Raw genomic sequence first — 56,907 nt, forward strand, 5'->3', positions numbered from 1 at the left:
GCCGAGCAACTGGCCCGGCAGCGCGCGGCGCTGGCCACCGCCCGCACCAAGCGGATCCGCGACGCCGACCCGGAACGCTCCGGGCTGCGCCGCACCGTCCTGGCCGAGGCGTCGGTCGCCGTGGTCCTGCTCGCCGTCACCACCGTGCTCACCGCCACCGAACCGGCCCGCACCGAGGAGGCGGTGAAGGCGGCCGGCGGGGCCGGGCAGTCGGCCGAGGCCAACCAGCCGCAGGTGCTGAACATCCCGTTCGACACCGGCGGCGCGCGCGGCAAGGGCACCGCGCGCATCGACCTGGACCCCGGGCGCAGCGGCAGCGCCAACGCCCTGCACCTGCGCATCGCCGACCCGAACGGCAAGACGATGGACATCCCCGAGGTGCAGGTCTCCTTCACTCTCAAGGACAAGAACCTCGGGCCGCTGCCGGTCACCCTCGACCACGTCAGCGAGGGCCACTGGAGCGCGCGCGACGTCCAGTTGCCGGTGCCCGGACAGTGGCAGCTCTCCCTGGTCGTACGGACGTCCGACATCGACCAGGTCACCGAGACCAGGAACGTGAAGATCAACTGATGACGACCACCGCTTCTCCGTCCGGCGGCACCGCCGGCTCCGCCGACCACACCGGGTCCGAGCGCGCGGAAACCCTCGAACTGTCCCGGCGCCGCCTGCTGGGCACGGTCGGCGCCGCGGGCGCCGCGGGTCTCGTCGCCGGGGCCGCGGGCGGCGCCATCGGCGTCGCCGCCGCCCAGGACGGCCCGCCCACCGCGCTGAGCACCGTCGGCTCGACCGCGGTCGCCTTCCGCGACGAGCACGCCAAGCACCAGGCCGGCATCACCACGCCGCTCCAGGCGCGCGGCCATCTCCTCGCGTTCGACCTCGCGCCGGGCGCCGACCGCAAGGCCGCCGCCGCGCTGCTGCGCCGCTGGTCCCGTACGGCCGAGGAGCTGATGGCCGGGCGGACGCCGGCCGCGGACACCGGTGTCGCGCTGGACGCGGGCCCCTCCTCACTCACCGTCACCTTCGGCCTCGGCAGTACCTTCTTCGACCGTACGGGCCTGACCGCGCGGCGCCCCCGCCAGCTCGAACCGCTGCCGGACTTCTCCTCGGACGAGCTGGACGCCGGGCGCAGCAACGGCGACCTGTGGGTCCAGATCGGCTCGGACGACGCGCTGGTCGCCTTCCACGCGCTGCGCGCCCTCCAGAAGGAGGCCGGGGACACCGCGCGGCTGCGCTGGCAGATGAACGGCTTCAACCGCACGCCGGGCGCGACCGCGAGCCCGATGACCACCCGCAACCTGATGGGCCAGGTGGACGGCACCAACAACCCCAAACCGTCCGAATCCGGCTTCGACGAGCGGATCTTCGTGGGCCGGGACGCCGGCAGCGGGGAGTACGCGTGGATGCGCGGCGGCTCGTACGCCGTCGTCCGCCGTATCCGGATGCTGCTGGACGACTGGGAGAAGCAGCCGCTCGCCAAGCAGGAGAAGGTCATCGGCCGGCGCAAGGCCGACGGGGCGCCGCTGACCGGGGGCGACGAGCACACGAAGATGGACCTGGACAAGAACGGCGCCGACGGGCTGCCGGTCGTCCCCGCCGACGCGCACGCCCGGATCGCGGCGCCGGAGTCCAACCAGGGTGCCACGCTGCTGCGGCGGCCCTTCTCGTACCACGACGGCTTCCGCGACGACGGCGCGCCGGACGCCGGGCTGCTGTTCGTCTGCTGGCAGGCCGACCCCTTGCGGGCCTTCGTCCCGATCCAGCGCAAGCTGGACCGCGGTGACGCGCTCTCGCCCTTCCTGCGGCACGAGGCGAGCGGGCTGTTCGCCGTGCCGCCGGCCGCGGTGGCGGGGGGCTACGTGGGGCAGCCGTTGCTGGAGGGGTGACCGTGGCCCGTAGGCCGGGGGCCGGTCACTGCTTCCCGGCCGGGGCGGCGGCCGGGGCGGGTAACGTGGCGAGCGGGTGATCGGCGAGGCGGTCCCCACCGGAACGTGAGGGAGTCAAAGGGACATGTCGGTCAGCCGCTATACGTACCTGGGGCCCGAAGGAACGTTCACGGAGGCAGCGCTGCGCACGCTGCCGGAGTCCGCCACCCGCGAGCTGGTGCCGATGGTGTCCGTACCGGCCGCGCTGGACGCCGTACGGGCCGGGGAGGCCGCAGCCGCCCTGGTGCCGATCGAGAACTCCGTCGAGGGCGGGGTGACCACGACCCTGGACGAACTGGCCGCCGGCGAACCGCTGATGATCTACCGCGAGGTGCTGCTGCCGATCGCCTTCGCGCTGCTCGTACGGCCCGGCACGGACCTGGCGGACGTCAAGACGGTCACCGGGCACCCGGTCGCCCAGCCGCAGGTGCGCAAGTGGCTCGCGGCGCACCTGCCCGAGGCGGTGTGGGAGTCGGCCGCCTCCAACGCGGACGGCGCGCGCCTGGTGCAGGAGGGCCGCTACGACGGAGCCTTCGCGGGGGAGTTCGCGGCGGCGACATACGGCCTCGAACCGCTGGTCACCGACATCCACGACGCGCAGAACGCCGCCACCCGCTTCGTCCTGGTGGGCCGGCCCGCCCGGCCGGCGGCGCGTACCGGCGCGGACAAGACCTCGGTCGTGCTGTGGCTGCGCGAGGACCACCCCGGCGCCCTGCTGGAACTCCTCCAGGAGTACGCGGCCCGCGGCGTCAGCATGATGCGCATCGAGTCGCGGCCGACCGGCGAGGGCATCGGCCGCTACTGCTTCTCGGTGGACTGCGAGGGGCACCTCACGGACCGCCGGGTCGGCGAGGTGCTGATGGCGCTCAAGCGGGTCTGCCGGGAGGTGCGCTACCTCGGGTCGTACCCGCGCGCCGACCAGGTGCGGGCGAGCGTACGGCCGGACACGGTCGACGCGGCGTTCACGGACGCGGCGGACTGGCTGACGCGTTGCCTCGACGGGCGGGCCTGACGCCACGACGGTGGCCGAGGGCGGATGGCGAAGCGCCTGTGGAACAACCGGAGGGGCCCGCCGGGGAGCTGGTCTGGGACGTTGGAGTTGTCCACAAAGTTATCCACAGGCCCCGTTCTCGACCTGGGGATAAGTCGACACGAAGAGCGCGACGAGCCGGGCAGGGTCGACAAATTGCTCTACCGACCCCCACTCCCCTCCACAGCGCCCGCGCCGACCCGCGTCAGCGCAATTCGCCCGATCAATCCTTTAGGGCGAGGAAATCCCACACGAAAGAGCGTCCACGAGGGGTTTCGTCGGTGAATCCACGGCAACGCATTCTTGATACGGAACCACCGCTTCCGACTTCCACAGATCCCACACACAGCCTGTGGATAAGATTTCGGAACTCTCCCACCCCTGTGGACAACCCTGGGTACAACCACCGTCGCCCTCCGCTCCGAACCGGCGCTCCAACTCCGGCCACCCGCAAGGGAAGCGGGTCAGCACGAACGTGGCGAATACCCTCGTACCGGCGACGGCGCAAGGTTTTCTTGACGATTTTTTCCGCCACTTTTCGCGCACGCACCCGATGATCTTCATCCCTCCACTCTCTCCCCGCATCCGCCCCCTCCGCCCCTTATGTGCCCCTTATCCATCCGCCGCGCAACGCCTTACCGTGCCGTTTCGCGCGGAATAACCAAACCCATTAAATAGCCTCAAACCGGACAAAGCGCCACGCGGGGGAATATGGCGTCGAGCGTCGGCGCCGTGCCCCGGTAGCCTGGTGGGGTGATTGACCTTCGCCTGCTCCGTGAGGACCCCGACCGTGTGCGCGCGTCCCAGCGCGCCCGTGGAGAGGACGTCGCGCTCGTCGACGCGCTGCTCTCCGCCGACGAGCGGCGCAGGACCTCAAGTCTCCGCTTCGACGAGCTGCGCAACGAGCAGAAGTCGCTCGGCAAGCTCATCCCCAAGGCCGCCGGCGACGAGAAGGCCGCGCTGCTGAAGAAGGCCGGGGAGCTGTCCGCCGCCGTCAAGGCCGCCGACGCCGAGCAGGACCAGGCCAAGGAGGAGACCCAGGCCCTCCTGCTGAAGCTGGGCAACCTCGTCCACCCCGACGTGCCCGTCGGCGGCGAGGAGGACTTCACGGTCCTGGAGACGCACGGCACGATCCGCGACTTCGCCGCCGAGGGCTTCGAGCCCAAGGACCACCTGGAGATCGGCCAGGCGCTGGCCGCGATCGACGTCGAGCGCGGCGCCAAGGTCTCCGGCTCGCGCTTCTACTACCTGACCGGAATCGGCGCGCTTCTGGAACTCGCGCTGGTCAACGCGGCCATCGCCCAGGCCACCGAGGCCGGCTTCACGCCGATGCTCACCCCGGCCCTGGTGCGCCCGCACGCCATGGAGGGCACCGGATTCCTCGGCCAGGCCGCGGAGAACGTGTACCACCTGGAGAAGGACGACTTCTACCTCGTCGGCACCTCCGAGGTCCCGCTCGCCGCGTACCACATGGACGAGATCCTCGACGCGGACAAGCTGCCGGTGCGCTACGCGGGCTTCTCGCCGTGCTTCCGCCGCGAGGCCGGTACGTACGGCAAGGACACCCGCGGCATCTTCCGCGTCCACCAGTTCGACAAGGTCGAGATGTTCTCGTACGTCGACCCCGAGGACGCGCAGGCCGAGCACCGGCGCCTGCTGGACTGGGAGAAGCAGTGGCTGACCGGCCTTGAGCTGCCCTTCCAGGTGATCGACGTGGCCACCGGCGACCTGGGCGCCTCCGCCTCGCGCAAGTACGACTGCGAGGCGTGGATCCCCACCCAGGGCAAGTACCGCGAGCTGACCAGCGCCTCGAACTGCGACGAGTTCCAGGCCCGCCGCCTGTCGGTCCGTATGCGCACGAACAAGGACGGCAAGCAGCAGGTCAAGCCGCTCGCCACGCTCAACGGCACGCTCTGCGCGGTGCCCCGCACCATCGTGGCGATCTTCGAGAACCACCAGCAGGCGGACGGCTCCGTACGCGTCCCCGAGATGCTGCGCCCGTACCTGGGCGGCCGGGAGATCCTGGAGCCCGTCAACCGGTGACCACCGCCCCCGAGCCCGCGCACCGGGCCGCCCCGGCCCGGCCGCTGCCGTACAAACTCGTCGCGACCGACCTCGACGGAACGCTGCTGCGGCACGACGACACGATCTCCGAGCGCACCCGCGCCGCCCTGGCCACGGCCACGGCGGCGGGCGCCGCGCACATCGTCGTCACGGGCCGCGCGGTGCCGTGGACCCGGCACATCCTCGATGCGCTGGACTACGACGGCATAGCGGTGTGCGGGCAGGGCGCGCAGGTCTACCACGCCGGCGAACACCGGCTGCTGACCTCGGTCACTCTGGACCGGCAGCTCGCCGGCCTCGCCCTTTCCAAGATCGAGGCGGAGACCGGCCCGCTCTTCCTGGCCGCGAGCCGGGACGGCCTGGACGGCGAGGTGCTGGTCACCCCGGGATACCGCGTCCAGGAGGGCCCGCTGCCGAACCTGGAGATCCAGCACCCCGGCGAGCTGTGGGCAGCCCCCCTCAACAAGATCTACATCCAGCACCCCACCCTCGGCGACGACGAACTGGCCCGCGCCGCGCGCGAGGCCGCCGGCGACCTGGTCGGTGTGATGATGGCCGGCGAGGGCGTCGTCGAACTCCTCCCCCTCGGCCTCTCCAAGGCCACCGGCCTCTCCCTGGCCGCCCGCCGCCTGGGCGTGAAGGCCGCGGACACCATCGCCTTCGGCGACATGCCCAACGACATCCCGATGTTCGGCTGGGCCCGGCACGGCGTGGCCATGGCCAACGCCCACGACGAGCTCAAGGCCGTCGCGGACGAGACGACGGCCTCCAACGAGGAAGACGGCATCGCCGTCGTCCTGGAACGCCTGTACGGCGCCTGAGCCGCCCCGCCCCGGCCACGTCGATCCTCTTTTCGGAACGTACGCGCGAAGTCATGCCCGAGACGGGGTAACTGTACGTTTATCGACTCGTTGTCCCCTGTGCGTGGAGGCAACTGGAGTTCGAGGCGTCGAGAGTGCGTGAAGTGCTGGGGTTTGCCGGCGACGGTCGTGAAGCGGTGTAGCCGTACGGCTGAGAACCGGACATAGAGGTAGTGGCATCCGTGAGCAGCCTCCGCTCCTGGCCCTGGAGACGGGCGTTCAGTTGAAAGAGTCAGCCCGACTCTTTCAAACCGTTCCGGTTTGAGTGGAGGGCATACACATGCCACCCGAAGCTGTACTGCTGGAGTCGCGGGCTATGCGCGACAGTGTGATCGGACGCGTCGGCGTCCTGGACAAGGTGAAAGCGCTGGTGCTGCTGCCCGACGGGCTGCATGTCACGACGCGGATGGTCGCCGACTACTTCGAGGTAGGCGTCGAGGCTGTCAAGAGCATCGTGAAGCGCCACCGCGTCGAGCTGCAGGACAACGGGATGCACACACTGTGTGGCCCTGACCTGCAGGTCTTTGAAAGGTCCAACTTGGACCTATCAAAAGAAAGTTATCCACAGGGTCGTACACAGCTGACTGTGCACACCCGCCGAACCATCCTCAACATCGCCATGCTCCTCCGCGACAGCGAGGTCGCGCGGGCGGTCCGTACGTACCTCCTGGACGTCGAGGAGGACGCGCGGCGGCGGGTCGAGGTGCCCCGGCAGACCCGGCCGGTGCCGACGGTCGAGTCGCTCGACCACCGGCTCACGCGCGTCGAGTCGTCGCTCGCCGACATCGGCCCCGCCCTACGCGACCTCGGACCGGTGATCGGCCGGATCTCCGTGCGGCTGGACCGGCTCGACCGGCGGCTGGATGCCACCAACCGGGTCGTGTGCGCGATGAGTGAGCGGCTCAGTGATCTGTCGGAGGATGTCCGGGAGTTGCGTTCGGGTCCGCGTCCGCTGCCCCGTCCCCAGCCACGCCCGCACTGGCACCCGGGGTCAAGGCCCAAGCGGCGAGACCAAGAGTGAGCGCGATGGCGTGGCCGAAGTCGGTGAACGTGGCGCCTGACAGGAGCGGGACGCCGAAGAAGCCGAGGACGGCCGCGAGGTAGAGGTAGCGCCAGGGTGGCGGCAGCCGGTAGGTGAGCAGGCCGGCTGCCGCTGCCAGGCCGTACGAGACGCCGATGTCGACGACGTGTGTCATGGAGCGCGGCAGCCGGTGGCCCTCGATGGCGAGGAGGACCAGTTCCTGGCTGAGGAGCGTGGCGACGATGTGGGCGACGCCGACGGTCAGCAGCCAGCGCCAGGTGCCCAGCCAGCGTTCGACGTTGGCGTGCACCAGCTCGAAGAGGACGGTGTAGAGGAGGAAGGAGGCCGGTTTCTCGATCCAGAAGCCGCTGATGAGGAGTGAGGAGACGGGGTGCCGGTTGAGCTCGTGGATGTTGCTGCTGGTGCGGTGGAGGAGGAAGTGCTCCAGCCCCTCGCTGGCTCCGGCGATCACGAGGCTGGTCACGCCGATGATCAGCAGCCAGATGTGGGTGCCGGGGGCGGAACGCACCCAGACCGCCACGCGGTCGGTCGGCGCGGAGGGCAGCACCGGCCTCACCGCACGCGGCCCGCAGGCGCGGGGGCGGCCGGGCCCGGGGCGGGCCGGCCGGAGCCGCGCGGTCCTGCGCCCTTGAGGCGCCGGATCAGTGGTGAGGACTCCATGTGCCGGACGGCGGGCAGTGCCGCGATGCGGGTGGTCAGGTACGTGTAGAGGGAGCGTACGTCGGGGCAGAGGACGGACGCGAAGAGGTTGCTGGGGCCGGTGGTCGCGCAGGCGAAGGCCACTTCGGGGTGCAGGGCCAGTGCCGCCCCGGTGGCGGCCAGTTCGCTCGGGGCGACGGAGAGCCAGAGGGAGACCATGACGCCGAGGCCGAAGTGCCGGGCGTCGTAGGCGACGTCGAAGTAGAGGGTGCCGTCGGCGCGCAGTTCGGCCAGCCGGCGGCGGACGGTGGACTGGGACCAGCCGGTGGCCGCGGCCAGCTCGGCGAGGCCGGTGCGGCCGTCCTCGGCGAGGGCGTCCAGCAGGCGGCGGTCGGCGTCGGTGAGGGTGACGGGCGCGGCCGGCCCGGTCGTGCCGGCGGCCCGGCGGTGGACCGCGTCGAATGAGGGGTGGCGCAGCTGCGCGGCCTGTTCCTCGGTCAGCGCGCCGGATTTGTTGACCAGCCCCAGCGGGCCGCCGTAGAACTCGTGCAGCAGGCAGTGCGCGGTGACCCCGACCACGCTCGGGGTCCGCGGCAGCTTCTGGAGGAGGAGCGCGTCGCTGTCCCGGCTGCTCGCGGCGCGGCAGACGGCACCGATCTCGGTGCCGCCGGACATCAGGCTCACCCAGAAGGTGTCGGTGCGCCGGGCGAGCGCCTCGGCGACCGCGACGGCCGCGTCGGGCGTGCACTGGACCCGTACGAGCCATTCGGTCTCGCCGAGGGCGGACGGGTCGGGGAGCCCCAGGACTTTGATCATGTTGGCGCCGCGCAGCCGGGTGTAGCGGCGGGCGACGGTCTGGTCGGAGACGCCGAGGACCTCGGCGATCCGGCTGAAGGGTGCCCTGCCGTCGAGCTGCAGGGCCTGGACCAGGCTTCGGTCCAGCTCGTCGAAACCGTCGGTTTTCACCATGGAAGGCTAGCGCCTGTCGGATTGTGCCGCATGGGACGCCGTGGTTGGGAGTGGCGGGGGTCGAGGCCGGACCTTGTAGGGACCGGATCAAGAAGAACGATCACAGAACGACCACACCGACACAGAGGTTTTGATGCACAACGGGCGGAGCAAATGGTGGCCACTGGTCGCCATCACCCTGGGCAACTTCATGTTGCTCGTCGACGTCACGATCGTGAATACCGCGCTGCCGCGGATAGCCGACGGCCTCGGCGCCTCCTTCACCTCCTTGCAGTGGGTGATGGACATCTACGCGCTGGCGCTGGCCGCGCTCCTGATGGTGGCGGGCTCGGCGGCCGACCTGTACGGGCGGCGCCGGCTGTACCTGGTGGGGCTCGGCATCTTCGCGCTGGCCTCGCTGGCCTGCGGTCTCGCTCCCGACGAGGGCGTACTGATCGCCGCGCGGGCCGTGCAGGGCGCGGGCGCCGCGGCCATGTTCGCCACCAACACGCCGCTGCTGATGGCCGCCTACCAGGGCCGCGACCGCGGTGTGGCCTTCGGCGTCTGGGGCGGTACGAGCGGCGCGGCGGCGGCGGTCGGCCCGGTGCTGGGCGGGGTGCTGACCCAGTACGTCGACTGGCGGGCGATCTTCCTGGTCAACCTGCCGCTGACCGCGGTGGCGGTGTGGATCACCGTGCGGTCGGTACAGGAGTCGCACGGTGACCGTACGGCGCGCATCGACTGGCCGGGCGCCGGGGCGTTCACGCTGTGCTCGGGCGCATTGACGTACGGGCTGATGCGCGGCGGCGAGGAGGGCTGGACGGAGTCCGGCACGCTGCTGTCGCTGGCGGTGGCCGTGGTGGCGCTGCTCGCCTTCGTCGTCGTCGAGCGCCGTGCGCGCAAGCCGCTGCTGGACCTCGCGCTGCTGCGGCGTCCGGCCTTCGCCGTCCTGATGGCGGCCGCGCTGCTGCTCCAGGCCGCGGCGTTCCCGTACCTGACGTACGTGGGTCTGTGGGTGCAGAACGTCCTGGGTCTGAGCCCGGTGATGGCGGGCGTCACGGTGCTGCCGATGGCGGTGGCGTCGATGGTCGTGGGCATGCTGGGCGGCCGGTTCCTGCACCGCCTGGCGCCGCAGCTGCCCATCGGCATCGGCCTGCTGCTGATCGGTGCGGGGCCGCTGCTGCACGTGCTGCTGCTGAACGACGACGCCAACTGGCCGGTCCTCGTGCCGGGCCTGCTCGTCAGCGGCCTCGGCATCGGCATGTCCATGCCGGTGCTGGTCTCGGCAGCGCTCGGCGCGGCCCCGCCGCAGCGCGCCGGCATGGCCAGCGGCGCGGTGAACACCTTCCGGCAGCTCGGCTACGCGCTCGGCATCGCGGTCCTCGGCACGGTCTTCGCGCAGGGCCTGCGGTCCGCGGGCGCGCACGCCGCGCCCGGCGCCGCATACGTGCACGGCCTGGCCCGGGTGTCCCTGGTCGCGGGCGTGGTGGCGGTGGCCGCCGGCCTGCTGGTCCTGGCCGTCGTACGCAACCGGGCCGCGGACCGGGCCGCTCCGGTCGCCGCCGGCCCTGCGGGCACCGGAGCAACCACCGGTGACGGCCCCGCCGCCAGGACACCGGTCGGCGCGGACCACGGCTGACGGCAGCGCCGTACGGCGGCTCCCGGGGGCCGGCCCATGGCGGGTCGGCCCCCGGATCCGTACGGCGCCGTAGCCGGTTCCGGGTGGCCGCCCTGGGCCCGGTACCGATCCTCCTCGCACCCGAGCCCCCAAGTCAATCTTCGGGTTTCCTTCCAAACCTCTTAGCTATGGCTTGGGTTCACGACTTCGCTGCGTGTCTGCTGCATGCCTGTTCGTGCCTGTACGGCAGGCGGACGCATACGCATAGCCGAGCGCCTCGCATGCGCCGGCGCACGGCACGGCCTCGCATGCGCCCCCGTCCGGGCACCCGGACTCAGCCCTCGGTGATCGGCTCCTGCAACTCCGTCACCCACCCCTCCCGGTCCTCCGGGCACTCCAGCGTCACCTCACGCGGGTACCCGGCGGAGCGGTAGGAGCTGTCGTCGAGCCAGCGGGCCAGCGTCTGCGCGGTGGGCAGCACCCGCTCCATGGGGCCGCGGTGCACCACCGTGGCGGCCCGCTCGACCGCCGGGAGGTCCACGATCGCGAAGCCGTGGTCCGGCCGGGGCTCGGCCGCGACCACGACCGCCGCGTGCACCGTGATCCGGTCCCCGCCCTCCGGCGCGTCCTCGTAGTACGCGATCTCCGGCCCCGCCGGTTCGATGCCGGCGGCTTCCAGCCGCCGGAACAGCTCGTCGTACAGCGGCTGGACGACCGGCCCGATGTCCTCCGGCCCGAAGCTCGCCGCGACCCCCGTCAGTTCGGCGACCCGTACCGCTTCGACGCGCTTGACCACCACCTCGTCGGCGGGCATCCGTCCCTCGCTCTCGATCGTCCGGAGCCTCGCCTCGACCCGCGCCAGCCGGGCACCGGCCGCCGTGACCGCCGCCGCCAGCTCGGCCCGGCGCAGCCGCAGCATGCCGCGCAGTTCCGCCGCGCTCACCTGCTCGTCCAGGATGGCCGCCACCTGCTGGAGGCTGAAGCCGAGGTCCTTGAGGGCGATGATGCGGTTGAGGCGGGTGAGCTGGCTCGCCTCGTAGTAGCGGTAGCCGGTGACCGGGTCGGTCCGGGCCGGGCGCAGCAGTCCGATGGTGTCGTAGTGGCGCAGCATGCGCGCCGATACGCGGCCGTGGCCTGCGAAGTCTCCGATGGTGAACATGACGTCTCCCAGTGCAGGGCTTGCCACGGTGTCAAGGTCAAGGTGCAGGGCGGGCCGGCGGTCGCGCCGGTCCTCGTATCCTCGTGGAAGCCCAAGCGGACCGCCCCGGATACCGGCAGCTGCCGAGGCGCGCGTATCCGCCCGCGCCGTGGCGTGGGAGTCGGCTGTGCGCCGGAGCGTGCGCCGGAGCACCAGCATCGCGTCAAGGGGCGTCCACGAACCGTCAACGATGCGTCAGTACGCCGCGGAGCGGACGGCGGTACGGGCATAGCGTCGAGGAGGAGCCCCGGCGCTTCTCTTCTCACCGGTCCGGGGTCACTGTCCTGTGCGAGGAGCATCGCCGTGTCCCAGCAGCACCTGTACGCGGAAGACCCCGAACCTGCCGAACCCGTCCCGGCCGGGCCTCTGTTCGTCCCCGTCCGGCCGGGCCCCGCGGGCTGTACCGCCCGCCTGTTCCGCACCGCGCTCGGCGGCCGTACCGCCGTGGGCTTCACCTCCCCGCAGCGGCTCGCCGCGGCGCTCGGCGCCGACCAGCCGTGGATCCGGCTCGCCGAGCCCGCGCTGCGTGCCCTCGCCGAACCGCTCGGCGCCGCCGTCCTGACCGTGGACCCGCGGCTCGCTCCCGGCACTCCCCGTATGCCGCTCCTGCGGGCCGTCTGAGAAGGGGCGTACGACGACATGACCGTGACGACCACGTCCCAGCAGCGCGCGGCGACGGCGGACACACCCGCGCGGCACGCCACCGCCTCCCGCGACACCCCCGCCCACGACACCGGCTCCCGCGACGACCCCGGCCTCTCCGTATGGCCCGCCTCGACGACCCGGCTGCCGCACGACGACCTCGCCGTCGGCGGCGTCCCGCTCACCGAACTCGCCGAACGTTTCGGCACCCCCGCGTACGTCCTGGACGAGGCCGAGGTCCGCGAACGCTGCCGCGGCTACCTGCGCGCCTTCCCCGACGCGGACGTGATCTACGCGGCCAAGGCGTTCCTGTGCCGCGCGATGGCCCACTGGGTGCGGGAGGAGGGCCTCGGCCTCGACGTCTGCTCGGCGGGCGAGCTGCAACTCGCCGTCACCACCGGCTTCCCGCCGGAGCGCATCGTGCTGCACGGCAACGCCAAGAGCCCCGAGGACCTGCGCGCCGCGCTGCGCCTCGGCGTCGGCCGCATCGTCATCGACAGCACCTCCGAAATCGCCCGGCTCGCCGCCGCGGTCCCCGCGGGCGCCCGGCAGAAGGTACTCGTACGGGTGGTGCCGGGCATCGCCGCCGGCGGCCACGCCAAGATCCGTACGGGCACCGACGACCAGAAGTTCGGGCTGTCGCTGGCCGACGGTTCGGCGCAGCACGCGATCACCCGGGTCCTCGGGCAGCCGCGCCTGGAACTGGTCGGGCTGCACTGCCACCTGGGGTCGCAGATCACCACCGTCAAGCCGTTCCTGTCGGCCGTGCGGCGGCTGGTCGGGCTGCTGGCCCGCGTCCACGAGCAGCACGGCGTCACGCTGCCGCAGCTGGACATCGGCGGCGGGCACGGCGTCGCCTACCGGCCGGGCGAGGACACCCTGGACGTCGCGGCGCTCGGCGCCAAGGTGCGGGCCGAGCTGGCCGGCAGCTGCGCGGCGGCCGGGCTGCCGGTGCCCCGCCTGACCGTCGAGCCGGGCCGCGCCATCGCGGGCCCGGCGGGCGTCGCCCTCTACCGGGTGCTGTCCGTCAAGCGGACCGGGGAGCACACGTTCGTCGCCGTCGACGGCGGGATGAGCGACAACCCGCGGCCGGCGCTGTACGGGGTGCGGTACGCGCCCCGGCTGGTCGGGCGCCGGTCGGCCGCCGCGCCCGCGCCGGTGACCGTGGTGGGCCGGCACTGCGAGGCCGGCGACGTGCTCGCCGCCGACGCACGGCTGCCCGGTGACGTGCGGCCCGGCGACCTGCTCGGCGTGCCGGTGGCGGGCGCGTACCACCTGTCCATGGCCTCCGGGTACAACCTCGTGGGCCGTCCGCCGGTGGTCGCCGTCTCGGGCGGGCACGCGCGGATCCTCGTACGGCGGGAGTCACTGGCCGACATACAGGAGCGCGACATCGGGCTGTGACGTCCCGCCCGGAAGGTGCGGTGCGGTGTCCCGACGGGTGTGATGTGCACGGAGTCACAGACTCCGTGCACATTGCACGCATCAGTTGTAGGATGACTGGGCAACCGGGCCTCCGCCCGGACGGCCGCCGACCGGAACCGAGGAGACGCGCATGGCGCTGCAGGCAGCGGGACGGCAGTCCCTCGTGGACACCGTCGTCGACGCCCTGCGCGCCCAGCTGGCCGCCGGCACCTGGCCGGTGGGCGGGCGCATCCCCACCGAACACGCCCTGGCCGAACAGCTCCAGGTCGGACGCAACACCGTGCGCGAAGCCGTACGGGTCCTCGTGCACGCGGGCATGCTGCGCTCCCGGCAGGGCGAGGGCACCTTCGTCCTCTCCCAGGCCGACCCAGGCGACATCATGCGCGGCGTCCGTCGGGCCACGATCCGGGACGTCCTGGAGCTGCGCATCGCCCTGGAGGCGGAGGCCGCCCGGCTGGCGGCGCAGCGGCACCGGCCCGCCGACCTGGAACGGATGCGGGCCGCCCTGGAAGCGCAGGCCGCGCTGGAAGCCGACGGCGAGCCGCCACGGGGCGGCGACCTGGAGCTGTACGCCGACCACGACGTCGCCTTTCACCGGGCGGTCGTGGAGGCCGCGCACAACACCGCGCTGACCGCCACGTACGCCTGGTTCAGCAGCTCCGTGCGCGAGGCGCTGGTCTCCGCGCTCGGCGACGACCAGATGCCGCGCATCGTGCACGGCGACCACCTGGCGGTCCTGGAGGCGATCGCGTCCGGTGACCCGGAAGCCGCGGAGAAAGCCACCCGGGCGCTGCTGGAACCGCCGAAACGGGCCGTGGAGAAGCTGCTCGCGGAGCGCTGAACGGGTCGCCCCCGTGCCTTCGGGGCCATGGACACGCCTCGTCGTGCAGAGCGGCAGCCATGCTCGCACAGCCATCGCCGAAACGTTCCTTCCCGTCCCGGCCTTCGGCCACGTCCGTACGACCGCACACCACCCCACGCAAGGAGAGGTACGCACCCATGTCAGGGACCCGGTCCGAAGCACCACTGATCGACGCCGAGGAGGACCTGACACCGGCGCCGCCCGTCGCCGCGGCCCGCCGCCGGCTGCGCGCGCACCCCGCCCTGCTCCTGCTCGGCATCGTGCTCGCCTCGCTGAACATGCGCGCCGCGCTGGCCGGCGTATCGCCGCTGGTGAGCGAGATCGGCGACCACTACCACCTGGCCGCCACCGCCAGCAGCCTCGTGACGACCATCCCGCTCGTCTTCATGGGGCTCGGGTCGATCGCCGCGCCGAAGCTGGCCCGCCGCTGGGGCACCGAGACGGTGCTGTGCGGCGCGCTGGTGCTGCTGTGCGGCGGCATCCTGCTGCGCGTCGCGCCGCCGGTGGTCGCGCTGTTCGTGGGCTGCGCGGTGGTCGGTACGTCCATCGCCCTGCTGAACGTGCTGATGCCCGGCCTGATCAAGCGCGACTTCCCCGAGAAGGCCGCGGGCATGACCGCCCTGTACTCGACGGCGATGATCCTGGGCGCCACGGTGTCGGCCGCCTCCGCCGTACCGTTGGAGAACGCGCTCGGCACCTGGCAGGGTTCGCTGGCCTCCTGGGCGCTGCTGGCTGCGGTCGCCGCCGCCGTCTGGATTCCGCAGGCCGTGATCGCGCGGCGCGGTACGCACCACGGCCAGGCCGCCGCGACACCGGCGCACACCACCGAGGACGGCCCGAACCTGAGCCGTTCCCCGCTCGCCTGGCAGGTCACGCTCTTCATGGGGTCGCAGTCGCTGATCGCGTACGTGATGATCGCCTGGATGCCGACCGTCTTCACCGACCACGGCATGAGCAAGGCCACGGCCGGGCTCGTCTTCGCGTTCAGCACGCTGGTGCAGATGGCCGGTTCGTTCGTGGTGCCGATGCTCGCCGGGCGGATGCGGCGCCAGCGGCTGCTGGCCGTCGCCGTCATCGCCCTGATGGCCTGCGGGATCGTCGGACTCCTGGTGGCGCCGGTGGCGGGCGCCTGGGCCTGGGCCGTCCTCCTGGGCATCGGGCAGGGCGGCGCGCTCGGCCTGGCCCTGACGATGATGGTGCTCCGCTCCGGCGACGCACACACCGCGGCCCGCCTCTCGGGCATGGCCCAGACCTGGGGCTACCTCCTCGCCGCCGCCGGCCCGCTGGTGCTCGGCGCGGTACACCAGGCCACGCACGGCTGGACGGTGCCGATCGTGCTGCTGCTGTTCGTCTGCGCGGGCCTGGTCCTGCTGGGCCTGGGCGCGGGCCGCGACCGGCGGATCGGCGCGCAAGCGTAGCCACGGCGGTGCCCCCGCCCACCCACGAGCGCTGCCGGCGACCTGCGAGGGTCCCGGCAGCGCTAGTTGGCACCGTCGGCAACGAAGTACCCTCGGCCGCTCACCACGCGCACGAGCTCTTCCGCACGAAGACTGGCCACAGCGCGGGTGGCCGTCGACTGGGACACGTCGAACTCGGCGGCGATCGCCACCGTGCCCGGCAAGCGTTCCCCAGCGCGATAGGTGCCGTCCTGAATACGCCGCCGAATCTCCGCTGCGACTTGCGGCCAATGCGGTAGGGCTCTGTCGATCTCCACATAGTCAGCGTGCGACTGATTCACCCAACTCGCTACCGAGGTAGTGACCTGGTCGGCCAGTCTGGCGCTTCGGTATCCACTGGAAAACAAGGCGCCCCAGGGCGACCGGGCAAGGGTCGACGCCTGGGGCTGAGCCGAACCTTGTGGCATGCGAGCGGCAGCAGGAACAACGCTCAGCGGCAGCGCTCGCAGCGGCCAGCGTCTGCTGCCTGTGGGTGTCGGCATGAGCGAATTTCGACGCATGCCAGGGACGACGAACGGACGCACCGGGTTCTGCCAACCAGGCGGAGTCGTTGCCGCCATGAGCGACGCGATCGAGAACGACTTGATCGAGTCGGCAGCCGTCGTCCTGGGGCTTGTGCGCGCCATGTTGGACGGTCTCCAGCTCACTGCTGATGAAGCCTGGTTCATGTTGCGCCGGACGGCTGAAAGCCTGACTGACGCGTTGAATGTCGCCGAGCTTCGAGGTGAACGGTTGGCCGCAGCAGGCGATTAGACCTCAGGACGCACAAGCAGCCCGCTCACCTGCCCCCACGCGGAACACCCGGCCGGAACCACCGGCCGAGCGTTCCGCCGCTCCCCGTCGGGCCTACTCCTCCCCCGCCAGCGTCAGCGACCGCAGCTTGCGGGCCGCGTACCACGTGGCCAGGCCGGTCACGGCTACCAGGAGGACGACGGCCAGCGGCAGGCCCACCTCTGAGGTGATCGCGCCCTCCGCGCCGATCTTCTGGCCGATGGCGAGCGCCCACTGCTGCACGCTCAGTGTGCGCGCGCCCGGCACCAGGTTGCCGAAGAGGGACTCCCACACCAGGGCGTAGACCAGGCCGAAGACGACGGCGTGCCGGCTGACCGTGCCGAAGAAGAGGAACAGCGCGCTGTACGCGACGGAGGCCACGGCCGCGGCGACCGCGTACGCCACGGCCATCTGCTGGCTGTTGCCGTTCAGGACGAAGCCGGCGATCAGCACCGGGATCGCCGAGAAGGCGGCCGTCACGCCGATCGCCACGACCAGCTTGGTGAAGATGATCGACGACCGGCGCAGGGGCTTGGCCAGCAGGTAGACGACCGAGCCGTCGTCGATCTCCGGGCCGATGGCGCCCGTGCCGGCGATGACGCCGATCAGCGGCACCATCGTGGCGAGCGCGAACGTGCCCAGGACGCCGCCGGCGGTCGAGTCGTCGGCGCCGGCCAGCACCCGTACGGCGAGGGCGATGACGATCAGGAGGGCGGGCAGCGCGAAGAGGATGAGCGCGCGGCGCCGGCCGAGGAGGGCCCGGTAGGTGAGCCGGGCGACGGTGAGGTTGAAGACCGACGGGACCGGCGAAGGGCCCGGAGCGGGCGCCGCGGTCGGGTCCGGCCGGACCGATGAGGTCGCTGACATCGCTTTCAGGCTCCTTTCAGGCCGCGACGAGGTAGGAGAAGACCGATTCCAGGGACTCGTCGGAGGGCGAGACCGTCAGGAGGCGGATGCCGTGGTCGCGGGCGACGCGCGGCAGCAGGGCGGTGAAGCGCGGGAAGTCGACGGCCTGGACGCGCAGTGCGCCCTCCTGGAGGTCGACTTCGATACCGGCGGTGGAGGGGTCGGCGATCAGAGCCGCGGCGAGCGCCCGGTCGTCGTCGGAGCGTACGAGGTAGCGGTGCGGGCGGTCCGTCATCAGGCGGCGGATCTTGCGGAAGTCGCCGGACGCGGCGTGCCGGCCGGCCACCACCACCTCGATGTGCGAGGCGAGTTGTTCGACCTCTTCGAGGATGTGGGACGAGAACAGGACCGTACGGCCGTCGGCGCCCATCCGCCGCAGCAGGTCCATCAGCTGCATGCGCTGCCGCGGGTCCATGCCGTTGAACGGCTCGTCCAGCAGCAGCACGGACGGCTCGTGGACCAGCGCCGACGCCATCTTCACGCGCTGCCGCATGCCCTTGCTGTACGTGGAGATCTTGCGGTCCTGCGCGTACTCCATCTCGACGGTGGCCAGCGCCCGCTGGGCCGCCTGGCGCCCCAGGCCGTGCAGTTCGGCGTTGGCGACGACGAACTCGCGGCCGGTGAGGAAGTCGTACATCGCCTCGCGCTCGGGAACGATGCCGATTTCGCGGTAGATGCTCTCGTTGCGCCAGATGGTGCGGCCGTCGAGGGTGACGGTCCCGCCGGAGGGCGCCAGGAAGCCGCCCATCATGTTGATGAGGGTGGACTTGCCCGCCCCGTTGGGGCCGAGGAGGCCGGTGACGCCCGGGCCGATGGTCATGGTGATGTCGTTGACGGCAACGACGTTGCCGAACCAGCGGGATACGTGGTCGATCTGAATGGTCGTCATGGGCGCGGCCCGTTCCTTCGGGGACTGGTGGCGGGCGTCGGACGCGCCTTCAGGGGCGCGGGGCGGGCGGTCACAGGCCGGCCTTGCGGTAGCGGCGCATCAGGAGGGCGTACGAGCCCGCGATGGCGGCCAGGGTGACCAGCAGCGCGACGAGACCGGCGGCGGTGGACGGCTGGACGTCGTCGGGGAACGACGCGGTACCGCCCAGGAACGTCGCCTGCACGCTGTCGATGAGCGTGACGGGCGAGCACAGCGCGAGCCAGCCGACGGCCTGCTCCTGGCCCTGTACGGCGGCGATGCCCTGTACGGCGCTGACCGCGGCGTACGGGATCGTCAGTACGGCGATGACGGCGGCGACGCCGAAGCCGCGGCGCGGGGTGAGCGCGGAGATCACCAGGCCGAGGCCGGCGAACAGCAGCGACAGCAGCACCACCGAGACCAGGCCCTGGGCCAGGCCCTTGGTCTGGTCGACGAAGTCCATCTTGGCCAGCAGCGCGCCGATGTAGAGGATCAGCAGCGGCACGGCGGTCAGGACGAACAGGGCACTGGCCATGGCCGCGAACTTCGCCACCACGTAATCGCCCCGCTCGATGGGGCGCGAGAAGTACAGCGGCACCGTCTTGAAGCGCAGGTCCCGGGAGACGGTCTGCGGGGCCTGGGCGGCCAGGTAGAGGCCGATGACAGCCTGGAGGAAGATCGCGTAGCTGGTGTACGCCACCGGCAGGTCGTTCATCTTCGTGAAGACCGCGACCGCCACCATGATGCCCGCGGGCAGGCACATCACGGCGAACAGCAGCATCGGCAGGACCTTGGTCCTGGCCGAGCGGCCGAGTCCGTAGGCGCCGCGCAGGCTCTGCGAGAACAGGGAGCGGCGGGCGTAGGCGCGGCCGAGGCGCGGGCCGTCGAAGTGGCGGTAGCCGATGTCGTGGATGACGTCCGGCGCCGCTCCTGCGGTGGCGGGGGTCCTGGTCTCAGGCGGCATCGGGCGCGCCTCCGTCCTTCGGTGCTCGGTGGGCGGTCGTCGCGGAGGCGGCCGTGGGGGCCGCCGCGGCCGGCGCGCCGTCCTGGGCGTGCGCGTCCGGGGCGCCCACCGCGTCCTGGGCGTGCGCCGCGCCGGCTTCCGCCGGGTCGCCGCTGTGGAAGACCTCGGATATGCGGTGGCGGCGCTGTTCCATCCGGACCAGGCCGAGGCCGAGGTCGGCGACGGTGTCGCGCAGCAGGTCGTACGTCTCCTCGCCGGTGGCCTCCACGTACAGCAGGTGGCCCGCCGAGGCCTCGCTCCCGGAGCCGGGGGCGGCGGAGGACACCGCGGCGCCCGCGGCGGCCAGCGCGGCGCGCAGCGCCTTCGTGCCGTCCGGGTGCTCGTCGGTGTCCGTGACCTCGACCGCCAGCGAGGCGGTGACCTGCGTGAAGTCGTCGGTGGCGGAAGAGCGCAGCAGTTTGCCGCCGTCGATGACGACGACGTGGTCGCAGGTGCGCTCCAGCTCGCCGAGCAGGTGTGACGTGACCAGGACCGAGATGCCGAAATCGGTGTACACGCGGCGGATCAGGCCGAGCATCTCGTCGCGGCCGACCGGGTCCAGGCCGTTGGTCGGCTCGTCCAGGAAGACCAGCTGCGGGTCGTGGACCAGCGCCTGCGCCAGCTTGACCCGCTGCTTCATGCCCGTCGAGTAGCCGCCGATGGGGCGGTAGCGCTCCTCGTAGAGGCCGACGTGCCGCAGCGTGTCCGCGGTGCGCTCGCGGGCGGCGGTCGGCGGCAGGCCCGACATTCGCGCCATGTGGACGACGAACTCGGTGGCCGAGACGTCGGGTGGCAGGCAGTCGTGCTCCGGCATATAGCCGACGCGCTCGCGGATGGCGCTGCCGTCCTTGGCCACGTCGAGGCCCAGGACGGCCGCCGAACCCTCGCTGGCCGGGGCGAGGCCCAGCAGCAGCTTGATCAGGGTGGACTTGCCGGCGCCGTTGGCACCCACCAGGCCGGTCACGCCGGGGGCGATGTCAACGGTGAGCCGGTCCAGGGCGGTCACCCTCGGGTACCGCTTGCTCAGGCTTTCGGTCACGATCACAGTCACGTCATCGACGGTAGTGGCGCGCCCCACACCGGTCGTCAGACCTGGCGGCTGGTTCGGTCTCCGACCACAGGACTAGGGGCCCGTAGGGGAGCTAGTGCTTTGGTCCCCCGGGCCCGTGGCGGACGGGTGCGGTCGGGCACACCGGATCGCCGGGCCACAGAGGTTTTCCACAGGCACACGCAGACCTCTTGACGTCGCCGCCAGGCATTGTCACATTCATCAGTGTCAAGTTACGGGCACGTACCGCGATGATCGGTTTACGGGACGGACGGTTGGCGATGACCTCAGCGACAGGGGCCCCAGCGGCCCGGGCGGGCGGCGGAGCGGGTGAACTCACCGCCGGGCTGCGGGGGTTCAGGGAGGTGCAGCGGCTGGCGTACGCCTGTGCGGAAGCGGTCGCGGCCCAGCTCAAGCCGGGTGTGACGGAGCGGGAAGCGGCGCGGATGCAGCGCGAGTGGCTGCGTGAGCGCGGTGTACGGGACTGGTTCCACCTGCCCTTCGCCTGGTTCGGCGACCGTACGGCGTTCGCGGGCTTCCGCATACCGCTCCAGTTCTTCCCCACCAACCGCCGGCTGGAGCCGGGAATGCCCTTCATCCTCGACATGGCGCCGGTCCACCAGGGTTACACGGCCGACATCGGCTACTCCGGCTGCCTCGGGCTCAACCCGGTGCACGACCGGCTGCTGGCCGACCTCGAAGCACACCGCGAGCTGATCCTGCGCGAGGTGCGCGAGCGCCGACCGCTGCGCGAGATCTACGAGGACGTCGAGCGGCTCATGGTGCGGCAGGGGTACGCCAACCGGCACCGCGCCTACCCCTTCGGCGTCATCGCCCACAAGGTCGGCCGGGTGGCGGCCCGCCGCTGGTCGCCCACCCTTTTCGGGTTCGGCACACAGTCGCTGAAGGGGCTGGCCTCCGACGCGCTGCACGGCCACCGCGAGGGCTGGTCGCCGCTGTGGAGCCCGTACACGTTCTCCGACCACCCGCCGCACCCGGGCCTGTGGGCGGTCGAACCACACCTCGGCTTCCGGGGCACCGGCGCGAAGTTCGAGGAAATCCTCGTCGTGACGGACTCCGCGGACCCCGAGAAGAGCGCCTTTTGGCTGGACGACGATCTGCCGCACGTGCGGCGCTGGCAGGAGGAGAAGGCCGCATGAGCACACAAGCCGGGCTGGAAGGCGCGCGGGAGCGCTGGGTCCGTACGGGCGGGGTGGAGCTGTGCGTCGCCGAGCTGGGCGACACCTCGCGCCCCACGGTGGTGCTGGTGCACGGCTACCCGGACAGCAAGGAGGTGTGGTCGGAGGTGGCCCGCGGCCTGGCCGACCGCTTCCACGTGGTGCTGTACGACGTCAGGGGCTGCGGCCGGTCCAGCGCGCCCAAGCCGCTGCGCGGCGGATTCACGCTGGAGAAGCTGACCGACGACTTCCTCGCGGTCGCGGACGCGGTGAGCCCGGACCGGCCGGTCCACGTGGTCGGCCACGACTGGGGCTCGGTGCAGGCATGGGAGTTCGCGACCGTCCGGCACACCGAAGGCCGGATCGCCTCCTTCACCTCGATGTCCGGGCCGTCCCTGGACCACTTCGGGCACTGGATCAAGAAGCGGGTGGCCCGCCCCACCCCGCGCCGCGCCGCACAGCTCCTGAGCCAGGGCGCCAAGTCCTGGTACGTGTACATGCTGCACACCCCGGTCCTGCCGGAGCTGGCCTGGAAGGGCCCCCTCGGCAAGCGCTGGCCGAAGATCCTCCAACGGGTGGAGAAGGTCCCTCGGGGTGACTACCCGACGGCATCCCTGCCCACCGACGCCGCGCACGGCGCCTGGCTCTACCGCGACAACGTACGCGCCAGGCTGCGCCGCCCGCGCGCCGACGCCTTCGCCCACTGCCCCGTCCAGCTCGTCACGCCCACCGGTGACGCCTTCCTCTCCGAGCGGCTCTACGACGACCTCGACCGCTGGGTGCCGCACCTGGTGCGCCGCACTCTCCCGGCCAAACACTGGGTGCCGCGCACCCGGCCCGATCAACTCATCGCGTGGGTCGACGAGTTCGTGACGTCCAAGGAAGAGGGGGACCCGGCCAAGGATGTCGTCGCCGCAGGGCCGTACGCCGACCGGTTCGGCGGACAGCTGGTGCTGGTCACCGGCGCGGCCAGCGGCATCGGGCGGGCCACCGCCTTCGCCTTCGCCGAGGCCGGGGCGCGCGTCGTCGCGGTGGACCGGGACACCGAGGGGGTGGCGCGTACGGCCGAGCTCGCACGGCTGATCGGCGCCCCGCAGGCGTGGGCCGAGACGGTCGACGTGTCGGACGAGGCCGCGATGGAGAAGCTGGCCGGCAAGGTCGCCGCCGAGTACGGCACCGTCGACGTGCTGGTCAACAACGCCGGCATCGGCCTCTCCGGCTCCTTCCTGAGCACGACCACCGAGGACTGGAAGAAGGTCCTGGACGTCAACCTGTGGGGCGTCATCCACGGCTGCCGGCTCTTCGGGCAGCAGATGGCGGACCGCGGGCAGGGCGGCCACATCGTCAACACCGCTTCGGCGGCGGCCTTCCAGCCCTCCAAGATCCTGCCGGCCTACGGGGCGTCCAAGGCGGCGGTGCTCATGCTCAGCGAGTGCCTGCGCGCCGAACTGGCCGCCCAGGACATCGGCGTCACAGCCATCTGCCCCGGCATAGTGAACACGAACATCACCGCGACGGCCCGCTTCACCGGCGTCTCCGCGGACGAGGAGAAGCGCCGCCGCGCCAAGTCGTCCCGCCTGTACGGGATGCGCAACTACCCGCCGGAGAAGGTCGCCGACGCGATCCTGCGGGCCGTGGTCCGCAACGAGGCGGTCGTCCCCGTCACACCCGAAGCGCGCGGAGCCCACCTGCTGTCCCGCTTCAGCCCGCGCGCCCTGCGCGCCCTCGCCCGCTTCGAGCCGCCCATGTGAGCCCTTCCGGGGGCCGCGGCGGCCGGGGCCCGGACGACCGCGCCGCCGCCACGCCCCCGGCCCCCTCTCGTCACACGTCAGGAGCCGCCAACGTGAGCGCGAACCACACCGGGCCGGAGGAGCACCACACGATCGCACCCCGCCGGGTCTCCTTCGACTGGCGCGACACCCCGCTGCACTGGATACCGGACGAACCCACCGCCACCCACGTCATCAACGTGCTGCACCTGCTGCTGCCGGCTGGCGAGCGCTGGTTCGTCAAGGTCTTCAAGGAAGCCCTGCCCCTGGTCCGCGACCCGGCCCTCCTCAAGGACGTCAAGGGCTTCATGGGCCAGGAAGCCACCCACAGCGTCCAGCACGCGTACGTCTTGGAACACCTCGCGCACCAAGGCCTGGATACCGCCCCCTACACGAAGCACGTCGACTTCCTCTTCGCATACCTCCTCGGCGAGCGCCCCCCGTTCACCGCCCCCGTCCCCACCCAGGAATGGCTGCGCTTCCGGCTGTCCCTCATAGCCGCCATAGAGCAGTTCACCGCCGTCCTCGGGAACTGGGTCCTGCACGCCGAAGGACTGGACCGGGCCGCCCCCGACCCGGTCATGCTCGACCTGCTGCGCTGGCACGGCGCGGAGGAGGTCGAGCACCGCGCGGTCGCCTTCGACATGTACCAGCACACCGGCGGCCAGGGCCTGCCCCGCTACGCCCGCCGCGTCCTGGGCATGGCCGTCACCGCTCCCGTGCTCCTGTACCTGTGGGTCTGGGGAGCGGCTTACCTCATACGCCACGACCCGCAGCTCGCCGGCCGGCTGCGCTATTCCCTGCGCGAGCACAACGACGCCGTACGCAAGCAGCTCCTGCCGACCTGGCGCGAGCTGGGCACCGCCGTACCGCGCTACCTGAAGCGGTCGTACCATCCCTCGCAGGAAGGGTCGCTGCGCAAGGCCGTCGCCTACCTTGCGTCCTCCCCGGCAGCCCGCGCCGCGGCGGGCGCGGTGGGCCGCGCGGCCATCTCGTAAGGAGCACCGCATTGACCGATCAGTCGCCGCCGCCGGCCGAGTACCGCATCGAAGACCTGGCCCACCTCAGCGGCACATCGGTCCGTACGATCCGTGCCTACCAGGACCGCGGCCTCCTCCCGAAACCGGAGCGCCGCGGCCGCGCCAACGTTTACGGCGACGAGCACCTGGAGCGCTTGCGCCGCACCGCCGACCTGCTCGATCGCGGCTACACCCTGGCCAGCATCAAGGAACTCCTGGAGGCCTGGGACGCGGGCCGCGGCCTGGGCGGCGTACTGGGGCTGGTCGCCGAGGTGGACGGCCCGTGGAGCGACGAGGAAGCGGCCCGCATCACGCGTGCCGAACTGGACGCCGCGTTCGGCGGCACCCCGGACGAAGACGCACTGGCGGACGCCGTCGAGCTGGGCGTCCTGGAACGCCTCCCCGGCAGCGACGACGCCTTCCGCGTCCCCAGCCCCCAGGAACTGGCGGTCGCCGCCGAACTGCACTCCGCCGGCGTCCCCCTGCCCGCGATCTCCGGCCACCTGCGCGAGCTGCGCGGCCAGGTCGAACACATCGCGGCCCGCTTCCTCGACTTCACCACCGAGTACGTCTTCCGCCCCTACCTCGACCACCAGCCCACCGACGCCGAAGCCACCGAGGCAGCCGGCCTCGTACGCCGCCTCCGCCCCCTCGCCCAGCAAACCGTCGACGCCGAACTGGCCCGCGCCATGCGCACACTGGCCACCCGCTACGTCCGGCACCACCTCGGCGGCCTCGGTGATCTCGGCGGCCTCGGTGATCTCGGCGGCCTCGGTGATCTCGGCAGCCGCGGTGATCTCGGCAGCCGCGGTGATCTCGGCAGCCGCGGTGATCTTGGCGACCTCGGGGCTCTCGGTGACCGCCGTGACCGCCGTGACCTCGGTGACTGCGGTGACCGCGGTGACCACGGTGACCGCGGCGGAACGGTCGCCGCCGGGGCGGTCGGAGCCGCCGTGGAGCCCGACGGCTGCGAGGGGCCCGGAGAGGCCCCTTCCGCCACCGGCGTGGCTCCCCCCGCGACCTCCGAGTCCACGGTGATCGCCCTCCCCGCCGACACCGTCCGCGCCGTACACGACCTGGTCGGTCAGGAGAACGCGGCCGCGTTCATCGCCGCCGCCACCCAGCGCGAGGTCCACGCCCGCACCATGGACGCCCTGGCCACCCGCCGCACCCCGCACCACTGACCGCGGCGCCGTGGACTGCTGCACCGTGGACTGCTGCTCAGTCGAGGATCATGTCGCCGAAGGTGACCTTGCTGTTCCAGTTTCCCCCTCCCCAGTTGTGCGAGGCGGTAGACGGTGCGTTGGTGTGCTTGCCGATGTCGACGGCGCCGACGTCACGTCCGGCCGGCCGATGGAGGTACCCGGCCGGACCGGCCGGCCCGAACCGGCCATGGCGGCCAACCTGACCCACCCGGCCGTCGGGCCCGGGCCGGCCGTCACGGAGGACGGAACCGACCCGGCCGTTGCTGTCGGCGGCGGCCGTACCGGTAGTGGTGAGGACGGCCGTGGCGGCCAGGGTGAGTACGCCGAGGGCGGTGGCGGTTCGCATGGGCATGGGGCCCTTCCATCGTCAGGAGCCGTCAGCCGGAGTGCTCGCCCGGGGCCGCCTTCCGCAGCCGTCGCGTGAGGCCGCCGTACGAGGTCGCCGTCCGAGGCCGCCGGCCGGTGGGGACACCCTCATCCGATACCGGAGTGCCTCCGGACGCCATCCGGTCGCGTGCACTCGGGGGACCGGCGGCGCCTCGGTACAGCCGCTACCCGACGGGATCGGGTATCCAGTTCCCGTGGAAGCCGTAGGGCACCCGCCGGGGCAGGTGGACCGTGGCGACCGGGTCGGCGGATATGTCCTCCGCGTCGAGGATGACGAGGTCGCTGGTGTCCTTGGCGGCGTCGTACACGTACGTGATCAGCCACCCCGGCCCGCCGGGACGGTCGTCCGCCGGCGCGAACGCCGCCTCTCCCGGTGTGCGGCCGGGGCCGAAGTCGTGCCGGACGCTCGTACCGGTGTGCAGGTCGTAGCGGACCAGGGCGCCCGGTATGGGCCCGGACTCGGGACTCTCGGCACGCGTGATGTGCCCGAACCGGGCATCCAGGCCCGCCAGCCGGTCGTCCACACGCGGGAACTCGCCCGACTGGTCGTCGATCTGCTCCTCGACGACCTTGTCCGCCACCAGGTCGACGGTCCACCGCCACAGGGTGGGTGCCGACTTGAGCTCGAAGGTCGGGTAGCGGGAGACGTAGAGCACGATGCGCCCTTGGGCGTCTTCGTACGCGTTCATGGAGTGGAAGACGTAGCAGGGGTCGATGGAGAACCAGCGGACCGCGCCGTACGGGTCGTCGCGCCGCAGTACGCCCAGCCGGGCTCCGTACTCCGGGTCCCAGACGAACGGCATGCCCGATACCCGGCTGTTGTAGACGACCGGCAGGTCCATGAAGACCACGTGCCCCGCCGTCAGGTGGAAGTCGTGCATCATCGTGGACCGCGGCACGTCGACAGGCCGGCTGACCACCAACGTGCCCTCGGCGTCGGCCCGGTGATAGGTGAGGTACGGCGGAGCCCCGGCGGCGTATCCGAAGAAGTGCAGTTCGCCCGTGGTCGGGCAGGTCTTCGGGTGGGCGGTCATGGCGGTGGTGAGTCGGCCGGCGAAGTCGTGCGGGCCGACGGTCTCCAGCTCGTGCCCTGGCCGGCAGTCCAGCTCGTACGGGAAGGAGGACTCGACCAGGGCGAGCGTGCGGCCCGCGTGGCGGACCACGTGGGTGTTGGCGACCCCGGCGGTCAGGTCGGCGTTCCCCCGCTCATCGCGGAGGCGGGCACCGTCGGTGAACGTCGATGTGCGGACCCAGCGGTTGCGGTACGAGACGGCCTTGCCGCCCTCCAGGCGGACTCCGTGGACCATACCGTCGCCGAAGAACCAGTGCGCCGAGTCGGCGTCGCGCGGGTTGGGGCCGTTGCGCAGGTACCAGCCCGTCAGCTCGGGCGGCACCGCGCCGGTGACCGGCAGTTCGTGTGCGGTCAGTTCCTCCGTCACCGGGGCGAAGTTGCCCGCCAGGTGCGGGGCAGGCGCGGCCGCCGGACCGACGAGCGCAGGGGCGGTGGGACCGGTCGCGTGGGTCGTTGTCATGCGGGTCGAGCCTCCTGGACGTAAGGGCGTTCGCCGGCCTTCTTGAGGAAGCGCGCTCGTGCACGCTCCGGGTAGCCCACGGTGAAACGCCACGGGATGACGAAGGCGCTGACGTGGATGGCGATCAGGGCGGACGGGCCCAGTCCGTAGGCGGTGGCCAGGACCTGGGCTGCCGCGGCGAGGACGAAGGACGCTCCCCATACCGCGCTGATCACGTAGTTGATCCGCATGAAGACCGAGGTGCCCCAGACCTCGCGTGGCGCCTTGCGGCGGGCGATGGCGAGCGTGAAGGGGCGGCGGACCGCTATCGACCCCAGCGTGATCAATGCCAGCCAGCCCGAGGACAGCGCACCGTCGTAGGACCGCAGTCCGCTGTCGGGGCTCAGGAACGCGAACACGGTGAGGCCCGCGAAGAAGACGAGAGAGCCGTAGTCGAGGATCCGGGCCGACGGCGAGAGGCCGTCGGCCCGGTCCGCGTAGAGAAGTACACAACCGAGCAGGAGGGCGGCCAGCGCGCTCCACTGCCACACCGCCCACGACAAGGCCCCGTAGGTGATCCACGGAATGAAGCCCCGTAGGTAGTTCATGACTCTCCGCCCCCGCACTCAACGATATTCCAACTTCGACATGTCAAAGTTAGAAGGTCCAGCGTTGACGTGTCAAGACTGGAAGGTAAAGTGACGGTCATGAGCCTCCGACATGCCGTTCTGGGTCTGCTGGCCGAATCCCCCGCCAGCGGCTACGACTTGATGAAGACCTTCGACGTGTCGCTCGCGCACGTCTGGCCGGCCACCCAGAGCCAGGTCTACGGAGAGTTGAACAAACTCACGGCGGCAGGCCTCATCGAGGTGGCGGCGCACGGCCCGCGCGGCCGCAAGGAGTACGCCATCACCAAGAGGGGCCGTGCCGAACTGCACCACTGGCTCACCGAAGTGGAGCCGGTGGGACCCCAGCGCCACGACGGGCTGCTGCGTGTGTTCTTCCTCGGCGTCCTCACTCCGCTGGAGGCCCGCGCTTTCCTCCTGCAGCAGGCCGAACGGGCGGCCCGCGCGCACGCTCTCTACCAGAACCTGGCCGACGGCGGCCCCTGGGACGCCGAGATGATCGCGGTGTACGGGCGGATCGCCCTGGAATTCGGCATCCGGCAGACCGCCATGGTCGAGGACTGGGCCAAGTGGGCGGCCGAGGAGATCAACTCGGACCAGGCCCGGCGCGCGAGGGAACTGCTCAAGACCCAGGAGCGGGAACAGCGGTCGGACGAGGAGCCAGAGCAGGACGAAGCCGGACAGGACACGGCAGCCCGCGCCGACAACTTCCAGGACACCGACGCGGGTTGAGCGGAGCGCCGCCGTACGGCCTACTCAGAGGCCGGGAGCGCCCCAGACGGGGAACCACCGGCTCAGGTCCGGTTCGGTCTCCAGGTCGTCGGCGAGCATCGCCCGGACTTCCAGCTCCAGCGCGTTGTCGCGCTTCTCGGACGCCCCGGCCGCAGCGCCTCTCCCGGTCGGACCGCTCCCCCCAGCCCCACCAGACGCCGCCGCCCCCTGCGGCGCGAACGGGTAGAAGGTGCCGCGCTTGTACAGGTAGACCAGCGCCAGCGCTCGCTCCCGGTCGTCCCGGAAGCCCATCAGGGAGCACAGCAGCTGCGGCCCGAACCCGGCACTCTCCAAAGAGGTGTTGACCGCGTGCAGGTCGTTCACCAGGCCCGCGGTGTCGTCGGGGGCATGCCGCGCGAGCATCCACGTATAGCCGTACTCGTCCTGGCCGAACTCGGCCGGGCTGCCCAGGAGGCCGCGTACCTCCTCCTGGATGCCGCGGAACGCGCCGCCCTCGACGCTCGCGAAGCACACCGAGCCGAGGCCGGTGGGCCGGAACCCGGCCGCGGCTTCGAGGGTGACGGCGGCGGAGGGCAGCGCGAACAGCCGGTCGAGGTCCGGACGTACCGGTTTGCTGCGTCCGAGGATGGCGTCCAGGAATCCCATGCGGTGCACTCTCCTTGTCCGTTCTTGAGCGCGGGTGACCAAAAGCCGATGGGTGGTGACCGGCCGAGTCCGTACGGATAACGGATGTCCGTTCAGCGGACCGGCTACGGCCGCCCCAGCTGGGCCGAGATGCGCCCCAGCTGTTCCAGCCGCTGCTCCAGCGTCGGGTGCGAGGACAGCAGCCGCCCGAAGCTCTCCTTCGAGAGCGCCGGCGCGAAGAAGAACGCGTTGAACGGCTCGGCCTTGCGCAGGTCCCGCGTCGGAATCCGCGCCATCTGCCCGGTGACCTTGGTGAGCGCGGCGGCCAGCGCGGACGGCCGCCCGGTCAGGATCGCCGCGGCCCGGTCGGCGGACAGCTCGCGGTAGCGCGACAGCAGCCGGGTCAGCAGGAAGCTGACGGCGTAGACCACGGCGCTGACCAGCGTGACGACCAGGACGGCGATCGCCGCGTTGTTGTCCCGGTTGTTGCGCCCGACGCCGCTCCACAGGGCCGCCCGGGTGATGATCCCGGCCAGTACACCCAGGAAGGACGCGATGGTCATGACCGCGACATCGCGGTGCGCGACGTGCGACAGCTCGTGCGCCAGTACGCCTTCCAGCTCCTCCGGCTCCAGCCGCCGCAGGAGCCCGGTCGTCGCGCACACCATCGCGTTCTTCTGGTTACGGCCGGTCGCGAAGGCGTTCGGTACGTCCGATTCGGCGACCGCGACCCGGGGCTTCGGCATGTCGGCCAGCGCGCAGAGCCGGTCCACGGCGCCGTGCAGTTCGGGTGCCTGCTCGGGGGAGACCTCGCGCGCCCCCATGCTGAAGGCGGCGATCCGGTCGCTGAACCAGAACTGCGCGATGAACATGGCGCCCGAGATGATCAGTACCACCACCCACGCGCCCTTGAGCAGCACCACCAGCGCGCCCACCACGACCACGTACAGCAGGCCGATGAAGAACATCGTCGTGACCATGCGCGAGGTCAGGCCGCGGTCGGGGGCGAATCGGGTTCGTGCCATGCCTCTCAGTCCTCCAAACCGCAGAGTCCGCAGAGCCCAGCCGAGGAGCCGCTGGGGCGCCTCTACCCGATTCTCCCTCTTGTCCGGTATCGACGGGGAAAAGCGCAGGCCAAAGGAGCGCCCGCCGCCGGTGTCACCCGAGCTGCGCCAACCCCTCCAGGGCGATCCGCTCGAACACCGCGTGATCGGCTTCGAAGACCGAGCCGGCGATCGGCCAGTGCAGCACGATCTCGTCGATGCCCGCCTCCGCGTGCGCGCCCGCGAAGTCGACGAAGGCGTCCAGAGAGGCCAGCGGGCGGTCCGGGGTGAACCCGGTGAGCATGATCTTCGTCAGCTCCCCGGCGTCCCGCCCGGCGTCGGCGCACGCCTTGCCGAGGCGCCCGACCTGCCCGCGTACCGCTTCCAGGGACTCGGCCGCGGTGCCGGTCGCGGAGGTCTTCGGGTCGCCGGTGGTCACCCACGCCTGTCCGTACCCGGCGGCCAGCCGCATCCCGCGCGGCCCGGTCGCGGCCACCGCGAAGGGCAGCCGCGGCCGCTGCACACAGCCGGGGATGTTGCGCACCTCGTGGGCGCGGTAGTGCGTGCCCTCGTAGGACACCACGTCCTGCGTCAGCAGTCGGTCCAGCAGCGGGACGAACTCGCCGAAGTGGTCGGCCCGTTCCCGCGGCGTCCACGGCTCCTGGCCGAGTGCCGTGGCGTCGAAACCGGAGCCGCCGGCGCCGATGCCCAGGGTGATCCGGCCGTCGCTGATGTCGTCCAGCGAGATCAGTTCCTTGGCGAGGGTCACGGGGTGCCGGAAGTTCGGGGAGGTGACGAGCGTGCCCAGGCGCATCCGGGAGGTCGCGGCAGCGGCCGCGGTCAGCGTCGGCACCGCGCCGAACCACGGGCCGTCGCGAAAGCTCCGCCAGGAGAGGTGGTCGTACGTGTACGCGGTGTGGAAGCCCAGGTCTTCGGCGCGCTGCCACACCTCCCGGCCACCCTCGGACCAACGGCGGACGGGGAGGATCACGGTGCTCAGTCGCATGGGTACGAGCCTACGGCGGTACGGAAGCGACGCCGTGGGCGCCTGTCGCCTGTGTGAGCCGATGGCCGAACGGGGCCGAAGAGGCGGGCGCGGGGCGCGCACGCCGTCTACGCGGGCGCGTTCGTGTACGTACGGCACCTGGTCGTCAAGCTCATGCGCGCGACCCGCCGCACGCTTGTGCGCGCATATGCGCGAAGATGGGCTCCGTGACTGAAGCCTCCGCCAAGCTGCCGCCGGCTCCCCGATCGGCTGAAACGATCCGGCTGATCGCCACCGACCTCGACGGCACGCTGCTGCGCGACGACAAGACGGTCTCCGGCCGTACGGTCGCCGCGCTGGCCGCCGCCGAGCGGGCGGGCATCGAGGTCTTCTTCGTGACCGGCCGCCCGGCCCGCTGGATGGACGTGGTCAGCGATCACGTCCACGGGCACGGGCTGGCGATCTGCGCCAACGGCGCCGCCGTGGTCGATCTCCACCACGGCCGCCGCATCGTCGAGGTCAGCCCCCTGGAGCGGCCGGAAGCACTGGCGGTCGTCCACGCGCTGCGGGCTGCCGCTCCCGGCACGGCCTTCGCGGTCGAGCGGACCGGCAGCTTCACCTACGAGCCGGAGTACCCGCCCCTTGCGTTCGACCGGGCCGTCGTCGTCGCGCCCGCGGAGAAACTGCTCGCCGAGGCGGTTCCGGAGGCCGGCCGTTACCCGTCCCTCCCACGGGCCACGGAGGACGCCTCCCCGTCTTCCGAGGACATCGGTGCCGACCAGCCCGTACTGAAGCTGCTCGCGTACCACCCCGGCCTCGATCCGGACGACTTCCTCGGTCTGGCCCGCGCGCACGCGGGCAGGTACGCCTCGTTCACCCGGTCCAGCCCCACCGCTCTCCTGGAGATCAGCGGGCTGGGCGTCAGCAAGGCCGGCACTCTGGCGCGCTGCTGCGCCCAGCGGGGTATCGCCCCGGACCAGGTGGTCGCCATCGGTGACATGCCCAATGACATCGAGATGCTGGCCTGGGCGGGCACCTCGTACGCCATGGCCAACGCCCACCCCGACGTGCTGGCCGCGACCGACTTCCACACCGCCGCGAACAACGAGGACGGCGTCGCGGCGGTCATCGAACGCGTCCTGGAACAGCGCTGATCCGCAGCCGCCTCTGAGAATCCGCGTCCCGGGAGCGGCCCCTCGTCACAGCCGCACCCCCCGCTTCCCCAGCCACGGCACCGGATCGACCCCCGACCCCATGTTCGGCGTGCGGCGCACCTCGAAGTGCAGGTGCGGGCCGGTGGAATTGCCGGTCGTCCCCGACAGCGCGATCTGCTGGCCGGGCCGTACCCACTGCCCAGGGCCGACCGCCACCGCCGACAGATGCGCGTACTGCGAGAACACGCCCGCGCCGTGCTGTACGACCATGCTGATGCCGAAGCCGTCCCCGCAGGTCAGGCTGATCACCCGGCCCCGGCCCACCGACCGTACGGGCGTGCCGACCGGCACCGCGAAATCCTGGCCCGTGTGGCCGCGCGCCCAGCGACGGCCCGAGCCGCCGAATCCAGCCGAGAGTTTGTAACGTTCCACGGGGCGGGCCCAGTTCCCGTGCGATGCCCTCCTCGGCAGTTCCACGGACGCCGTGCGCGCTGCGGCGGAGGACACCGCGCCAGGCAACCCACTGCACCGGCCACCGCGGGACACTCGCCGGGACAGTGCCTGCAACCTGCCGCGTGCCGCTCCCAGGCGGCTGCTGAGACGTCGGCGGTCTGCTTCGAGCCGGACCCGGCGGGCACCGAGCAGAGTGGCACGGGCGCGCGCGGAAGCACTGTTCACTGCCAGGGATCTGCTCGTGCGTACCGCGTCACGAGTACGGGCTGCCAGCAGCTGCTGGCGGCGCTCGGCCGTACGGTAGTCGCGAAGCACCGACTCCGGGTTGCGGGCGGGCGGTGTGCGCTGCGCGAACGGCAGGCGGCTGCCCGTGCGGTACTGCGCCCCGGCGATCGCCCCCGCCAGTCGGCGCAGTTCGGCGGTTCTGTGTCGTTCCCGGATCAGGGCAGTACGCAGCCTTGAGGCCTGGGCCCGGCCGGTCCGCAGCGCACGGAGAACCTCGGTGTACGACTTTCCGGCCCGGGCCGCCGCCTGGCCCAGCCGGATCACCTCAAGACTCGTGTCGGCCAGCCGGTCGGCGTCGTCGGCGTGCGCCCGGAAGGCGGCCGACAGCGGCGGTAAGTGCTGGGCGGGCGTCGCCCGGGCACCGGCCGGACCGGTGCCGGACGCCGCGGACAGTGCCACTACCAGGGTCAGCGCCACGCGCACCGCGCGCAGCCAGCTTCCGCGGCGCCAGGGAGAGCGGCGGGAGGCCCGCCCGCGGGCACACCGGGCAGCGCGCCACCGCCCGCGGACCACCTCGCGCAACCATTCCGGCATAAATGGACGCATAGCGGGATGATTGCCCGCATTCGGCGAAAAACAACTAATACTAGTTCTTCGCCCTGCTCGTAACGCCCCGATCGGAGCAGTCGGACCCACACGGAATGGCCTGAACCAGCCGGTCCACCGACCGGCGCCAACCACTCCAATGCAGGACGTAGCGGCCGCACGAGGACCATCGCCTCGCGTCGGGTGCACCCCCGACCGCCTCTCAGAGCGGCGCCTCCCACGTCACCATCGTCCCGGCCCCGTCCTCGCCCAGCCCCGGTCCGTACGTGCTCGAACCGCCCAGCGCCTCGGCCCGCTTCGCGAGATTGCGCAGGCCGCTGCGCCGGCCGCCGGCCGGGATGCCCACACCGTCGTCGGCGACCGTCAGCCGTACGCCGTCCCGGCCGTCCGGCAGTTCGACCGTCGAGTCGACGACGACCTCGATGCGCGAGGCGTGCGCGTGCCGGAAGGCGTTGGACAGCGCCTCGCGCAGCGCGGCGATCAGGTTCTTGCCGGTCAGCTCGCCGACCCTGGCGTCCACCGGACCGACGAAGCTCGCGGACGGCTGGAAGCCGAGCGGTACGGCGGCCGTGCCGATCTCCCGCAGGACGCGGGTCCGCAGCCCGGAGGGCGCCTCGGCGGGCCCCTGTTGCAGGGCGAAGATCGCGGTACGGACCTCCTGGATGGTGACGTCGAGTTCGTCGACGGCCTTGCCGATGCGCTCCTGCACTTCGGGCACGACCGATCTGCGCTGTGCGCTTTCCAGCATCATCCCGGTCGCGAAAAGCCGCTGGATGACCAGGTCGTGCAGATCCCGCGCGATCCGGTCGCGGTCCTCGTAGACGGCGAGACGTTCCCGGTCGCGCTGGGCGTCGGCCAGGACCAGCGCCAGGGCGGCCTGCGCGGCGAACTGGGTGGCCAGCGTCCGTTCGGCCGCGCTGTAGGGCCGCGCGCCGCGGTGCCGCGGCGTCGACAGCGTGCCCAGCACCCGTCCGCCGCTCTTGAGGGGCAGCATCATGCTGGGGCCGAACCGCGGCGCGACATCCGTGACCATCCGGGGGTCGGTCGCCGAGTCCTCCACGAACACCGGCTCACCGGCAAGCAGTTGCGCGGCCACCGGGCTCTCGGGCGGCATCCGGGTGCCGACCAGCCCCGAGGGGTCGTCCGCCGACGCCGCGACGATCTCCAGCCCGCCGCTCTCCGTGGGCAGCAGGACGATCCCGGCCGCCGACTCCGCCAGTTTGCGCGCCTGTTCGGCGACGACCGCGAGCGCGTCGTCCACGTCGCTGCCCGCCAGCAGCGCGGTGGTCACCGCGACCGAGCCGTCGATCCACCGCTCGCGCTGCCGCGTCGCCGCGTACAGCCGCGCGTTGCCGATCGCGATCCCGGCCTCGGTGGCGAGCACCCGCACCATGTGCAGGTCGCCCTCGCTGAACTCCCCGCCACCGCGCTTCTCGGTCAAGTAGAGGTTGCCGAAAATCTGCCCCTGGACGCGGATGGGCACCCCGAGGAACGTCCGCATCGGCGGATGCCCCGGCGGAAAGCCGGCCGACCGCGCGTCCTTGGTCAGGTCGGCCAGCCGCAGTGCCTTCGGGTCGTGGATGAGCGCGCCGAGCAGCCCCTTGTGGCCGTCGGGCAGAGCGCCGATCCGAGCGTGCTCCTCGGCGGTGACCCCGTACGTCACGAAGTCCGACAGGCCCTCGCGCGCCTCGTCGATGATCCCGATCGCGGCGTAGCGGGCGTCGGCCAGCTCGGCGGCGGTCTCCACGATGCGGTCCAGCGTGATGTGCAGGTCGAGGCCCGCGCCGACGGTGCGCATCGCCTCCAGCAGCTGCGGCACCCGCGCGGTCAGCTCGGTCGACAGGCCCTGGAGGCTGCGGGTCGCCTCGGTGGCCGCTTCCATGGGGTCGGGCCCGGGGGCGGCCGCACCGCCGGAACCGGTGTGCCGCTCGTCTCCCATGGGATCTGAGGGTCCTGTCGTGACTGCCATGAGACGAGCCTAATAGTCGCTTTTTCTAAGGAAAGCCTTCTATGCGGCAATTCGGACGCAAGGGCGGGTAGCCCCGCCGACCGGGCCGCGGCGGCAGGACGGATCAGTTCCGGGCCAGGCGCCCGCCGCAACCGTACGCGGCGGCCGCCCGCGCCCGTCACTCTTCAGCCGCTCACCGGCCCCGGCCCGCGTCCACCAGCCGCCCGTCCGTCTCCCGCGCGGACCGGGCCCGCGCGTCCACGGCCCGCTCGCGCTCCAGCATCCGCCGGAACGGGCCGTCGACCGCCGCCAGCTCCGCGTACGTACCGTGCTGTACGGGCCGGCCCCCGTCCAGGACCAGCACCTCGTCGACGGCCGCCAGCCCTGCCAGCCGGTGAGTGATCAACACGGTCGTCCGGCCCTCGGTCGCGGCCAGCAGGTCGGCGGTCAGCGCGTCCGCCGTGCCCAGGTCGAGGTGCTCGGCGGGCTCGTCCAGCACCAGGACGGGGAAGTCGGCGAGCAACGCGCGGGCCAGCGCGAGGCGCTGCCGCTGGCCCCCGGAGAGCCGGGCGCCGTGCTCGCCGACCATCGTGTCGAGCCCGTCGGGCAGCGACCGCACCCAACCGGCCAGCCGCGCCTGCGCGAGCGCGCCCCACAGCGCGTCCTCGTCCGCTCCGGTACGGGCGAGCCGCAGGTTCTCCCTGATCGAGCTGTCGAAGATGTGGGCGGCCTGCGCACACAGCCCGACCCGCCGCCGTACCGCGTCGCCCGCCGCCTTTGCCGCGTCCACCCCGTTGAGCGTGTACGAGCCCGACCCCCGGTCCAGGAAGCGCAGCAGCACCTGGGCGAGCGTCGTCTTCCCCGACCCGGACGGGCCCACGACGGCGAGCCGCCGGCCCGCGGGGAGGGTGAAGCCGACACCGTCCAGCGCCGGGACCCGCTGCCCGGCGTACCGGGCGGTCAGGCCCTGCACGACCAGCGGGAAGGGCGAGTCCGGCACCGGTACGGCCGCGGTCCCCGCCGGTTCGGTGACCGGCTCGGGGGCGTCCAGCACCTCGAAGACCCGTTCGGCCGCCCGGCGCGTGCGCTGCCGGTACTGCACGGCCAGTGGCAGCCCCGCGACGGTCTCGAACGCGGCGAGCGGCGTCAGGACGACGACCGCCAGGCACACGCCCTCCAGCCGCCCGGCGTGTACGGCCTGGACACCGACGGCGGCCGCGGCGGCCACGGTCAGCCCGCACAGCAGCGCGGACAGCCCGGCCCCGGCACCGGCGGCGGCCGCCGAACGGGACGCGATCCGGGTCAGGTCGCGGTCAGCGCGCCGGGCCCGGTCGATGCGGGACGCGAGGGCGCCCGACACCGTCAGCTCGGCCGTTCCGGTGAGCAGGTCGACGACGCGGGTGGAGAGTACCCCCCGCGCGGGGGACAGCTGCCGCTCGGCGCGGCGGGCCAGCACGGCGGACAGGGCCGGCACGCCCACGCCCGCCAGCAGCAGGCCCACGGCGAGGACGGCGCCCGCCTCCGGCAGCAGCCAGGCCGTGAACCCGACGGAACCCACGCCGACCACCACGGCCGCTCCCACCGGCAGCAGCCACCGCAGGAAGTAGTCCTGTACGGCGTCGACGTCGGCCACCAGGCGCGACAACAGATCGCCGCTGCTGCGGTCCCGCAGCCCGGCGGGCGCCAGGCGCTCCAGCCGCTGGAAGACGGCCACCCGTACGTCCGCGAGCATGCGGAACACGGCGTCGTGCGCGACCAGCCGCTCCGCGTAGCGGAACACGGCCCGGCCGATGCCGAAGGCGCGTGTCGCGGTGACCGCCACCATCAGGTACAGCACCGGCGGGTGCTGCGCCGCCCGGGAGATGAGCCAGCCGGAGGTCGCCATGAGCCCCACGGCACTGCCCGTCGCCAGGCTGCCCAGCAGCAGCGCCAGCCCGAGCCGACCCCAACGTGCCCGCGCCAGCTGCCGGAGCCGCGCCAACGCGGACCCCCGGCCGCCGGAGGCGGCGTCCGGCCCCGCGCTCGGTCCGGCCTGGGCAGCGCCGTCCCGTACGGCTTCCGCGGCGTCCTCCCGCACCGCCTGCGCGCCGACGTTCCCGGCGCCTTCCGGCATCGCCCCGTCGGCAGCCGCCCCGCCTGCCGCCACCGGCGCGGCCAGCCGCACCGTGCGGTCGGCGACGGCCAGCAGCGCCGGGCGGTGGACGACCAGGAGAACCGTGCGGCCGGCCGCCAGGCGGCGTACCGCCTCGACGATCCCGGCCTCCGTCTCGCCGTCGAGGTTCGCGGTCGGCTCGTCGAGCAGCAGGACCGGGCGGTCGGCCAGGAACGCGCGGGCCAGGGCCAGGCGCTGCCGCTGGCCCGCCGACAGGCCGGTGCCGCCCTCGCCGAGCACGGTCCGCGCCCCGTCCGGCAGCGCGGTGACGAAGTCCAGGGCGCCGGCGTCGCGGAGCGCGGCGTGCACCGCCGCGTCGTCCGCGTCGGGACGGGCCAGCCGCACGTTCTCGGCGATGGTGTCCGCGAACAGGTACGGACGCTGGGCCACCCAGGCGACCTGGCTCCGCCACTTCTCCGGGTCGATGCCCGACAGGTCACGCCCGCCGACCCGCACCCGCCCCGCCGCGGGCGCCACGAAACCGAGAAGGACGTTCAGCAAGGTGGTCTTGCCCGCGCCGGAGGGCCCGACGAGGGCCACCGTCTCACCGGGCCGGACCTCGAACGACGTCTCGGGAAGGGAGGGTTCGGCACGTCCGGGGTGGCGTACCACGAGACCCTCGACGGACAGCGCCGTGCTGCCGGGAACGGACCCGCCACCCGTCGTACGCGGCGGCGTCTCCAGGATGGCGAAGATCTCCTCGGCAGCCGACAGCCCTTCCGCCGCCGCGTGGTACTGCGCTCCCACCTGCCGCAGCGGCAGGTACGCCTCGGGCGCCAGGACCAGCACCATCAGCCCCGTGTACAGGTCCAGTTCGCCGTGTACGAGCCGCATGCCGATGCCCACGGCGACCAGCGCGACCGAGATCGTCGCGAGGAGTTCCAGTGCGAACGAGGAGAGAAAGGCGATCCGCAAGGTACGCAGCGTGGCCCGGCGGTACTCGCCGGTGATGGAGCGGATGGATTCCGCCTGTGCCCTGGCCCGGCCGAAGACCTTCAGCGTGGGCAGTCCCGCGACCACGTCCAGGAAGTGCCCGGACAGCCGCGACAGCAGCTTCCACTGGCGGTCCATGCGGCTCTGCGTGGCCCAGCCGATGAGGGCCATGAACAACGGGATCAGCGGCAGCGTCACGACGATCGTCGCCGCCGAGATCCAGTCTCCGGTGACGATCCGCGCCAGCACCGCCACGGGCACCACGACCGCCAGCCCCAGCTGCGGCAGGTAGCGCGCGAAGTAGTCGTCGAGCGCATCGATGCCGCGGGTGGCCAGGGTGGTGAGTTCCCCGGAGCGCTGGGTGCTCAGCCATCCCGGCCCGAGGGCGGCGGCCGCCCGTGTCAGCAGCCGCGTACGCAGCTCGGACTTGACCGCCGCGCTCGCCCGGTGCGCGGCCAGTTCCGTCAGCCAGGCCACCAGGCCGCGGCCGACGGAGACCAGCGCGAGCCACACCACCGGTGTGCTCAGGTCGCCGAGGTCGCGGCCGTGCTGGAAGGCGCCAACGACGACCTCGGCGAGGAGCATGGCCTGGCCGATGACCAGACCTGCGCCGGCCAGCCCGAGGAGCACCACCGCGGCGAGGAAGAAGCGGGTGGCGCGGGCGTAACGCAGCAGGCGCGGGTCGACCGGTTTCACGTGAAACAACCCTTCCTCGACGGAAGTTGATCAGTGGGGCCCCGGCCGGGGCCCCACCGGGCAGGAGCCGTCCTAGTGGGCGTCGGCGATGTGCTGGGTGCCGATCCGCTTGCGGAAGACCCAGTAGGTCCAGCCCTGGTACAGCATGACGACCGGGGTGGCGATGCCCGCGCACCACGTCATGATCTTCAACGTGTACGCGCTGGACGAGGCGTTGCTGACCGTGAGGTTCCAGCTCTCGTTCAGCGAGGACGGCATCACGTTCGGGAAGAGCGTCAAGAACAGCATCGCGACCGCGGCCACGATCGTGACGCCCGAGAACGCGAACGACCATCCCTCACGCCCGAGCCGGTTCATCACCAGCCCCGCGACCAGCGCCGCCACCGCGACGACCATCGCGACCAGGCTCTTCGTGTCGCCCTGGGAGAGCTGGGTCCAGCCCAGGAAGCCGATCGCCAGCACCGCGGTGACCAGGCCCAGGACGGTGGCCGTCCGGCGGGCCCGCTCGCGGATGTCCCCCAGCGTCTTGAGCGAGGCGAACACCGCGCCGTGGAAGGTGAACAGGGTCAGCGTGACCAGGCCGCCGAGCAGCGCGTACGGGTTCAGCAGGTCCAGGACGCTGCCGACGTACTCCTTGTGCGCGTCGATCTGCACGCCCCGCACGATGTTGCCGAAGGCCACACCCCAGAGGAACGCGGGGAGCAGCGAGCACCAGAAGATCGCGTGCTCCCAGTTGCGCTGCCAGCGCTCCTCGGCCCGCTTGACGCGGTACTCGAACGCGACGCCGCGCACGATCAGGCAGACCAGGATGACCAGCAGTGGCAGGTAGAAGCCGGAGAACAGGGTGGCGTACCACTCGGGGAAGGCGGCGAAGGTCGCGCCGCCCGCGCTGAGCAGCCACACCTCGTTGCCGTCCCAGACCGGGCCGATGGTGTTGATCAGGACCCGGCGCTCGCTGCGGTCGCGGGCGAGCAGCTTGGTCAGGACGCCGATGCCGAAGTCGAATCCTTCGAGGAAGAAGTACCCGGTCCACAGCACGGCGATGAGTACGAACCAGACGTCATGGAGTTCCACGGTCGCCTCCTAGTACGAGAAGGCCATCGGCCGGTCGGCGTCCGCGTGGTCGCCGCCGATCTTGGTGGGCGGGTTGAGGTCGTCGTCCGTCAGCTCCGGCGGCCCGGCCTTGACGTACTTGACCAGCAGCCTGACCTCGACGACCGCGAGCACCGCGTACAGCAGGGTGAAGACGGTCATCGAGGTGAGCACCTCGCCCTGCGAGACGCCGGGGGAGACCGCGGAGGAGGTCTTAAGTACGCCGTAGACGGCCCAGGGCTGGCGGCCCATCTCAGTGAAGATCCAGCCCCAGGAGTTGGCGATGAGCGGGAAGCCGAGGGTGACGAAGGCCAGCGACCAGTACAGCTTGCTCAGGCGGACACCGAGCACCTTGTTCTTGGTGAGTGCCAGGTGGGGTGGTTCCTCGTCCCCCGTGCGCAGCCCCGGCGCGAGCCAGAACTTCTTGCGGGTGAGCCAGAGCCCGGCCACGCCGATGGCGAACGAGGCCATGCCGAAGCCGATCATCCAGCGGAAGCCCCAGTAGGCGACCGGGATGTTGGGCCGGTAGTCGCCGGGCCCGTACTTCTGCTGCTCGGCCTTGTTGACGTCGTTGATGCCGGGGACCGGCGAGGAGAAGTCGTCGTGGGCGAGGAACGAGAGCAGGCCTGGTATCTCGATGGCGACCTTGTTGTGGCCCTTTTCCACGTCCCCGTAGGCGAAGACGGAGAACGGCGCGGGGGCCTCCTTGTCCCACAGGGCCTCGGCGGCGGCCATCTTCATCGGCTGCTGCCGGAACATGACCTTGCCGAGCTGGTCGCCGCTGAGCGCGGTGAGCGCGCCGGCGATGACCAGGGTGACCAGGCCGAGCCGCAGCGAGGTACGCATCACCTTGACGTGCTTCTTGCGCATCAGGTGGAAGGCGGCGATGCCGACCATGAACGCGGCGCCGGTCAGGAACGCGGCGGTCAGCGTGTGGAAGACGACGACGAGGGTGGTGTCCTGGGTCAGCACCTTCAGGAAGTCGGTCAGCTCGGCGCGGCCGGTGGCGGAGTTGTACTTGTAGCCGACCGGGTGCTGCATCCAGGAGTTGGCGGCGAGGATGAAGTACGCCGACAGGATCGTGCCGATCGAGACCATCCACATGCAGAAGCAGTGGAGCTTTTTGGGCAGCTTGTCCCAGCCGAAGATCCACAATCCGATGAAGGTGGACTCGAAGAAGAACGCGATGAGCGCTTCGAACGCGAGCGGAGCGCCGAAGACGTCACCGACGAATCGCGAGTAGTCGGACCAGTTCATGCCGAACTGGAACTCCTGGACGATGCCGGTGACGACACCCATCGCGATGTTGATCAGGAAGAGCTTGCCCCAGAACTTGGTCGCCTTGAGGTACTTCTGCTTGCCCGTCCGTACCCAGGCGGTCTCCAGTCCGGCCACCAGGGCGGCAAGGGAGATCGTCAGGGGGACGAAGAGGAAGTGGTAGACGGTCGTGATGCCGAATTGCCATCGCGCCAGGGTCTCTGGCGCCAACGCCAGGTCCACGTCGAGTCTCTCCTTACGTCGCCGTGTGCTGTCTACGGCTGCCTCGCCCGTTTTGTCCCGATGGAAGCGGGATATAAAGGACGCGCTTGTGAACGCGTTCACATTCACAAGCAATTATCACCCATGGCTGGAACCTTGCCTTGACGGGGGGTACGTGACTACGGTCACGCCCGCAAAAAACAGCGCGCGGCCGCCGGCCACGCGCTGTCTTCCGCTCGGTCAGGCCGGTCTACGGCCCCGAGCACATCAGTTGCCCCGGCCTACAGCTCCTTGCGGAACTGCTCGGCGGCCTGCAGGAACAGATCCATCGCCGCGGTCTCGCCGATCGTCACGCGCACACCCTCACCGGGGAACGGACGCACCACCACGCCCGCCTTCTCGCACGCCGCCGCGAAGTCGGCCGTACGGTCCCCCAGCCGCAGCCAGACGAAGTTCGCGTGCGTCTCGGGCACCGTCCAGCCCTGCGCGGTCAGCGCCTCGCACACCCGGGCCCGCTCCGCGACCAACGCGTCCACCCGCTCCATCAGCGCGTCCTCGCTGCGCAGCGACGCCACCGCCGCCTCCTGCGCGAGCTGGCTCACGCCGAACGGCACGGCCGTCTTGCGCAGCGCGGCCGCGACCGGCTCGTGGGCCACCGCGAAGCCGATCCGCAGGCCGGCGAGCCCGTACGCCTTGGAGAAGGTCCGCAGCACGCAGACGTTGGGGCGGTCCCGGTACAGGTTCAGGCCGTTCGGCACGTCGGGGTCGCGGTTGAACTCCTGGTACGCCTCGTCCAGGACGATCAGGATGTCGCTCGGCACCCGGTCCAGGAACGCTTCCAGCTCCGCCCGGCGGACGACGGTGCCGGTGGGGTTGTTGGGGTTGCAGACGAAGATCAGCCGGGTGCGGTCGGTTATCGCCGCGTACATGGCGTCCAGGTCGTGCACCTCGCCGGAGGTCAGCGGAACCCGTACGGAGGTGGCACCGGCGACCTGGGTGACGATCGGGTACGCCTCGAAGGAGCGCCACGCGTAGATCACCTCGTCGCCGGGCCCGGCCGTCGACTGCACCAGCTGCTGGGCCACACCCACCGAACCGGTGCCCGTCGCCAGGTGCTCGACCGGCACCGAGAAGTGCGCGGACAGCTCGGCCATCAGGCCCGTACAGGCCATGTCCGGGTAACGGTTGAAGGCCCCGGCCGCGGCCACCGCGCTCTCCAGGACGCCGGGCAGCGGCGGATAGGGGTTCTCGTTGGAGGACAGCTTGAACGTGACGGGACCGTCCGTCGCCGCCGGCTTGCCGGGCTTGTAGGTGGGAATGCCTTCCAGCGCAGCGCGCAGTTTCGGGCTCTTCTCGCTCACCGCAGGTTCCTCCTCGGCCGTGCCGTCCGTCTCCAATACTGCACACCTTATGAGGATTGCTCTGTCAGGCGTAGGCCCTTACCGATACGGGGGGGCCGCCGGGGAGTCAGAGCGGGCCCCGCACCGGGCGGCCGGAAGCTCCGGCCGGTCCCCGCCCGAAGATCGCCGCGGGCCCCGCCGAGGGGCACCGCGGCTGCCGCTCCACCCGCGTGACGCCCTTGGGGAGCGCTCCTCGCTGCGTTACGCGCCGGTGGCTCGCGCCGTGGCGCGCATCCCTCGTGAAGGTGACTTGAGACCTCTTCGAGACCTGGACCAATCGGCAGGCGACTCCCAGCGATCGTCAAACAGACGCCGGTAGTCGTGCCCAATCCCCTTTGTTTCGCAGGGCATTTAGGGGCACCTGCCATGCAGAAACGTGCCTTTCCACTCCCGCATGCAGCGCCCCGCGAAAGGACCGCCCGAGCCCTACTATCGGCTCGCCATGACAGCAGCAGGGAAGCACCAGGTGAGCCGGTCGACCGGTCGCCGGCTGGGGCGGGCAGGCATCCGGGACGTGGCCGCCGCAGCCGGGGTATCCATCACGACCGTCTCCGACGCGCTCAACGGCAAGGGCCGGCTTCCGGATGCCACCCGTCGCCACGTCCGCGAGGTGGCCGACCGGTTGGGCTACCGCCCTTCCGCCGCCGCCCGCACGCTCCGTACCGGCAAGTCGGGTCTCATCGGCCTGACCGTGACGACGTACGGGGATGAACCTTTCACCTTCACCGAATTCGCGTACTTCGCGGAGATGGCCAGAGCCGCCACCTCGGCGGCGCTCGCCCGCGGCTACGCCCTCGTCATCCTGCCCGCGACCTCCCGCCACGACGTCTGGTCGAACGTCGCCCTCGACGGCACCGTCGTCATCGACCCGGCCGACGGCGACCCCGTCGTCACCGAGCTCGTACGGCACGGCATCCCCGTCGTCTCCGACGGCCGCCCCGGCGGCGCGCTCCCCGTGATGGGCTGGGTCGACAACGACCACGAGGCGGCCGTCCTCGGCCTCCTCGACCACCTCGCCGACGCCGGCGCCCGCCGGATCGGCCTGCTCACCGGCACCACCACCGACACCTACACCCGCCTGTCCACCACCGCGTACCTGCGCTGGTGCGAGCGGGTCGGCCAAGACCCGGTGTACGAGTCCTACCCCGCCCACGACCCGTGCGCGGGCGCGGTGGCCGCCGACCGGCTGCTGGCCCGTCCGGACCGCCCCGACGCGGTCTACGGCCTCTTCGACCCGAACGGCACCGACCTGCTCGCGGCGGCCAGACGCTACGGGCTGCGCGTCCCCGACGACCTGCTGCTGGTCTGCTGCAGCGAGTCCACGGTCTACGCCACGACCGAGCCGCCCATCACCACCCTCTCCCTCAAGCCCCGCCGGATCGGCACCGCCGTCGTCCAGCTCCTCATCGACGCCATCGAGGGGCTGGACAGCGGGCGGCCGGTCGAGCAGGTGATACCGACGGACCTGATCGTGCGGACCTCCTCCCAGCGCAGGTCCGCGCGCACCACCGTCAGTCCGCCGCGGGGACCTTCCGGGGCTTGACCGTCACACGTTCGAGCGGCCGTGTGGATGCGCCTGCCGTATCCACACGGCCGGAGGTTTGTGTACGCCCGGACGGCGATCCGGCATCCGGACGTACGGACATCAGGCCCGACGTCCGGACGTACGGACACGGCCTCCTCCGCGGCCCCGCCGCCCTCCTGACGTCCGGCGCCGCGCCGAGGCACCCCGGGCCACTTCGCCAGGTCCCCGCACCGCCGTGCCGCCGTCCCGGCATCCCGTCGCCCGGGATAAAATCGGGGTGATCCCGGAGAAAACGGCAGTGAACACCGGGCGCCGAGCGATTGACCACCCCCGGGTGCGTCACAACCCGCGAGCGGCATTCCTATGATGGGCGCACGACACCACGGACCGCCGTCGACCAGGCAAGGTCCGCGAGGTGCACGGCGGCGCGATGGTGGAGGGGTCGATGACTCAGGGGGCCAGTGTGGGACCCATGGTGCGGACCATGCCGGCACAACCTCCGGCTCCGGCACAACCGCCTGCTGTGCCGGTCCCCCCGGCCCCGGCGGTACCGCCGCCCCCGCCCCTGCCGCCGGCCTTCATCGGAGCGCCCGACGGCATGCCGCCCGAGTACACCCCCACCGAGCGCTCCCTCCCCGTCATCGGCGCGGGCGCGTCGGCAGGCGGCGGCAACCCGCAAGGGCACGCGGACATCCCGCCCGTCACCCGTACGGACACGCTCATCGACCGCCCGACCGTCGACCTGACGGCGGTGCCCGAGTCGGCTATCCCCGCCCCCGAAGGCCAAGAGGGCGGCGGCCCGCTGTACGTCGTCGGCGACGTGCACGGCTACTACGAAGAGCTGCGCGAGGCACTCGCCGCCGAGGGCCTCATCGACGCCGACGGCCAGTGGGCCGCCGGCAACGCCCGCCTGTGGTTCCTCGGCGACTTCACCGACCGCGGCCCGGACGGCATCGGCGTCATCGACCTCGTCATGCAGCTGTCCGCCGAGGCCGCGGCGGCCGGCGGCTACTGCAAGGCCCTGATGGGCAACCACGAGCTGCTGCTGCTCGGCGCCAAGCGGTTCGGCGACACCCCCGTGCAGTCCGGCGCCGGCACCGCCTCCTTCCAGGCCGCCTGGCTGCTCAACGGCGGCCAGAAGACCGACATGGACCGCCTCCAGGACCATCACCTGCAGTGGATGGCCCGCCTGGACGCCATGACGGAGGAGGACGGGCACCTGCTCGTGCACTCCGACACCACCGCGTACCTGGAGTACGGCGACTCCATCGAGGACGTCAACGACACCGTCCACGACGTCCTCACGCGCAGCGACGCCGACGAGGTCTGGGACCTGTTCCGCAAGTTCACCAAGCGGTTCGCCTTCCGCGACGACGACGCGGGCCCGATGGCCGCACGCGAACTCCTCGACACCTACGGCGGCGGGCGCGTCGTGCACGGCCACAGCCCCATCCCGTACCTCCTCGGCGAGGTCGGCGGCGAGGACGACGAAGGCGAGGGGGTCGCCGTCGAAGGGCCGCACGTCTACGCCGACGGGCTCGCCATCGCCATGGACGGCGGGATCACCATGGCCGGAAAGCTACTGGTCGTCCAACTTCCCCTGACTGGCTGACCGTTATCCGGGCAGGGGTAGCGGCAGGTAGGGAAGTGGCGCGACGGGGCCCGAGCGGGGGCGTGGCGGTCCCTATTTCCGCAAACACCCTGTCACCCCGTGCCGGAGGCGCTCTACCATCGGTCTATCCGTAGCAGGCTCTCCTCCGTTTCCGCCCACTGCCCGGCCCACGCCGGCCTGTACGGCCCTACGGAGCATCGGGGGATGCACATGAACAGCGCTCCGCACCTGCTGAACGAGGACCGCGCGGAATTCGCGCGGCTCCTCGACGAGGCGCTGCGCACCGCGGATTACCGGAAGGACCTGGTGTCCGCGGCGGGAAAGCACCTCAATACCGAGCAGTTGCGCACCATGGCGCTCAGCGCCACAACCGCCATCGCCGCGTGTGCGACGGCCGAATACCGACACTACGTACGGCTCCGCGACGAACTGCGCGCTCCGGCACCCGCACCGGAAGCCGGAGGCGTGGAAGGCCGCGAGGAGAAAGGCGCGTCGGCGGGCAGCCCGGGCATCGATCTCGCCACGACCGTGGGGGAGGTCGCCGAGCCCTCGGGCGCCGGGCTGGCCGCGATGATCACGGTACTGGCGCCGGTGCTGGCGGGGATCGCCGCCGTGCTCTTCCTGCTCATCGGGTACGTGCTGCGCACCGTCGGCACCGACCCGTCCGCCGCCCAGCCCCTGATCAGCGTGGGTTGGGTCTTCGCGGCGGTCACCGCCGCCGGGGCGCTCGTCGCGATGGCGAGCCTGGTCTACGCGGCCTGGCGCAACGGCTCGACGTCGCTGCGCGCCCCACGCACCGGCGACGGCCTGGGCGCCCGGACCCGGGAGGTGGACCTCGCCCGGGACGCCTGGCGGCAGGCGCTCCTGGAACGCGGCATCCTGCCGTTCCTGCGCGAGGCCCTGGCCGATCCGGCCGCCGTCAACGGCCGCGGCACGGCCCGGTACGTACCGCGCCGCGCAGTGGACGGCGGCCGGATGCCGAGCCTGGGCTTCACCAGCCCGGACTTCACCAGCCCGGACGGCGGCCCGCCCGCCGCTCCCCGGCCCCGCTTCACCAGCCCGGATTTCACCAGCCCCGACTACGGCGGCCCCGACCACCATCCCGAATAGCGCCCACGCACCGCCGCACTTCCACCGCGGGGGCAACGGCACCTGGCCCCCGCGGCGTCCCGCAGGCACAGGTACCGACGCACGGCTCCGGGCCCGGAGCCGCACGGTGTACGCGCGGCTCCGGGCCCGGATCCAACGTGCGGAAAGGTCACTCCGCGATCGGCAGGTACACCCGGTTCCCCGCCGCCGCGAACTCCCGTGACTTCTCGGCCATGCCCGCCTCCGCGTCCGTGCCGACCGCCAGGTCGCCGCCGTGTTCGCGGCGGATGTCCTGGGAGATCTTCATGGAGCAGAACTTCGGGCCGCACATGGAGCAGAAGTGCGCCGTCTTCGCCGGTTCCGCCGGCAGCGTCTCGTCGTGGAAGGCGCGGGCCGTGTCCGGGTCGAGGGCCAGGTTGAACTGGTCCTCCCAGCGGAACTCGAAGCGCGCGTCGGACAGCGCGTCGTCCCAGTCCTGGGCGCCCGGGTGGCCCTTGGCGAGGTCCGCCGCGTGCGCCGCGATCTTGTACGTGATGACGCCGGTCTTGACGTCGTCCCGGTCCGGCAGGCCCAGGTGTTCCTTGGGCGTGACGTAGCAGAGCATCGCCGTACCCCACCACGCGATCATCGCCGCGCCGATCCCGGAGGTGATGTGGTCGTACGCGGGCGCGACGTCGGTGGTCAGCGGGCCGAGCGTGTAGAACGGCGCCTCTTCGCAGATCTCCTGCTGGAGGTCGATGTTTTCCTTGATCTTGTGCATCGGGACGTGTCCCGGGCCCTCGATCATCGTCTGCACGCCGTGCCGCTTGGCGATCGAGTTCAGCTCGCCGAGCGTCCGCAGCTCCGCGAACTGCGCCTCGTCGTTGGCGTCCGCGATGGAGCCGGGGCGCAGGCCGTCGCCGAGGGAGTACGTGACGTCGTAGGAGGCGAGGATCTCGCAGAGTTCCTCGAAGTGGGTGTAGAGGAACGACTCCTTGTGGTGGGCCAGGCACCACGCCGCCATGATCGAGCCGCCGCGCGAGACGATGCCGGTCTTGCGGCGGGCCGTGAGGGGGACGTAGCGCAGCAGGACGCCGGCGTGGACGGTCATGTAGTCCACGCCCTGCTCCGCCTGCTCGATGACCGTGTCCTTGTAGATGTCCCAGGTCAGTTCCTCGGCCTTGCCGTCCACCTTCTCCAGTGCCTGGTAGAGGGGGACGGTGCCGATGGGGACGGGGGAGTTGCGCAGCACCCACTCGCGGGTGGTGTGGATGTTGCGGCCGGTGGACAGGTCCATGACCGTGTCGGCGCCCCAGCGGGTCGCCCAGGTCATCTTCTCCACCTCCTCCTCGATGGAGGACGTGACGGCGGAGTTGCCGATGTTCGCGTTGACCTTCACCAGGAAGTTCTTGCCGATGATCATCGGCTCGATCTCCGGGTGGTTGACGTTGGCGGGCAGTACGGCCCGGCCGGCCGCGATCTCGTCCCGCACGAACTCCGGAGTGACGTTCTCGCGGATCGCGACGTACTCCATCTCCGCCGTGACCTCGCCCCGGCGCGCGTACGCGAGCTGGGTGACCGCCGCGCCGCCGCGGCCCCGGCGAGGCTGCCGGGGGCGACCCGGGAAGACCGCGTCGAGGTTCTTCAGGCCGCCGCGCGGCGAGGTGTGCTTGAGGCCGTCGTCCTCGGGCCTCGGTGGCCTGCCCGCGTACTCCTCGGTATCTCCCCTGCTGATGATCCAGTTCTCCCGCAGCGGCGCCAGGCCGCGGCGGACGTCGGTTTCGATGTTGGGGTCGGTGTACGGCCCTGACGTGTCGTAAAGCGTCACGTCCTTGCCGTTGGTGAGGTGCACACGACGGACCGGGACCTTCAGGTCGGGCCGCGATCCGGTGAGGTAGCCCTTGTGCCAGCCGATCTCCTTGGCGGAGACCTGACCGTTTTCGGGCGTGCGTGCATCCTGCAGAGTCATGAAGACCCACTCCCTACGCCGGCATTACCCGGTAACAGGTTCGGCGGTCGACGCAGCAAGTCCGTGACGGCGGTTCCGGCTTCGGCCGGACGTTCCGTACGGGGATCAGCGCCCTCTCAGCCCGGTGCTCCGAGCTCCCGCGATTGCAAAGGTGGCACCACGGTAGCCGCCGATATGGCGCGGTGACCAGGGGGCCCTGCCAGTTCTTGCGATGATCGGGCGGTGACCAGCAACGAGCCCCCGCACTCCGCGCACCACCACGCTTCCCATCCGGCGCCCGGTCCGGACGGTGATCGTGCGCAGCCGCCGCACCCGCCAGGACACGGGCACGCGCACGGACATGGCCACGGGCACGGCCCCGCGGCCCCGGTATCCCGGCATCTGCGCAAGGTCATCGCGGCGGTGCTGATCCCGTTCGCCGCCGCCGTCGTGGCCGGTCTGGTCGTGCTGTGGCCGGGCGGCGCACCCGGCCACAAGCCGACCGGTGTCGGCTTCGACCAGCCCACCGAGAAGGCGAAGGTGGCCAAGGTCGAGGAGGTGAACTGCGCGGACGTCCACGCCCAGCAGCAGCCGGGGCCGCAGCAGCAGTCCGGCCCCTCGGACACCCGGCAGGCAACGCACTGCGAGCGGGCGGTCATCGAGGTGACCACCGGCAAGGACACGGGCCGGCGGTTCGAGGCGATCGTGACGCCCGACGCCACACGCCACTACACGGTTGGCCAGAAAGTCGTGGTCGCCTACTCGCCCAAGGCGCCCAAGGACCTGCAGTATGCGGTCACGGACGTCGACCGGACGTTCCCGATGTGGGTGCTCGCCGCGATCTTCGCGCTGGCGGTGGTCGTGGTCGGCCGGCTGCGCGGGGTGCTGGCACTGGTCGCGCTCGTCGTGAGCTTCGGCGTGCTGACGCTGTTCATCCTGCCCGCCATCCTCCAGGGTTCGAACCCGCTGGTGGTCGCGGTCGTCGGAGGCAGCGCGATCATGCTGGTCGCGCTGTACATGTGCCACGGGCTGACGGCCCGAACGTCCGTAGCCGTGCTCGGCACGCTCGCGTCGCTGCTGCTCATCGGCCTGCTCGGCTCGCTCTTCATCGGGTGGGCCCTGCTGACCGGCAACACCGACGACCAGACCGGGCTGGTGCACGGCCTGTACCCCGACATCGAGATCCGCGGCCTGCTGCTGGCGGGCATCATCATCGGGTCGCTGGGCGTGCTCGACGACGTGACGGTCACCCAGACCGCGGCGGTCTGGGAGTTGAAGGAGGCCGATCCGTCGGCGAGCCGCCGCAAGCTCTACGGAGCGGCGATGCGGATCGGGCGCGATCACATCGCGTCCGTCGTCAACACGCTCGTACTCGCTTACGCGGGTGCGGCGCTGCCCCTGCTTTTGCTGTTCTCGATCGCACAGAGCAGCGTCGGTACCGTCGCCACGAGCGAGGTGGTCGCGGAGGAGGTCGTCCGCACGCTGGTGGGCAGCATCGGACTGGTCGCGTCCGTACCGCTGACGACGCTGCTGGCCGTGCTGGTCGTCTCGGCGGACCGGGACGCGGGGCGGCCGGCGGGCCGGGGCACGCGGCGGACGGCAGGCGGGGGACCGGGGCGGGGCGCCGGGGGCCGGGGCGCCCAACGGGTCGGTGCGGGTCGGGGACCGGAGCCGGACGGCGGTACGAGCCGGCAACCGGTGCTCGGCGGCCGCGGCAGGCGGCGGCGCGCACGCTGATCCGGCCGGAGACCCGTCACTCCGCGTCACATGTCACCGTCCCGTCACCGCCCGGGCCGCGCGGCTTCACCCCGCCTTCTGCGCCTCGGAAAGAATCCGGTCCAATGTCGATTCGAGCGTGTCGCACACCTCTTCCTCCCCGATCGGCACCAATCGGTCCGTGCGGTCCAAGAAGGCCACCAGCGGTGGGGCACCGGCGCGGAACAACGCCCGTTCGTCCGCCACCTGCAGGCCGATGAAGACGTCGCTGAGATGTTCGGAGGAGGACGGCTCGATGCGTACGTCGCCCTCGCCGGACGGCTTGCTCAGCCCGTCCAGCAGCAGCTCCCGGCTGAACGCCCAGGTCACGGGCACATCGCCGGGAAGGTCGAAGGTGAAGCTGACCGCATAGGGATCCGCGCGGTCGAAGTACAGCTCCACCGGGATACGGAAAGCGAGCTCCTCTGACACGAGGAAGCTCATGATCACTTCTGCCTGAACTGTGTCGGTCATCAACCTCTGCCCCGTACTTGGTCGGAGATGGCCAGGAATCATCCCTCTTGGCCTCATTGACGCCATCGTCTGTCACGCGCAAGCGGATCACAAGGAGTGATCTTTCAAATACCGAGAGAGAAGCGAATGTCGTGAGCGCGCCGCCTTCACCATCCTGCGTATTCGGACGGTAACGCAGTGTAGGCGTTGAGCATCGCTCGCGGGAAGGGAAACCGCCATGGTCGCGGCCGCCGAACCGACCTGGACCGGGAGCGCTGAGCATACTGTGCCCACGGCATATTTCGGTTGCACATAGGCGAATTGGGCGCGGCGGACGGCGTCCGGGCGGTGCAGCAGGGCACCCTCGGGCGCGCGGAGTACGGCGCCGGCGGCCGCAGCCGCACCGGGTGACGGGCCAAGTGGCCTGTCCCGTCCTCCTCGTCGAACCGCACCGGCAGGCGAGAACGGATTCACCGTTCACCATTGCCAACGCCAATCCCCTGGTCGGTCACCGGGGCAGGACGGCCCCGCCGAAGGGGCCGGGTGACGCGGCCCCGGCCCGGCCCGGTCGGCGGAAAGCGGAACGCCCCGCTCCTGGGAAGGAGCGGGGCGTGGGAAGCTGGGGCCGCGATCGTCGGACCGGGCCGGACCGAGCCGTGATCGTCAGGCCCGGCCCGGTTCCCGGCGTGGCCGCCGGGAGGTCACCAGTCGCCGCGCGAGGACGAGGACGACGAGCCCGTGAGCCTGCGCACCAGGTAGACCACGCCGGCGATCAATGCCACCGCTATCAGCACCTTGAAGAGCAGGCCGATCAGGAACCCGACCGCACTGGCGATCAGGCTGCCGAACACCACCAGGAGGACGACGGGCACCGCGACCCACGTCACCCACCACGGAAGTCCTGCGAACGTCCCCTTGCCGGCCATTGCTCTGCCCTGCTTTCTGCGTAGTCGCCGTATTTTTCTGCGTTGTGCGCTTCACGTCTTTCACGCGGCCCGCGGACCTGTTCAACGTCCCGCATCCATATCGCGTGCCCGGAAACCCCGGGGATCCGAAGTCCGGTTCCCCCTGCACCACCGATGCTAGGGCGGCACGTTACGGAACGGGGGCCGCGCGGCCCCGGCCCTCCCCTGAACCGTCCCCTACGGGTCCGGGGGTGCGCGCCTCAGCTCTCGGGGGGAGAAAAGACCACCATCACCCGCAGGTCCTCGCTGATGTGGTGGAACTTGTGGGCCACACCGGCGGGTACGTACACCACGCTGCCGCGCGCCACCGAGGTCGTCTCCATGCCGACGGTGATCGCCGCCCGGCCGCTGACGACCAGGTACACCTCGTCCTGGTTGTGCGGCAGCTGCGGGTCGGTGCTGCCCGCGTCGAGCGCGTAGAGCCCGACCGACATGTTCCGTTCCCGCAGGAACTGCAGATACGCGCCGTCGTTCGCGGCCCGCTCCGCCTCCAGTTCGTCGAGCCTGAAAGCCTTCATGTCATTCGTGCCCCTCGAAGAGTCCGTCTCGTCTGCGACGATCTCACCATGAAGAATTTCGTGGTCAAGACGATCGCCAACGCCGCGGCGCTTGCCGTGGCCATCTGGCTGCTCAAGGACATCACGCTGACCGGTGAGAACACCGGCCGCAAGGCGCTGACGCTGGTCCTGGTCGCGCTGATCTTCGGAGTGGTGAACTTCGTCGTCAAACCGGTGGTGAAGCTGCTGTCCCTCCCCCTCTTCATCCTCACCCTCGGCCTGATCACGCTCGTCATCAACGCGCTGATGCTGTTGCTCACGTCGTGGCTGGCGGACAAGTTCCACCTCGCCTTCCACGTGGAGGGCTTCTGGACCGCCGTCCTGGGCGGGGTGATCGTCTCGATCGTCTCCTGGGCCATGCACATGGTTTTGCCGGACGACCGGGACTGACCCGCGCACTGCCCCCGGCGCCCTCCGACGGGGACGCCGCCGAGGTCCGCCTGCCACGCGCGGACGACACGGCAGCGGAGCGCTCCCACGATCTGGACGTACGGGTCCCCTGTCACAGCGGTATGGCAGGGTGCGAAACGTGCTCACCGAGGAGGCAACCGCATGACAGGCGACAGCACACGGGCCGTACGGGCCGGGCTCCCGGCGGCCGAGGCGTACGAACCGTCCCTCCCGGGACCGGTCTTCGCGGCGCACTACCACCTCCCCGGTGACGCCACCGGCCCGTACACCTACGGCCGCGAGTCCAACCCCACCTGGACCCGCCTGGAAGCCGCCATCAGCGAGCTGGAATTCCCGGCCGAACCCGCGCATACCGTGAGCTTCGCCTCCGGCATGGCCGCCGTATCGGCCGTCCTCTTCTCCCAGCTGCGTGCCGGCGACGCGGTCGTGCTCCCGAACGACGGCTACCAGCTGCTGCCCGCCGTGCGCGAGCGCCTGGAGAGCTACGACATCGAGGTCCGCACCGCCCCCACCGCGGACGACGCCCAGCTCGGCGTCCTCGACGGCGCCCGGCTGCTCTGGATCGAGACGCCCTCCAATCCCGGCCTGGACGTCTGCGACATCCGGCGCCTGGCGGAGGCCGCACACGCCCGCGGCGCGCTGGTCGCCGTCGACAACACCCTGGCCACCCCGCTCGGCCAGCGCCCGCTGGACCTCGGCGCCGACTTCTCCGTCGCCAGCGGCACCAAGGCCCTGACCGGCCACGGCGACGTACTCCTCGGCTACGTCACGACCCGGGACGCGGCCCTGGCCGACTCCGTACGCACATGGCGCAAGACCGTCGGCGCGATCCCGGGACCGATGGAGGCGTGGCTGGCCCACCGGTCGCTCGCCACGCTCGCCCTGCGCGTGCGCCAGCAGTCCGCCGGGGCGCTCGCGCTCGCCACGGCGCTGCGCGACCGGCCCGAGGTGACGGGCCTGCGGCACCCCGGGCTGCCCTCCGATCCCGCGCACGACCTGGCCGTACGGCAGATGCGCACGGGCCGTTTCGGCTCGGTGGTCTCCTTCACGCTGCCCGACCGGCAGCACGCGGAGCGCTTCCTTGAGGCGCTGACGCTCGTGGACGACGCGACCAGCTTCGGAGGCGTGCGGTCCACGGCGGAGCGCCGCGAGCGGTGGGGCGGCGACGCGGTCCCGGAGGGCTTCGTACGCTTCTCGGTCGGCGTCGAGGAGCCGGCGGACCTCATCGCGGACGTGCTCGGAGCGCTCGACGCGGCGCTGGGTACAGCGCTGGACACGGCGCTGGAGAATCGCTCCTCCTGAGTGGGGGAGGCACCCGGAGGACCGGGGCCGGGAGTACGGGCGCGCCGCGCGGCGTCTCAGGGCCGCCGGTCCGTACCAATGCCGCTACGTCAGCGGGCTGGCAGGGTATCCCCCCTCGGCACCCTGCCAGCCCCGGTTCGCAGCACAACGAACCGCGCAGACAAGGCTAGTTGACTCAGCGTCAGTGTCCAATCACGCTGACGGCACAGCCCTATCGACAAATTTATAGTTGGGCCTTCGCCGACTTCGCGGAAACGGAGGGAGGTACGGATGGACCTCGCCTTATTACGCACGTTCGTCACGGTGCACCGAGCGGGTTCCTTCACCCGCGCCGCCGCCCTGCTGGGCCTCTCCCAGCCCGCCGTGACCAGCCAGATACGGAATCTGGAGCGGCAGTTGGGCCGCCCGCTCTTCCTCCGCAAGGCCCGCGGCGTCACCCCCACCAGCATCGGCGACGAACTCGCCCACAAGGTCGCGCCCCACCTCGACGCGCTCACCGAGATCACCGAAACCGGGCTCGACCGGGAGTCCGCCACCCGCACCCTGCACCTCGCCGGACCGCCGGAGTTCACCTCCCAGCGCGCGTTACCGGCCCTCGCTCCCCTCATGGACCAAGGCCTGTGCGTACGTACCGCCTTCGGCCCGACGGACGAACTGCTCTCCGGCCTCGCCGACGGCCACCACGACCTCGCGATCACCACCACCCGGCCGCGCGGCTGCCTCCTCACCGCGACACCACTGTGCGACGAGGAGCACGTGCTGATCGCGGCACCGCGCTGGGCGGACCGGCTCGGCGGCCCCTCCACCCTCCAGGCCAGAGGGGCGCGGGCGCTCGCCCCCGTACCGCTCGTCGAGGTCCACGAAAGCCTGCCGCTGGTCACCCGCTACTGGACCGCGGTCTTCGACGCCCCTCCCACGGCCTCCGCCGCCGTGGTCGCGTCCGACCTACGGGCGGTGCTCGCGTGCGTGACGGCGGGCGCCGGCCTGGCGGTGCTGCCCCGCTATCTGTGCGCCGAGGCGCTCGCCAGCGGCGAGGCTGTCGCCCTGCTCGACCCGCCGGTGCCGCCACTGCGCACATACTTCCTGGTCATACGGTCCGGGACGCTGGCGCTGCCGCACATCGCCCGCACGCACGAGTGGCTGCTGCGATCCGCCGCTGACTGGTGAGGGCGCCGGCGGCGGCCTTCCGGGCTCACGGTGCCGTGCTCCGGGGCGCGCCTCGGGGTGCACCTCGGGATACGCCTCGGCGGTCTGGTGGGGCGGTGGTTTCACCGAGCCTCTGCTGCGGCATCTGTCCCGTATGACCGTACGGCCAGTCGTCAAACGCACCGCCCGCGCGATCCTGCTCGACGGTGCGGACATCGTTCTGATCAAGCGCACCAAGCCCGGCCGGGCCCCCTACTGGATCACTCCGGGCGGCGGCGTGGAACCAGAGGACGCCACGGTCGTGGACGCCCTCCACCGGGAACTGCACGAGGAGCTGGGCGCCAAGATCACCGACATCGTCCCGGTCTTCGTCGACACCGTCGAGCACATCAGCGACGGCGGCGTGGACGGGGTGAAGGTGCAGCACTTCTTCGTCTGCCGCCTGGAGTCGATGGACCCCTCCCTGCGGCACGGCCCCGAGGTGGAAGAGCCTTGCGGCCGGTACGAGATCGTGCGGGTGCCGTTCACGCGGGTCGGCATCGCCTCGGCCGAGGTGGTGCCCCTGTCCCTGCGCCACTACCTGGACGGCAATATCGAGGGCGTACG

50 protein-coding genes and 1 riboswitch (2 of these 51 cut by a window edge) are annotated in these 56,907 nt (G+C 71.5%); of the genes, 26 read left to right on the top strand and 24 right to left on the bottom strand.

The annotated features are described in order from the left end of the window. From ACH4K4_RS05435 to ACH4K4_RS05460, 6 genes are all read left to right on the top strand, one after another. Positions 1 to 570, top strand: the 3' end of a protein-coding gene (locus tag ACH4K4_RS05435) for a copper resistance CopC/CopD family protein (protein WP_398164984.1). It extends 1,470 nt beyond the left edge of the window; only the last 570 of its 2,040 coding nucleotides appear in the window; the start codon falls outside the window, past its left edge; the stop codon is at positions 568 to 570. Then, positions 570 to 1,883 (top strand): iron uptake transporter deferrochelatase/peroxidase subunit, encoded by a 1,314-nt coding sequence (efeB, locus tag ACH4K4_RS05440; protein WP_398164986.1) that lies wholly within the window; start codon positions 570 to 572, stop codon positions 1,881 to 1,883. Before ACH4K4_RS05435 ends, efeB begins: the two co-directional genes overlap by 1 nt. 124 nt (positions 1,884 to 2,007) lie before the next feature. Further along, positions 2,008 to 2,934: a prephenate dehydratase gene (gene pheA / locus ACH4K4_RS05445; RefSeq protein ID WP_398164988.1), complete on the top strand. Its 927-nt coding sequence runs from the start codon at positions 2,008 to 2,010 to the stop codon at positions 2,932 to 2,934. 771 nt (positions 2,935 to 3,705) lie between these two features. Beyond that, positions 3,706 to 4,995 carry a serine--tRNA ligase gene (gene serS, locus ACH4K4_RS05450; RefSeq protein WP_398164989.1) on the top strand — a complete coding sequence of 430 codons (1,290 nt, stop codon included), beginning with the start codon at positions 3,706 to 3,708 and terminating at the stop codon, positions 4,993 to 4,995. Continuing rightward, on the top strand, positions 4,992 to 5,837 hold the full coding sequence (locus ACH4K4_RS05455) for an HAD family hydrolase (protein ID WP_398164991.1): 846 nt from the start codon (positions 4,992 to 4,994) through the stop codon (positions 5,835 to 5,837). Before serS ends, ACH4K4_RS05455 begins: the two co-directional genes overlap by 4 nt. Positions 5,838 to 6,156: 319 nt before the next feature. Next, positions 6,157 to 6,897 carry a hypothetical protein gene (locus ACH4K4_RS05460; RefSeq protein WP_398164992.1) on the top strand — a complete coding sequence of 247 codons (741 nt, stop codon included), beginning with the start codon at positions 6,157 to 6,159 and terminating at the stop codon, positions 6,895 to 6,897. On the opposite strand, the gene ACH4K4_RS05465 is transcribed toward ACH4K4_RS05460, so the two are convergent. Continuing rightward, positions 6,779 to 7,465 (bottom strand): rhomboid-like protein, encoded by a 687-nt coding sequence (locus ACH4K4_RS05465; RefSeq protein ID WP_398164994.1) that lies wholly within the window; start codon positions 7,463 to 7,465, stop codon positions 6,779 to 6,781. The genes ACH4K4_RS05460 and ACH4K4_RS05465 overlap by 119 nt on opposite strands. A gap of 5 nt (positions 7,466 to 7,470) precedes the next feature. Beyond that, on the bottom strand, positions 7,471 to 8,523 hold the full coding sequence (locus ACH4K4_RS05470; protein ID WP_398165410.1) for an Lrp/AsnC family transcriptional regulator: 1,053 nt from the start codon (positions 8,521 to 8,523) through the stop codon (positions 7,471 to 7,473). 136 nt (positions 8,524 to 8,659) lie between these two features. Here ACH4K4_RS05470 and ACH4K4_RS05475 point away from each other — a divergent pair, with 136 nt between their 5' ends. Further along, a complete protein-coding gene (locus ACH4K4_RS05475) occupies positions 8,660 to 10,144 on the top strand; it encodes an MFS transporter (protein ID WP_398164995.1) in 1,485 nt (494 codons plus the stop codon). A 313-nt stretch (positions 10,145 to 10,457) separates the two neighbouring features. On the opposite strand, the gene ACH4K4_RS05480 is transcribed toward ACH4K4_RS05475, so the two are convergent. Next, positions 10,458 to 11,282 carry a MerR family transcriptional regulator gene (locus tag ACH4K4_RS05480; protein WP_398164996.1) on the bottom strand — a complete coding sequence of 275 codons (825 nt, stop codon included), beginning with the start codon at positions 11,280 to 11,282 and terminating at the stop codon, positions 10,458 to 10,460. Positions 11,283 to 11,624: 342 nt separating this feature from the next. Here ACH4K4_RS05480 and ACH4K4_RS05485 point away from each other — a divergent pair, with 342 nt between their 5' ends. The 4 genes from ACH4K4_RS05485 to ACH4K4_RS05500 all read left to right on the top strand — a co-directional run bounded on the left by ACH4K4_RS05485 (position 11,625) and on the right by ACH4K4_RS05500 (position 15,668). After that, on the top strand, positions 11,625 to 11,942 hold the full coding sequence (locus ACH4K4_RS05485; protein WP_398164997.1) for an SAV_915 family protein: 318 nt from the start codon (positions 11,625 to 11,627) through the stop codon (positions 11,940 to 11,942). Between the two features lie 18 nt (positions 11,943 to 11,960). Next, positions 11,961 to 13,367: a diaminopimelate decarboxylase gene (gene lysA / locus ACH4K4_RS05490; RefSeq protein ID WP_398164999.1), complete on the top strand. Its 1,407-nt coding sequence runs from the start codon at positions 11,961 to 11,963 to the stop codon at positions 13,365 to 13,367. Positions 13,368 to 13,518: 151 nt separating this feature from the next. Next, the gene (locus ACH4K4_RS05495; RefSeq protein ID WP_398165001.1) at positions 13,519 to 14,229 is read left to right on the top strand and encodes a FadR/GntR family transcriptional regulator; all 711 of its coding nucleotides are present in this window, start codon (positions 13,519 to 13,521) and stop codon (positions 14,227 to 14,229) included. A 158-nt stretch (positions 14,230 to 14,387) separates the two neighbouring features. After that, positions 14,388 to 15,668, top strand: coding sequence for a CynX/NimT family MFS transporter (locus tag ACH4K4_RS05500; protein ID WP_398165003.1), 1,281 nt, complete (start codon positions 14,388 to 14,390; stop codon positions 15,666 to 15,668). 62 nt (positions 15,669 to 15,730) lie between these two features. Here ACH4K4_RS05500 and ACH4K4_RS05505 read toward each other — a convergent pair whose 3' ends face one another. Beyond that, positions 15,731 to 15,964 carry a winged helix-turn-helix domain-containing protein gene (locus tag ACH4K4_RS05505; protein WP_398165004.1) on the bottom strand — a complete coding sequence of 78 codons (234 nt, stop codon included), beginning with the start codon at positions 15,962 to 15,964 and terminating at the stop codon, positions 15,731 to 15,733. Positions 15,965 to 16,265: 301 nt separating this feature from the next. Between ACH4K4_RS05505 and ACH4K4_RS05510 the strand changes: the two genes are divergently transcribed. Then, entirely contained in the window at positions 16,266 to 16,460 is a 195-nt protein-coding gene (locus ACH4K4_RS05510; protein WP_398165005.1) for a hypothetical protein, read from the top strand. 93 nt (positions 16,461 to 16,553) lie between these two features. Here the strand turns inward: ACH4K4_RS05510 and ACH4K4_RS05515 are convergent, their stop codons facing one another. From ACH4K4_RS05515 to ACH4K4_RS05530, 4 genes are all read right to left on the bottom strand, one after another. Beyond that, the gene (locus tag ACH4K4_RS05515) at positions 16,554 to 17,345 is read right to left on the bottom strand and encodes an ABC transporter permease (RefSeq protein WP_398165007.1); all 792 of its coding nucleotides are present in this window, start codon (positions 17,343 to 17,345) and stop codon (positions 16,554 to 16,556) included. 16 nt (positions 17,346 to 17,361) lie between these two features. Further along, positions 17,362 to 18,273 carry an ABC transporter ATP-binding protein gene (locus tag ACH4K4_RS05520; protein WP_360125215.1) on the bottom strand — a complete coding sequence of 304 codons (912 nt, stop codon included), beginning with the start codon at positions 18,271 to 18,273 and terminating at the stop codon, positions 17,362 to 17,364. Between the two features lie 70 nt (positions 18,274 to 18,343). Continuing rightward, positions 18,344 to 19,255, bottom strand: coding sequence for an ABC transporter permease (locus tag ACH4K4_RS05525; protein WP_398165008.1), 912 nt, complete (start codon positions 19,253 to 19,255; stop codon positions 18,344 to 18,346). Then, positions 19,245 to 20,339: an ABC transporter ATP-binding protein gene (locus ACH4K4_RS05530; protein ID WP_398165412.1), complete on the bottom strand. Its 1,095-nt coding sequence runs from the start codon at positions 20,337 to 20,339 to the stop codon at positions 19,245 to 19,247. The genes ACH4K4_RS05525 and ACH4K4_RS05530 overlap by 11 nt, the downstream gene beginning before the upstream one ends. 284 nt (positions 20,340 to 20,623) lie before the next feature. Between ACH4K4_RS05530 and ACH4K4_RS05535 the strand changes: the two genes are divergently transcribed. The 4 genes from ACH4K4_RS05535 to ACH4K4_RS05550 all read left to right on the top strand — a co-directional run bounded on the left by ACH4K4_RS05535 (position 20,624) and on the right by ACH4K4_RS05550 (position 25,492). Beyond that, on the top strand, positions 20,624 to 21,502 hold the full coding sequence (locus tag ACH4K4_RS05535; RefSeq protein ID WP_398165010.1) for a M24 family metallopeptidase: 879 nt from the start codon (positions 20,624 to 20,626) through the stop codon (positions 21,500 to 21,502). Then, positions 21,499 to 23,271, top strand: coding sequence for an SDR family oxidoreductase (locus tag ACH4K4_RS05540; protein WP_398165012.1), 1,773 nt, complete (start codon positions 21,499 to 21,501; stop codon positions 23,269 to 23,271). Before ACH4K4_RS05535 ends, ACH4K4_RS05540 begins: the two co-directional genes overlap by 4 nt. Positions 23,272 to 23,363: 92 nt before the next feature. After that, entirely contained in the window at positions 23,364 to 24,287 is a 924-nt protein-coding gene (locus tag ACH4K4_RS05545; protein ID WP_398165013.1) for a metal-dependent hydrolase, read from the top strand. 11 nt (positions 24,288 to 24,298) lie between these two features. Then, on the top strand, positions 24,299 to 25,492 hold the full coding sequence (locus ACH4K4_RS05550) for a MerR family transcriptional regulator (RefSeq protein WP_398165014.1): 1,194 nt from the start codon (positions 24,299 to 24,301) through the stop codon (positions 25,490 to 25,492). A 37-nt stretch (positions 25,493 to 25,529) separates the two neighbouring features. Here ACH4K4_RS05550 and ACH4K4_RS05555 read toward each other — a convergent pair whose 3' ends face one another. The 3 genes from ACH4K4_RS05555 to ACH4K4_RS05565 all read right to left on the bottom strand — a co-directional run bounded on the left by ACH4K4_RS05555 (position 25,530) and on the right by ACH4K4_RS05565 (position 28,019). Continuing rightward, entirely contained in the window at positions 25,530 to 25,865 is a 336-nt protein-coding gene (locus ACH4K4_RS05555; protein ID WP_398165015.1) for a hypothetical protein, read from the bottom strand. A 199-nt stretch (positions 25,866 to 26,064) separates the two neighbouring features. Beyond that, complete coding sequence (locus ACH4K4_RS05560) at positions 26,065 to 27,432, bottom strand: carotenoid oxygenase family protein (RefSeq protein WP_398165016.1); 1,368 nt, start codon at positions 27,430 to 27,432, stop codon at positions 26,065 to 26,067. Continuing rightward, positions 27,429 to 28,019 (bottom strand): hypothetical protein, encoded by a 591-nt coding sequence (locus ACH4K4_RS05565; RefSeq protein WP_398165017.1) that lies wholly within the window; start codon positions 28,017 to 28,019, stop codon positions 27,429 to 27,431. The genes ACH4K4_RS05560 and ACH4K4_RS05565 overlap by 4 nt, the downstream gene beginning before the upstream one ends. 99 nt (positions 28,020 to 28,118) lie before the next feature. Here ACH4K4_RS05565 and ACH4K4_RS05570 point away from each other — a divergent pair, with 99 nt between their 5' ends. Further along, complete coding sequence (locus ACH4K4_RS05570) at positions 28,119 to 28,769, top strand: PadR family transcriptional regulator (protein ID WP_398165018.1); 651 nt, start codon at positions 28,119 to 28,121, stop codon at positions 28,767 to 28,769. Between the two features lie 24 nt (positions 28,770 to 28,793). Here the strand turns inward: ACH4K4_RS05570 and ACH4K4_RS05575 are convergent, their stop codons facing one another. The 3 genes from ACH4K4_RS05575 to ACH4K4_RS05585 all read right to left on the bottom strand — a co-directional run bounded on the left by ACH4K4_RS05575 (position 28,794) and on the right by ACH4K4_RS05585 (position 31,442). Continuing rightward, positions 28,794 to 29,414: a hypothetical protein gene (locus ACH4K4_RS05575; protein WP_398165020.1), complete on the bottom strand. Its 621-nt coding sequence runs from the start codon at positions 29,412 to 29,414 to the stop codon at positions 28,794 to 28,796. A gap of 104 nt (positions 29,415 to 29,518) precedes the next feature. Next, positions 29,519 to 30,418 (bottom strand): zinc metalloprotease HtpX, encoded by a 900-nt coding sequence (htpX, locus tag ACH4K4_RS05580; RefSeq protein ID WP_398165021.1) that lies wholly within the window; start codon positions 30,416 to 30,418, stop codon positions 29,519 to 29,521. Between the two features lie 133 nt (positions 30,419 to 30,551). After that, a complete protein-coding gene (locus ACH4K4_RS05585) occupies positions 30,552 to 31,442 on the bottom strand; it encodes an LLM class flavin-dependent oxidoreductase (RefSeq protein ID WP_398165022.1) in 891 nt (296 codons plus the stop codon). A 197-nt stretch (positions 31,443 to 31,639) separates the two neighbouring features. Here ACH4K4_RS05585 and ACH4K4_RS05590 point away from each other — a divergent pair, with 197 nt between their 5' ends. Continuing rightward, positions 31,640 to 32,575, top strand: coding sequence for an HAD hydrolase family protein (locus tag ACH4K4_RS05590; RefSeq protein ID WP_398165023.1), 936 nt, complete (start codon positions 31,640 to 31,642; stop codon positions 32,573 to 32,575). A 45-nt stretch (positions 32,576 to 32,620) separates the two neighbouring features. Here the strand turns inward: ACH4K4_RS05590 and ACH4K4_RS05595 are convergent, their stop codons facing one another. The 6 genes from ACH4K4_RS05595 to hisC form a co-directional block, all read right to left on the bottom strand. Beyond that, positions 32,621 to 33,847 (bottom strand): peptidoglycan DD-metalloendopeptidase family protein, encoded by a 1,227-nt coding sequence (locus ACH4K4_RS05595; RefSeq protein ID WP_398165024.1) that lies wholly within the window; start codon positions 33,845 to 33,847, stop codon positions 32,621 to 32,623. Positions 33,848 to 34,061: 214 nt separating this feature from the next. Then, positions 34,062 to 35,741, bottom strand: a complete 1,680-nt coding sequence (locus ACH4K4_RS05600) for a GAF domain-containing sensor histidine kinase (protein ID WP_398165413.1) — start codon at positions 35,739 to 35,741, stop codon at positions 34,062 to 34,064. Positions 35,742 to 36,000: 259 nt separating this feature from the next. After that, complete coding sequence (gene cydD, locus ACH4K4_RS05605; RefSeq protein ID WP_398165025.1) at positions 36,001 to 39,588, bottom strand: thiol reductant ABC exporter subunit CydD; 3,588 nt, start codon at positions 39,586 to 39,588, stop codon at positions 36,001 to 36,003. Between the two features lie 72 nt (positions 39,589 to 39,660). After that, a complete protein-coding gene (gene cydB / locus ACH4K4_RS05610; protein ID WP_398165026.1) occupies positions 39,661 to 40,662 on the bottom strand; it encodes a cytochrome d ubiquinol oxidase subunit II in 1,002 nt (333 codons plus the stop codon). A gap of 9 nt (positions 40,663 to 40,671) precedes the next feature. Beyond that, the gene (locus tag ACH4K4_RS05615; protein ID WP_398165027.1) at positions 40,672 to 42,180 is read right to left on the bottom strand and encodes a cytochrome ubiquinol oxidase subunit I; all 1,509 of its coding nucleotides are present in this window, start codon (positions 42,178 to 42,180) and stop codon (positions 40,672 to 40,674) included. 260 nt (positions 42,181 to 42,440) lie between these two features. Further along, positions 42,441 to 43,520 (bottom strand): histidinol-phosphate transaminase, encoded by a 1,080-nt coding sequence (gene hisC / locus ACH4K4_RS05620; RefSeq protein WP_398165028.1) that lies wholly within the window; start codon positions 43,518 to 43,520, stop codon positions 42,441 to 42,443. 481 nt (positions 43,521 to 44,001) lie between these two features. On the opposite strand from hisC, the gene ACH4K4_RS05625 reads away from it, so the two are divergent. The 3 genes from ACH4K4_RS05625 to ACH4K4_RS05635 all read left to right on the top strand — a co-directional run bounded on the left by ACH4K4_RS05625 (position 44,002) and on the right by ACH4K4_RS05635 (position 47,806). Beyond that, the gene (locus ACH4K4_RS05625; RefSeq protein ID WP_398165029.1) at positions 44,002 to 45,102 is read left to right on the top strand and encodes a LacI family DNA-binding transcriptional regulator; all 1,101 of its coding nucleotides are present in this window, start codon (positions 44,002 to 44,004) and stop codon (positions 45,100 to 45,102) included. Between the two features lie 412 nt (positions 45,103 to 45,514). Further along, positions 45,515 to 46,696: a metallophosphoesterase gene (locus ACH4K4_RS05630; RefSeq protein ID WP_398165414.1), complete on the top strand. Its 1,182-nt coding sequence runs from the start codon at positions 45,515 to 45,517 to the stop codon at positions 46,694 to 46,696. 204 nt (positions 46,697 to 46,900) lie between these two features. After that, positions 46,901 to 47,806: a hypothetical protein gene (locus tag ACH4K4_RS05635; RefSeq protein ID WP_398165030.1), complete on the top strand. Its 906-nt coding sequence runs from the start codon at positions 46,901 to 46,903 to the stop codon at positions 47,804 to 47,806. A gap of 148 nt (positions 47,807 to 47,954) precedes the next feature. Here ACH4K4_RS05635 and thiC read toward each other — a convergent pair whose 3' ends face one another. Further along, complete coding sequence (gene thiC / locus ACH4K4_RS05640) at positions 47,955 to 49,733, bottom strand: phosphomethylpyrimidine synthase ThiC (protein WP_398165031.1); 1,779 nt, start codon at positions 49,731 to 49,733, stop codon at positions 47,955 to 47,957. Next, positions 49,727 to 49,884, bottom strand: a riboswitch (TPP riboswitch). Its footprint overlaps the gene before it by 7 nt. 71 nt (positions 49,885 to 49,955) lie before the next feature. Here thiC and ACH4K4_RS05645 point away from each other — a divergent pair. Continuing rightward, the gene (locus ACH4K4_RS05645; RefSeq protein ID WP_398165032.1) at positions 49,956 to 51,449 is read left to right on the top strand and encodes a YibE/F family protein; all 1,494 of its coding nucleotides are present in this window, start codon (positions 49,956 to 49,958) and stop codon (positions 51,447 to 51,449) included. A 66-nt stretch (positions 51,450 to 51,515) separates the two neighbouring features. Here the strand turns inward: ACH4K4_RS05645 and ACH4K4_RS05650 are convergent, their stop codons facing one another. The 3 genes from ACH4K4_RS05650 to ACH4K4_RS05660 form a co-directional block, all read right to left on the bottom strand. Beyond that, positions 51,516 to 51,941 (bottom strand): SsgA family sporulation/cell division regulator, encoded by a 426-nt coding sequence (locus ACH4K4_RS05650; RefSeq protein WP_360125261.1) that lies wholly within the window; start codon positions 51,939 to 51,941, stop codon positions 51,516 to 51,518. A gap of 680 nt (positions 51,942 to 52,621) precedes the next feature. After that, positions 52,622 to 52,846, bottom strand: coding sequence for a DUF5326 family protein (locus tag ACH4K4_RS05655; protein WP_360125263.1), 225 nt, complete (start codon positions 52,844 to 52,846; stop codon positions 52,622 to 52,624). Between the two features lie 239 nt (positions 52,847 to 53,085). Further along, entirely contained in the window at positions 53,086 to 53,403 is a 318-nt protein-coding gene (locus ACH4K4_RS05660; protein ID WP_398165034.1) for a cupin domain-containing protein, read from the bottom strand. A gap of 48 nt (positions 53,404 to 53,451) precedes the next feature. Between ACH4K4_RS05660 and ACH4K4_RS05665 the strand changes: the two genes are divergently transcribed. The 4 genes from ACH4K4_RS05665 to ACH4K4_RS05680 form a co-directional block, all read left to right on the top strand. Then, positions 53,452 to 53,832, top strand: a complete 381-nt coding sequence (locus tag ACH4K4_RS05665; protein WP_398165035.1) for a phage holin family protein — start codon at positions 53,452 to 53,454, stop codon at positions 53,830 to 53,832. A gap of 162 nt (positions 53,833 to 53,994) precedes the next feature. Next, positions 53,995 to 55,155, top strand: a complete 1,161-nt coding sequence (locus tag ACH4K4_RS05670; RefSeq protein WP_398165036.1) for a cystathionine gamma-lyase — start codon at positions 53,995 to 53,997, stop codon at positions 55,153 to 55,155. Between the two features lie 270 nt (positions 55,156 to 55,425). Further along, positions 55,426 to 56,322, top strand: a complete 897-nt coding sequence (locus tag ACH4K4_RS05675) for a LysR family transcriptional regulator (RefSeq protein WP_398165037.1) — start codon at positions 55,426 to 55,428, stop codon at positions 56,320 to 56,322. 133 nt (positions 56,323 to 56,455) lie between these two features. Continuing rightward, on the top strand, positions 56,456 to 56,907 hold the 5' portion of the coding sequence (locus tag ACH4K4_RS05680) for an NUDIX domain-containing protein (protein ID WP_398165038.1). Its footprint extends 28 nt past the window's final position; the window shows 452 of its 480 coding nt (coding positions 1–452); its start codon is at positions 56,456 to 56,458; its stop codon lies off the right edge, out of view.

It is taken from the genome of Streptomyces sp. NPDC017529 (assembly GCF_044329785.1).
Classification (GTDB): Bacteria; Actinomycetota; Actinomycetes; order Streptomycetales; family Streptomycetaceae; genus Streptomyces.

Coding starts and splice junctions, on each gene's coding strand:
- ACH4K4_RS05665 (WP_398165035.1), top strand. CDS start 53,452: ATGAAGAATTTCGTGGTCAAGACGATCGCCAACGCCGCGGCGCTTGCC.
- ACH4K4_RS05520 (WP_360125215.1), bottom strand. CDS start 18,273: ATGACGACCATTCAGATCGACCACGTATCCCGCTGGTTCGGCAACGTC.
- ACH4K4_RS05460 (WP_398164992.1), top strand. CDS start 6,157: ATGCCACCCGAAGCTGTACTGCTGGAGTCGCGGGCTATGCGCGACAGT.
- ACH4K4_RS05625 (WP_398165029.1), top strand. CDS start 44,002: ATGACAGCAGCAGGGAAGCACCAGGTGAGCCGGTCGACCGGTCGCCGG.
- ACH4K4_RS05565 (WP_398165017.1), bottom strand. CDS start 28,019: ATGAACTACCTACGGGGCTTCATTCCGTGGATCACCTACGGGGCCTTG.
- efeB (WP_398164986.1), top strand. CDS start 570: ATGACGACCACCGCTTCTCCGTCCGGCGGCACCGCCGGCTCCGCCGAC.
- ACH4K4_RS05635 (WP_398165030.1), top strand. CDS start 46,901: ATGCACATGAACAGCGCTCCGCACCTGCTGAACGAGGACCGCGCGGAA.
- ACH4K4_RS05575 (WP_398165020.1), bottom strand. CDS start 29,414: ATGGGATTCCTGGACGCCATCCTCGGACGCAGCAAACCGGTACGTCCG.
- ACH4K4_RS05510 (WP_398165005.1), top strand. CDS start 16,266: ATGAGCGACGCGATCGAGAACGACTTGATCGAGTCGGCAGCCGTCGTC.
- ACH4K4_RS05670 (WP_398165036.1), top strand. CDS start 53,995: ATGACAGGCGACAGCACACGGGCCGTACGGGCCGGGCTCCCGGCGGCC.
- ACH4K4_RS05655 (WP_360125263.1), bottom strand. CDS start 52,846: ATGGCCGGCAAGGGGACGTTCGCAGGACTTCCGTGGTGGGTGACGTGG.
- ACH4K4_RS05585 (WP_398165022.1), bottom strand. CDS start 31,442: ATGCGACTGAGCACCGTGATCCTCCCCGTCCGCCGTTGGTCCGAGGGT.
- ACH4K4_RS05570 (WP_398165018.1), top strand. CDS start 28,119: ATGAGCCTCCGACATGCCGTTCTGGGTCTGCTGGCCGAATCCCCCGCC.
- lysA (WP_398164999.1), top strand. CDS start 11,961: ATGACCGTGACGACCACGTCCCAGCAGCGCGCGGCGACGGCGGACACA.
- thiC (WP_398165031.1), bottom strand. CDS start 49,733: ATGACTCTGCAGGATGCACGCACGCCCGAAAACGGTCAGGTCTCCGCC.
- ACH4K4_RS05525 (WP_398165008.1), bottom strand. CDS start 19,255: ATGCCGCCTGAGACCAGGACCCCCGCCACCGCAGGAGCGGCGCCGGAC.
- pheA (WP_398164988.1), top strand. CDS start 2,008: ATGTCGGTCAGCCGCTATACGTACCTGGGGCCCGAAGGAACGTTCACG.
- ACH4K4_RS05480 (WP_398164996.1), bottom strand. CDS start 11,282: ATGTTCACCATCGGAGACTTCGCAGGCCACGGCCGCGTATCGGCGCGC.
- ACH4K4_RS05540 (WP_398165012.1), top strand. CDS start 21,499: ATGAGCACACAAGCCGGGCTGGAAGGCGCGCGGGAGCGCTGGGTCCGT.
- ACH4K4_RS05660 (WP_398165034.1), bottom strand. CDS start 53,403: ATGAAGGCTTTCAGGCTCGACGAACTGGAGGCGGAGCGGGCCGCGAAC.
- ACH4K4_RS05595 (WP_398165024.1), bottom strand. CDS start 33,847: ATGCCGGAATGGTTGCGCGAGGTGGTCCGCGGGCGGTGGCGCGCTGCC.
- ACH4K4_RS05560 (WP_398165016.1), bottom strand. CDS start 27,432: ATGACAACGACCCACGCGACCGGTCCCACCGCCCCTGCGCTCGTCGGT.
- ACH4K4_RS05475 (WP_398164995.1), top strand. CDS start 8,660: ATGCACAACGGGCGGAGCAAATGGTGGCCACTGGTCGCCATCACCCTG.
- ACH4K4_RS05630 (WP_398165414.1), top strand. CDS start 45,515: ATGGTGGAGGGGTCGATGACTCAGGGGGCCAGTGTGGGACCCATGGTG.
- ACH4K4_RS05495 (WP_398165001.1), top strand. CDS start 13,519: ATGGCGCTGCAGGCAGCGGGACGGCAGTCCCTCGTGGACACCGTCGTC.
- ACH4K4_RS05515 (WP_398165007.1), bottom strand. CDS start 17,345: ATGTCAGCGACCTCATCGGTCCGGCCGGACCCGACCGCGGCGCCCGCT.
- ACH4K4_RS05590 (WP_398165023.1), top strand. CDS start 31,640: ATGGGCTCCGTGACTGAAGCCTCCGCCAAGCTGCCGCCGGCTCCCCGA.
- ACH4K4_RS05555 (WP_398165015.1), bottom strand. CDS start 25,865: ATGCCCATGCGAACCGCCACCGCCCTCGGCGTACTCACCCTGGCCGCC.
- ACH4K4_RS05600 (WP_398165413.1), bottom strand. CDS start 35,741: ATGGAAGCGGCCACCGAGGCGACCCGCAGCCTCCAGGGCCTGTCGACC.
- ACH4K4_RS05500 (WP_398165003.1), top strand. CDS start 14,388: ATGTCAGGGACCCGGTCCGAAGCACCACTGATCGACGCCGAGGAGGAC.
- ACH4K4_RS05650 (WP_360125261.1), bottom strand. CDS start 51,941: ATGACCGACACAGTTCAGGCAGAAGTGATCATGAGCTTCCTCGTGTCA.
- htpX (WP_398165021.1), bottom strand. CDS start 30,418: ATGGCACGAACCCGATTCGCCCCCGACCGCGGCCTGACCTCGCGCATG.
- ACH4K4_RS05535 (WP_398165010.1), top strand. CDS start 20,624: ATGACCTCAGCGACAGGGGCCCCAGCGGCCCGGGCGGGCGGCGGAGCG.
- ACH4K4_RS05675 (WP_398165037.1), top strand. CDS start 55,426: ATGGACCTCGCCTTATTACGCACGTTCGTCACGGTGCACCGAGCGGGT.